The sequence below is a fragment of the Mesoflavibacter sp. CH_XMU1422-2 genome (assembly GCF_037029245.1).
Classification (GTDB): Bacteria; Bacteroidota; Bacteroidia; order Flavobacteriales; family Flavobacteriaceae; genus Mesoflavibacter; species Mesoflavibacter zeaxanthinifaciens.
Genome location: NZ_JAYMEE010000034.1, coordinates 290,082 through 344,127, shown reverse-complemented (window position 1 = coordinate 344,127; position 54,046 = coordinate 290,082). Strand labels below are relative to the sequence as shown.

The 54,046-nt window shown below is 32.4% G+C and carries 40 protein-coding genes and 1 pseudogene (1 of these 41 running past the window's edge); 23 read left to right on the top strand and 18 right to left on the bottom strand.

Going from position 1 to position 54,046, the window contains the following annotated elements; all coding sequences use genetic code 11:
- The 4 genes from WA340_RS05600 to WA340_RS05585 all read right to left on the bottom strand — a co-directional run.
- Positions 1-3,372, bottom strand: a 3,372-nt coding sequence (locus tag WA340_RS05600) for a fibronectin type III domain-containing protein (protein WP_336127765.1), incomplete at its 3' end; no start/stop codon positions are given.
- 145 nt (positions 3,373-3,517) lie between these two features.
- The gene (locus WA340_RS05595; protein WP_336127764.1) at positions 3,518-4,555 is read right to left on the bottom strand and encodes an aldo/keto reductase; all 1,038 of its coding nucleotides are present in this window, start codon (positions 4,553-4,555) and stop codon (positions 3,518-3,520) included.
- A gap of 141 nt (positions 4,556-4,696) precedes the next feature.
- Positions 4,697-5,653: an OmpA family protein gene (locus tag WA340_RS05590; protein WP_336127763.1), complete on the bottom strand. Its 957-nt coding sequence runs from the start codon at positions 5,651-5,653 to the stop codon at positions 4,697-4,699.
- 28 nt (positions 5,654-5,681) lie between these two features.
- Positions 5,682-6,443 (bottom strand): exodeoxyribonuclease III, encoded by a 762-nt coding sequence (locus WA340_RS05585; protein ID WP_336066335.1) that lies wholly within the window; start codon positions 6,441-6,443, stop codon positions 5,682-5,684.
- A gap of 118 nt (positions 6,444-6,561) precedes the next feature.
- Here WA340_RS05585 and WA340_RS05580 point away from each other — a divergent pair, with 118 nt between their 5' ends.
- The 5 genes and pseudogenes from WA340_RS05580 (at position 6,562) to WA340_RS05560 (ending at position 17,230) form a co-directional block, all read left to right on the top strand.
- Positions 6,562-10,005 carry a hypothetical protein gene (locus WA340_RS05580; RefSeq protein ID WP_336127761.1) on the top strand — a complete coding sequence of 1,148 codons (3,444 nt, stop codon included), beginning with the start codon at positions 6,562-6,564 and terminating at the stop codon, positions 10,003-10,005.
- A gap of 81 nt (positions 10,006-10,086) precedes the next feature.
- Positions 10,087-11,121, top strand: coding sequence for a flavin-containing monooxygenase (locus tag WA340_RS05575; protein ID WP_304141946.1), 1,035 nt, complete (start codon positions 10,087-10,089; stop codon positions 11,119-11,121).
- Positions 11,122-11,213: 92 nt separating this feature from the next.
- On the top strand, positions 11,214-11,603 hold the full coding sequence (locus WA340_RS05570) for a hypothetical protein (protein WP_304141947.1): 390 nt from the start codon (positions 11,214-11,216) through the stop codon (positions 11,601-11,603).
- Positions 11,604-11,669: 66 nt separating this feature from the next.
- Positions 11,670-15,988 (top strand): annotated as a pseudogene (locus WA340_RS05565) (CusA/CzcA family heavy metal efflux RND transporter).
- A gap of 93 nt (positions 15,989-16,081) precedes the next feature.
- Positions 16,082-17,230 carry an efflux RND transporter periplasmic adaptor subunit gene (locus tag WA340_RS05560; protein ID WP_336127759.1) on the top strand — a complete coding sequence of 383 codons (1,149 nt, stop codon included), beginning with the start codon at positions 16,082-16,084 and terminating at the stop codon, positions 17,228-17,230.
- A gap of 68 nt (positions 17,231-17,298) precedes the next feature.
- Here WA340_RS05560 and WA340_RS05555 read toward each other — a convergent pair whose 3' ends face one another.
- Both WA340_RS05555 and WA340_RS05550 read right to left on the bottom strand, forming a co-directional pair.
- Positions 17,299-18,843 (bottom strand): glycine--tRNA ligase, encoded by a 1,545-nt coding sequence (locus WA340_RS05555; protein ID WP_304141098.1) that lies wholly within the window; start codon positions 18,841-18,843, stop codon positions 17,299-17,301.
- Between the two features lie 79 nt (positions 18,844-18,922).
- Entirely contained in the window at positions 18,923-19,828 is a 906-nt protein-coding gene (locus tag WA340_RS05550) for a hypothetical protein (protein WP_304141096.1), read from the bottom strand.
- Positions 19,829-20,030: 202 nt separating this feature from the next.
- Here WA340_RS05550 and WA340_RS05545 point away from each other — a divergent pair, with 202 nt between their 5' ends.
- Positions 20,031-20,720: a ComF family protein gene (locus WA340_RS05545; RefSeq protein WP_304141094.1), complete on the top strand. Its 690-nt coding sequence runs from the start codon at positions 20,031-20,033 to the stop codon at positions 20,718-20,720.
- 57 nt (positions 20,721-20,777) lie between these two features.
- A complete protein-coding gene (locus tag WA340_RS05540; protein WP_336127758.1) occupies positions 20,778-22,388 on the top strand; it encodes an Ig-like domain-containing protein in 1,611 nt (536 codons plus the stop codon).
- Here WA340_RS05540 and WA340_RS05535 read toward each other — a convergent pair.
- Together WA340_RS05535 and WA340_RS05530 are read right to left on the bottom strand one after the other, a co-directional pair.
- The gene (locus tag WA340_RS05535) at positions 22,375-23,160 is read right to left on the bottom strand and encodes a nitrilase family protein (protein WP_336127757.1); all 786 of its coding nucleotides are present in this window, start codon (positions 23,158-23,160) and stop codon (positions 22,375-22,377) included. The genes WA340_RS05540 and WA340_RS05535 overlap by 14 nt on opposite strands.
- Positions 23,160-23,681 (bottom strand): hypothetical protein, encoded by a 522-nt coding sequence (locus WA340_RS05530; RefSeq protein ID WP_336127756.1) that lies wholly within the window; start codon positions 23,679-23,681, stop codon positions 23,160-23,162. Before WA340_RS05530 ends, WA340_RS05535 begins: the two co-directional genes overlap by 1 nt.
- A gap of 97 nt (positions 23,682-23,778) precedes the next feature.
- Between WA340_RS05530 and WA340_RS05525 the strand changes: the two genes are divergently transcribed.
- Positions 23,779-25,869: a S46 family peptidase gene (locus tag WA340_RS05525; RefSeq protein WP_336127755.1), complete on the top strand. Its 2,091-nt coding sequence runs from the start codon at positions 23,779-23,781 to the stop codon at positions 25,867-25,869.
- Positions 25,870-25,916: 47 nt separating this feature from the next.
- Here the strand turns inward: WA340_RS05525 and WA340_RS05520 are convergent, their stop codons facing one another.
- Both WA340_RS05520 and WA340_RS05515 read right to left on the bottom strand, forming a co-directional pair.
- Positions 25,917-26,600 carry a LytR/AlgR family response regulator transcription factor gene (locus tag WA340_RS05520; RefSeq protein ID WP_336127754.1) on the bottom strand — a complete coding sequence of 228 codons (684 nt, stop codon included), beginning with the start codon at positions 26,598-26,600 and terminating at the stop codon, positions 25,917-25,919.
- Positions 26,597-27,280: a sensor histidine kinase gene (locus WA340_RS05515; RefSeq protein WP_336127753.1), complete on the bottom strand. Its 684-nt coding sequence runs from the start codon at positions 27,278-27,280 to the stop codon at positions 26,597-26,599. Before WA340_RS05515 ends, WA340_RS05520 begins: the two co-directional genes overlap by 4 nt.
- A gap of 465 nt (positions 27,281-27,745) precedes the next feature.
- On the opposite strand from WA340_RS05515, the gene WA340_RS05510 reads away from it, so the two are divergent.
- Positions 27,746-28,630 carry a thioredoxin family protein gene (locus WA340_RS05510; protein ID WP_336127752.1) on the top strand — a complete coding sequence of 295 codons (885 nt, stop codon included), beginning with the start codon at positions 27,746-27,748 and terminating at the stop codon, positions 28,628-28,630.
- An 8-nt stretch (positions 28,631-28,638) separates the two neighbouring features.
- Here the strand turns inward: WA340_RS05510 and WA340_RS05505 are convergent, their stop codons facing one another.
- From WA340_RS05505 to WA340_RS05485, 5 genes are all read right to left on the bottom strand, one after another.
- Positions 28,639-30,408, bottom strand: a complete 1,770-nt coding sequence (locus tag WA340_RS05505) for a MutS-related protein (protein ID WP_336127750.1) — start codon at positions 30,406-30,408, stop codon at positions 28,639-28,641.
- Positions 30,409-30,497: 89 nt separating this feature from the next.
- Positions 30,498-31,244 (bottom strand): succinate dehydrogenase/fumarate reductase iron-sulfur subunit, encoded by a 747-nt coding sequence (locus tag WA340_RS05500; protein ID WP_027879125.1) that lies wholly within the window; start codon positions 31,242-31,244, stop codon positions 30,498-30,500.
- 78 nt (positions 31,245-31,322) lie between these two features.
- Positions 31,323-33,335, bottom strand: a complete 2,013-nt coding sequence (locus tag WA340_RS05495) for a fumarate reductase/succinate dehydrogenase flavoprotein subunit (RefSeq protein WP_027879126.1) — start codon at positions 33,333-33,335, stop codon at positions 31,323-31,325.
- Between the two features lie 13 nt (positions 33,336-33,348).
- Positions 33,349-34,023, bottom strand: coding sequence for a succinate dehydrogenase cytochrome b subunit (locus WA340_RS05490; RefSeq protein WP_027879127.1), 675 nt, complete (start codon positions 34,021-34,023; stop codon positions 33,349-33,351).
- Positions 34,024-34,131: 108 nt separating this feature from the next.
- Positions 34,132-36,975, bottom strand: a complete 2,844-nt coding sequence (locus WA340_RS05485) for a VPS10 domain-containing protein (protein WP_336127748.1) — start codon at positions 36,973-36,975, stop codon at positions 34,132-34,134.
- A gap of 101 nt (positions 36,976-37,076) precedes the next feature.
- Here WA340_RS05485 and WA340_RS05480 point away from each other — a divergent pair, with 101 nt between their 5' ends.
- The 3 genes from WA340_RS05480 (at position 37,077) to WA340_RS05470 (ending at position 39,822) form a co-directional block, all read left to right on the top strand.
- The gene (locus tag WA340_RS05480; RefSeq protein WP_336127746.1) at positions 37,077-38,369 is read left to right on the top strand and encodes an aminopeptidase P family protein; all 1,293 of its coding nucleotides are present in this window, start codon (positions 37,077-37,079) and stop codon (positions 38,367-38,369) included.
- A gap of 143 nt (positions 38,370-38,512) precedes the next feature.
- The gene (locus tag WA340_RS05475; protein ID WP_223077644.1) at positions 38,513-39,004 is read left to right on the top strand and encodes a glycine-rich domain-containing protein; all 492 of its coding nucleotides are present in this window, start codon (positions 38,513-38,515) and stop codon (positions 39,002-39,004) included.
- Positions 39,004-39,822 carry a hypothetical protein gene (locus tag WA340_RS05470; protein ID WP_223077645.1) on the top strand — a complete coding sequence of 273 codons (819 nt, stop codon included), beginning with the start codon at positions 39,004-39,006 and terminating at the stop codon, positions 39,820-39,822. The genes WA340_RS05475 and WA340_RS05470 overlap by 1 nt, the downstream gene beginning before the upstream one ends.
- A gap of 171 nt (positions 39,823-39,993) precedes the next feature.
- Here WA340_RS05470 and WA340_RS05465 read toward each other — a convergent pair whose 3' ends face one another.
- Complete coding sequence (locus WA340_RS05465) at positions 39,994-41,322, bottom strand: aspartate kinase (RefSeq protein ID WP_336127745.1); 1,329 nt, start codon at positions 41,320-41,322, stop codon at positions 39,994-39,996.
- Between the two features lie 102 nt (positions 41,323-41,424).
- Here WA340_RS05465 and WA340_RS05460 point away from each other — a divergent pair, with 102 nt between their 5' ends.
- Positions 41,425-42,081: a hypothetical protein gene (locus WA340_RS05460; protein WP_223077647.1), complete on the top strand. Its 657-nt coding sequence runs from the start codon at positions 41,425-41,427 to the stop codon at positions 42,079-42,081.
- Here the strand turns inward: WA340_RS05460 and WA340_RS05455 are convergent, their stop codons facing one another.
- Positions 42,082-43,632: a serine hydrolase gene (locus WA340_RS05455; RefSeq protein ID WP_336127744.1), complete on the bottom strand. Its 1,551-nt coding sequence runs from the start codon at positions 43,630-43,632 to the stop codon at positions 42,082-42,084. It abuts the gene before it with no gap.
- An 82-nt stretch (positions 43,633-43,714) separates the two neighbouring features.
- Here WA340_RS05455 and WA340_RS05450 point away from each other — a divergent pair, with 82 nt between their 5' ends.
- The gene (locus WA340_RS05450) at positions 43,715-44,494 is read left to right on the top strand and encodes an alpha/beta fold hydrolase (RefSeq protein ID WP_336127743.1); all 780 of its coding nucleotides are present in this window, start codon (positions 43,715-43,717) and stop codon (positions 44,492-44,494) included.
- A gap of 101 nt (positions 44,495-44,595) precedes the next feature.
- The gene (locus WA340_RS05445) at positions 44,596-44,874 is read left to right on the top strand and encodes a hypothetical protein (protein WP_081653165.1); all 279 of its coding nucleotides are present in this window, start codon (positions 44,596-44,598) and stop codon (positions 44,872-44,874) included.
- Here the strand turns inward: WA340_RS05445 and thiL are convergent.
- The gene (thiL, locus tag WA340_RS05440) at positions 44,871-45,926 is read right to left on the bottom strand and encodes a thiamine-phosphate kinase (protein WP_336127741.1); all 1,056 of its coding nucleotides are present in this window, start codon (positions 45,924-45,926) and stop codon (positions 44,871-44,873) included. The two genes, WA340_RS05445 and thiL, sit on opposite strands and share 4 nt — an antisense overlap.
- A gap of 158 nt (positions 45,927-46,084) precedes the next feature.
- On the opposite strand from thiL, the gene WA340_RS05435 reads away from it, so the two are divergent.
- The 8 genes from WA340_RS05435 to mzmL all read left to right on the top strand — a co-directional run.
- A complete protein-coding gene (locus WA340_RS05435) occupies positions 46,085-47,635 on the top strand; it encodes a choice-of-anchor B family protein (RefSeq protein ID WP_336127739.1) in 1,551 nt (516 codons plus the stop codon).
- A gap of 6 nt (positions 47,636-47,641) precedes the next feature.
- A complete protein-coding gene (locus WA340_RS05430) occupies positions 47,642-48,910 on the top strand; it encodes a choice-of-anchor B family protein (protein ID WP_336127737.1) in 1,269 nt (422 codons plus the stop codon).
- A complete protein-coding gene (locus WA340_RS05425) occupies positions 48,911-50,266 on the top strand; it encodes a hypothetical protein (protein WP_336127735.1) in 1,356 nt (451 codons plus the stop codon).
- Positions 50,267-51,040 carry an MbnP family protein gene (locus tag WA340_RS05420; RefSeq protein ID WP_304141056.1) on the top strand — a complete coding sequence of 258 codons (774 nt, stop codon included), beginning with the start codon at positions 50,267-50,269 and terminating at the stop codon, positions 51,038-51,040. It abuts the gene before it with no gap.
- A gap of 6 nt (positions 51,041-51,046) precedes the next feature.
- Positions 51,047-52,126, top strand: a complete 1,080-nt coding sequence (locus WA340_RS05415; RefSeq protein ID WP_304141055.1) for a cytochrome-c peroxidase — start codon at positions 51,047-51,049, stop codon at positions 52,124-52,126.
- Between the two features lie 105 nt (positions 52,127-52,231).
- Positions 52,232-52,561 (top strand): HesB/IscA family protein, encoded by a 330-nt coding sequence (locus WA340_RS05410; protein ID WP_027879140.1) that lies wholly within the window; start codon positions 52,232-52,234, stop codon positions 52,559-52,561.
- 20 nt (positions 52,562-52,581) lie between these two features.
- Positions 52,582-54,030, top strand: coding sequence for a Fe-S cluster assembly protein SufB (gene sufB / locus WA340_RS05405; RefSeq protein ID WP_223077656.1), 1,449 nt, complete (start codon positions 52,582-52,584; stop codon positions 54,028-54,030).
- Between the two features lie 13 nt (positions 54,031-54,043).
- Positions 54,044-54,046, top strand: partial view of a quorum-quenching N-acyl-homoserine lactonase MzmL gene (gene mzmL / locus WA340_RS05400; protein ID WP_336127732.1) — the 5' end (the start) only. The gene runs 870 nt beyond the window's last position; only the first 3 of its 873 coding nucleotides appear in the window; it begins with the start codon at positions 54,044-54,046; its stop codon lies off the right edge, out of view.

Genomic DNA, 54,046 nt, shown 5'->3' with positions numbered 1-54,046 from the left:
ATCATTTTGGTCATACCATACAATACTTACCTCGTTAGATGTGTAATTATCCGGTATCGCTGTTACTGTTATAGGTGTTGTAGCGTTTGGACATACCTCGTAAACTACATCTCCAAATTGAGTCTCTGGTGTTTCATAAAGTGCTATATCAAAACTTGTAATTGCATAACACTCACTTGCTGAAGAATTTTCAACTTTAACAAAAATTGTCTGAGGACTATTTGTATTAGAATATGCAGTTGGATTATTGATTGCATTTGTACTTGTTTCAGCATCAATTTGAGATGTATAATAAGATACAGACACATTGGTTTGTGTTCCTATTGTAACCGCTTCGTTAAGCGTTAAGTCAAATATATTACTTCCGCTACCATCATCACATAGTTCTTGATTTGGTGTTGTGTATGCTTCTGGTGCATCATTAACTACCAAGTTAAAGCTAGTATTTGTAGATGCACATCCAGACATTGATCCTACTGCATCAATATCTTCTACTCTTACATAAATTACAGTACCATCTACTGCAACATAAGGAGAAGAAATAGCTGCTGTACCTGATTGAGCATCAGATAATGTTTCATGGTAAGTAACAACAAAATCTGCATTACTTTGAGTACCTAGAATTGTTGCTGTTTGAGATTCTAAATCAAAACTAGCATTACCAGCACCTTCATCACAAGCTTCCATATCTGGTGCTTGATTAGCAATAGCATCGTCAAAGAAATTAATATTAGCTATTATAGATGATGTAAAATCATCACAAATTCCTCCTCCAACAACACACTGGTAACTACCTGACTGTGTAGCGACTAAAGTTGAAGAGTTGATTCCTGCTTGATATATTCCATCAATATACCATTCATAAGAATCTACAGAATAAGCAGTATCTGCTGTTAACGTAACAGATGTATAACCACATAGGTTAATATCATCACTTTCTCCATCAGGAGCTGTTGTTCCTTGTTCTACAACTATACCATCATAATCTAAAGTAACATCACAAACCACATCACAATTTGTTCCATCTGTCGGTCCAGAAGTTTGAGTAAAGTTATAAGTACCTGATTGTTGAGAGAAATTAGTTATTAAAATAACATATGTTGAATTCGCCGGAACTCCTGTTAATGTAATAGTTTCTGTTGCTGTAGCAGAGAAACTACAATCTGCAATATTAGGAGATAATAACTCAAAACAACCCGTGTCTTGTCCTATAAATGGTCCCCAAACTATAAAGTCAATATCTAAACCAGTTCCTGCATCGTTTGTTTGAGCTAATTGGAAAGTATAATCTCCTGGATCATCAAATTGAATTGTATTCCATTGTGGATCTGGTTGACTTCCTAAACAATCATAATCTAAGTATGGAGGAGCTGTTTGATCTCCTACAATACTAGGATAAAATATAGTTGGATCTGCACAAATAGGTAAAGCATCTGTACAGTATGTAGGTGCACCTAAGGTTTGTATACATAAATCAAATGTAATTGATGTTGGTGTTGAACCAGCTGAAAATACTCTTACATAATATGTATTACCTACTGTTAACGTAGGCGTTAAACTGAAGTCATCTGTTGTACAATATAACTCAGTTAAGTTATTACAGTCTGTTCCTTCATAAACTGCATGATCTACATTAAAGCCACCTACAACATTTTGTATTTGTATAATTTGTTGATCTCCAACTGCTGTGAATTGGAACCAAACATCATCATCAGCATCAGTTGTACATGATCCGTTTGGATAACCAGAATCTGTAGCTTCTAATAATGTTCCTGAATTAACGACTGTACAACTTTCATCTGAGTTAACCGAAGCAATCGTTGCATTACAAGGATTATCATTATCCGGTGGACATGCTGCTAATGATATTGCTTGACTTGTAATCACACAGTTGACATCTTGTTCATTAGAAACTGTAAATATAATATCTGTATTAAATGAATAAGGTCCAAATAAAGGCATTACTGTTCCAGTTGTACTTACATTAGTTACAGTATTGCCAAAGTTATCTGATACTTCAAGTGATGTTGCATCTCCCAAAGAAGTAATATTTACATCTACTAAAAATTGATCTCCATTTTCACAATCGTCTACAACAACAAAAGTTGCAGTTGGGTTAATACAAGTAGCACAACTTACAGTAACATCAATCGATGTATATCCACTTCCTTGACAATTTACACTGCCATCAGATTGAACTTGGAATGAAATCGTAGACCCTGTTGATTGATATGTTAAACCACTAACATCACCTCCATTACCATAAGGTGTAGCTGCATTTAAATCTGTTGTTCCGTCAGAGTCTAAAACTACTAGTTCGTCCCAGTTCTGTTCTACTTGACCAGCATTAAACGTTATGTTTAATGGTGTTGTACCATCTGCACTTGTAAATGTGAATACATTAGTATCATTATTTTCATAACAATAAGTTAGTGTTTGTGGTCCACCATTAACACAATCTAATACAAAATTGGTTTGCGCTGGTGTTGTGAAGAAGTAAGGCCCAGCCCATACACTAGTATCTGCACCACAAATTGCTTGTACATATACCTCATAATCTGTTTGAGGTGTTAGTGCTGATTCTGAAACTGTTGTTGTTCCAACTGTTGTTCCTGAGGTTGGTGTTCCTGTTCCTGCTGGTTGTAATACATAGTTCCATTGTGTTTCAGCACCGCCTGAAGACCATGTAATTTCAGCAGTTGATGCCCCTATTGCTGTAGCTGTAATAGCTAAAGGTTCTGGACATATCACATCAAAAATAGACACATCATCAAAAGCAAATCCTTCATCCTGAACAGATCCATCTGATCCAAAAGCTATTCTTAGCTGAACACTACTTTCGCCTGCTAAGCCTACTAAAGCATGACGTGCAGTTACCCAACCATTAGACCCAGAACCATTTCGTCCTGTCCATCCTTCTTGTTGCCCTCCTGGATTACCATTAATTGTATTATCTGTATACCAATTGTTAGGATCTCCAAAAGCACCAACATTTTGCCATGTTGCTCCACCATCAATAGATGACTGTAATACAGTTCCATCCCAACTAAACTCTGATTCCCACCAAATACTCATTTCAATGCTTGGTGATGACAATGTTGATAAATCAAAAATTGGACTACTTACAAAAGAGTCCTCATTACTATTGTAATTTCCGGTTAGATTTGTTACCCATGAGTTAGCTCCTGAAGCAGCACTATTAATAACTGTTGCTGCTGGTGTGCCTAAAGCCCATGTACCTGTACCGCTTGCTGTCCAGCCTCCATCGCCAGATTCAAAATCTTCTGAATAAGGATAACTGGTAATTTGTGAAAATGATTGTATGCTTGTAAATAAAGCAATCAAACAAATTAGTAGAGTAGTTTTTTTCATATTAATTAATGAGATGTTTAGTTTTAGAAACATCTAAGCTATTAAAAAAAACCTACTACTACTTGCCCTAAACAGTTAATATAGATAAAATGTTTTAATTTATCGTTTAAAAGAAGTTAGCGACTAATCCTTTAACAACTATCGATTAAGGGGCTGGGTTAGGTATTATTGAATGAATTTGATTTATTTTTTCTAAAATACCTGAAGATAATTCAACATTAATACTTGAAATATTTTCTTTAAGTTGCTCTAAATTAGTTGCTCCGATAATATTACTAGTCACGAACGGTCTTTGATTTACAAAAGCTAATGCCATTTGCGCTAAACTAAGATTATTGGCTTCTGCTAACTCTAAATATTTTTTTGTTGCAATGGTTGAGTTTTCACTACTGTATCTAGCAAATCTTGGAAACAATTTTAATCTAGAATTTTCTCCTGCAGTTCCTTTAATATATTTACCAGATAACACACCAAATGCCATAGGCGAATAAGCTAATAATCCTATATTTTCTCTTATTGAAATTTCAGCCATGTCTCCTTCAAAAACTCGGTTAATTAATGAGTACGCATTTTGAATGGTTATCGGTCTTATTAAATTATGCTTTTTAGACTCTTCTAAATAGCGCATTGTTCCCCATGCTTTTTCATTAGAAAGTCCTGCAAAACGAATTTTTCCTTCTTTTTTTACAGCCTCTAACTGCTCTAAAACGTCTTTAAAATTATCTTCCCATTTGTCGTTTGGATTATGATTATAATCTCTTACTCCAAATGTATTGGTATGTCGTTCTGGCCAATGTAACTGAAACAGATCAATATAATCTGTTTGTAATCGTTTTAGTTCTTTTTCTACAGCATCTTTAACAGATCCTTTTTGAAATCCTGACGTACGTATGTGTGCTGTATAATCGCCTGGCCCAGCTATTTTGGATGCAATAACAACTTTTTCTCTATGTCCTGTTTTTTTAAGCCATGTCCCTATTATTTCACTAGTTCTTCCTTGTGTTTTTGCTTCGGCAGGAACTGGATATAGCTCTGCTGTGTCTATAAAGTTCACGCCTTGTTCTAACGCATAATCTAATTGCGCATGACCTTCTTGTTCGGTGTTTTGATTTCCCCAAGTCATAGTACCTAGGCAAATTTTACTTACTTTTATATCTGTGTTTGGAAGCGTTGTATATTTCATTTTTTGGATAGTTTACTTTTTAACAAATATAAAAAGACCTTTAATTAAATAATTTAACTAAAGGTCTAAATGTTTGTTAAGAATTTTATACTCAAAACTTAACAATTTGCGCTAAGTATAACTCAAGACTGTGCTAACGCCCTAATTATTTAACAACTCTGTAATTTTGTCTAATTTTGGCGTTAAAATAACCTCTATACGACGGTTTTTTGCTTTTCCTTCAGCTGTTTCGTTAGTTGCAACAGGAGCATACTCGCCACGACCTGCAGCTGTTAAACTTTCTGGATTGATATTTTTATTTTCTTGAAGGATATTTACTATTGCTGTAGCACGTTTAGTTGATAAATCCCAGTTGTCTTTTACGTTTCCGTTACCAGAAAATGGGTCGTTATCTGTGTGTCCTTCTATCAATACTGAAATATCCGGATTGTCTGCCAACACAGTTCCTAACTGCTTTACTGCTTGTTTACCTTGTGTTCCTACTGCCCAACTACCAGATTGAAATAACAATTTATTTTCCATAGATACATAAACTTTTCCGTTACGTTTTTCTACGGTTAAACCTTTACCTTCAAAATCTACTAACGCGCTTGAAATGGCATCTTTTAATGCATTCATTTCGGCTTCTTTTGAAGAAATTATAGCCTCAAGATCTGCTACGCGTTGCGATCTTGCTTCAAGTTCTTTTTTTAACTGCTCTAATCTAGCGTTTTCTGAAGCTAATGCTTGCTCTTTAGCTTCTAATTGCGATAATAATTCTCTATTCTTTTTTGTGTTTGCCGCAATTGCAGAACTACTATTAGCTTCTAAAGCGTCATAAGATGCCTTTAATGTATCATAGTTTGTTTTTGTTGCTGCTAAATCTGCTTGTAATTGGTCGCGTTTTGCTACTGCTTCGTCATATTTTGCTTGTAATGAAGCTAAGTCATTTTCAGCTTGGTTTTTTGCTTTTTGTAAATCCTTATTTTGATCTTTTAACGATCTATTTTCTTTCTTTAAATCTGCATATTTACTTTCTAGTTCTTTGTACACTTTTGGCGATACACAACTTGATAATACAAAAGTTGAAAGCATTAAAGTTAAAAAGGTGTTTTTCATTGTTTAATTAATTTGGGATTGTTGTTTATTAGTTTTCTAGTTCTAGCAAAATTGGACAATGGTCACTATGTTTTGCTTCTTGTAATATAACTGCTCTTTTTATTTTTTGTTGTAATGGCTCGCTAACCATTGCGTAATCTAAACGCCAACCTTTATTGTTTGCTCTTGCATTGGCGCGATAGCTCCACCAAGAATATTCTTGTCTTTCTGGATGAAGATATCTAAAAGAATCAATAAAACCGCTATCTATAAAGCTTGTTAACCACTCGCGCTCTTCGGGTAAAAACCCTGAAACGCCTTTCATTTTTGGGTTATGAATATCTATTTCTTCATGACAAATATTGTAATCTCCGCAAACTACAAGGTTTGGTCGTTCTTGGCGTAAATCATTTAAATATTGATGAATCATGTCCATATATTCAAATTTGTGCGATAATCTAGCATCGTTTGTTCCAGAAGGCAAATACATGCTCATCACCGATAAATGTCCAAAATCTACACGCAAGTTTCTTCCTTCAAAATCCATAGATTCTATTCCGGTTCCAAATTCGACATGATCTGGTTCGGTTTTACACAACACTGCTACACCGCTATAGCCTTTTTTTTGTGCGCTAAACCAATAATTATAATGGTAACCGGCTTCTTTAAACAAGTCCAAATCTAGCTGTTCTTCCATTGCTTTTATCTCTTGCAAACACAAAATATCTGGATTTGCACTTTTTAACCAATCTATAAATCCTTTGTTTATTGCGGCTCTAATTCCGTTTACGTTGTACGAGATAATTTTCATCTTAATTATTAATTTCTGCTAAAATAAATAATGCTTTACTTTTACAAGATGAATTATAGCCTTTTTAACTAAAAAATATTAACAAAATAAAGTAACCATTTTACTGTTATAGTTGTAGATGAAAAATTGCTTTACCTTTTTTATTTTCTTGTCAGTCTTTTTTGCTTTTGGGCAAGACCAAGACGATTTATTGGTAAAGAAAACCATCGCTATCAAAGACACTATAAAAGTAGATAGCGTAAGTATAAATTCTATTTTTTTTGAATTAAAAACTAAAAGCAATCAGGTTTTAGATTCTACATATTATGCTATTGATTTTGCAACGTCAACGCTTCAACTTTTAAAACCTATTGAAGGAGATTCTGTAATAGTAAGTTACCAAAAATATCCTGAATTTTTAACTAGAACTTACCAACAATTTGACAAAAGCGTTATTGTAGAAAGTACCGCAAACGTTGATAAACTTGTACAACTTAAACAACCTAATATTACCAACACTTTTACACCTTTTGATGGCTTAACCACTTCAGGTAGTATAAGTCGCGGCGTCACTATTGGTAACAACCAAAATTCGGTTTTAAATAGCGAATTAGATTTACAAATAACCGGTAAACTAAACGACAAAGTCTCACTGCGTGCCAGTATACAAGATGCCAACATACCATTACAAGAAAGTGGTTACTCACAACGTTTAGACGAGTTTGACCAAGTGTTTTTAGAGCTTTTTAGTGACCGTTGGGCGATACGTGCTGGAGATATAGACTTACAAAACAACAACTCTTATTTTGCTAATTTTTCTAAGCGAGTGCAAGGCTTACAAATAAGAGCTAACTTGGGTGACGACAACCATCAAACCAATCTTTTTGCGTCTGGCGCTTTGGTACGCGGACAATTTACCAACTACCAATTTACTGCTCAAGAAGGTAATCAAGGTCCGTACAAACTGCAAGGTCCAAGTGGCGAGCTATTTGTACTTATCGTTTCTGGAAGTGAAACCGTTTACGTAAATGGCGTACCGCTAAAAAGAGGAGAAAATGAAGATTATATTATAGATTATAATGCAGGTGAAATTATTTTCAACCCAACATATCCTGTAACTTCAGAAATGAGAATTAGTGTCGATTTTCAATATTCTGAACGAAATTACTCCAGAATTGTCGCTTTTGGAGGCGGAAATTATAGTAGCGACAAACTAAAAATTGGCGCTTCTGTCTATTCAGAAAACGACTCTAAAAACAATCCGTTACAGCAAAATATCTCTCAAGCACAAGCTGAAATTTTAAGCAACGCAGGTGATGATCAAAACCTAATGACAGCGCCTTCTGAAGTGCCAGAAGCCTATAATGAAAATAGAATTTTATATAGAAAAGAGGTTATTAACGGAGAAGAGATTTACGTATTCTCTAACAATTCAGATGACGAGCTTTACAGCGTTACCTTTACTTTAGTCGGAGATAATCAAGGTAATTATCTATTATCATCGTCAAATGCCATTAATAATATTTATGAATACGTTGCGCCAATAAACGGCATACCACAAGGTAATTATGCACCTGTAGTACAATTAGTAGCGCCAACGCTTTTACAAATTGCAGTAGTAAATGGCGAATACACACCAAGTGAAAAAACCAACGTTAGTTTTGAATTAGCTGGTAGCAAAAACGATCTTAACCTATTTTCTAATTTAGATGATGAAAACAATAATGGTTATGCAGGAAAATTAACCGTACAACAATCAATAATCAAACAAGATAGTCTTTGGAATCTTAATGCAATTGCAGATATAGATTACATCAATCAAGATTTTAAAACTATACAACGTTTATACCGACCAGAATTTAATCGCGACTGGAATTTAAGTCAAAACAGCACCAACCTTCAAAATACAACCTTAGGAAATCAAGCTTTAATTTCGGCAGGTTTTGAGGCTTTTCATCCAGAAAAAGGAAATGCAAGTTACAACTTTCAGCATTTAAACTACTCAGGAACATTTAGCGGAAGCAAACACAATTTAAACACCAATTTAAGACTTAAAAAACTTAATATTTCATCACAAACCAGTCTATTAAATTCGGATGGAACGCTAAACGAATCTCGATTTTTCAGAAGTTACAACAAAGCCATTTACGCTTTAAAAAAACAATGGTTTGGTGCTGGCTTTTCTGCTGAAGAAAACAAAGAACGTATTAAAGAAACTCAAGCTTTTACAAATTTATCCCAACGTTTCACAGCTTATCAAGCCTTTACAGGAATTGGTGACAGCACCAATGTTTTTGCAGAAGTTGGTTATAAATTTAGAGTTAATGACAGTATTCAAAATCAAAAATTAACTCGTGTTAACACCTCAAATACTTACTATTTAGATTCGCGTTTGATAAGTAACAAAAACACCAATTTATCAATGTATGTTAATTACCGTACGCTGACTTATGAAGATGAAGACATTGCAGACGAAAACTCTCTAAACTCGCGTATATTATTCAATCAAAAGTTCTTAAAAAATGGTGTTATTTGGAATACTGCTTTCGAGACTAATTCTGGCTCTTTACCTCAACAAGATTTCACTTATGTGCAAGTAGAACCAGGTCAAGGCGCATATACTTGGATTGATTATAATAATAACGGTATACAAGAATTAGAAGAATTTGAAATTGCTCAATTTACCGATCAAGGTGAATATATACGTGTGTTATTACCTAATCAAGTTTATATAAAAACACATCAAAACAGATTGAGTCAAACCCTAACTTTAAACCCTATAAATTGGGTAAATTCAGAGCAAAAAGGGAAAAAATTATTATCTAAATTTTACAATCAAACCAGTTATCTAATTGATAGAAAAATTAGAAGAAACGGTGATAATTTTGATTTAAATCCTTTTAAAAAAGATGAAGACAATCAATTAGGACTTAACCAAAATTTTAGAAATGTACTGTTTTTTAACCGAGGCAAGCAACGCTATACAACGTCTTACACGTATTTAAACAATCAATCTAAAAGCACACTAAGTTTTGGGTTTATAGAAAACAAATTGAAAAGTCACCAATTAAATTTTACGCACAAAATAGCTAATAGTTGGCTAGTTACTTTAACCTCTACTTTAGAAAATCAATTTAACAGAAGTCAAAACTTTAGCAGTAAAAATTTCGATTTAGATACTGAAGCTTTCAACCCTAAATTATCATATTTATTAAATGATAATGTACAATTTGACGTGTTTTATCAATATACAAACAAAGAAAACACAATTAATAATTTAGAAACTTTACAGCAGCAAAAGTATGGTTTATCATTTGCGTTTTCGCCTAAAAACAATGCACAATCTGGCGCAATTTCTGCTGAATTTAACGTATTCGACAACAACTTTACAGGCAACGCCAACAGTCCTGTAGCTTATCAATTATTAGAAGGTTTACAACCAGGAAAAAACTTCACTTGGACACTTTTAGCGCAAAAAAAACTAACCAAATTTTTAGATTTAAACCTTAATTATTTTGGCAGAAAAACTGAAACCTCCAAAACCATTCATACCGGTAACGTACAGTTAAAAGCTTATTTTTAAGCATTTACATGTTTTAAAAACTTCCATTTGCTAAAACCCTTTTAAAAACGTATACTATGGCAATAACCACAATACGTTTTAATGAAAGATTTTATAATTATTGGAGCTGCACAAGCTGGATTATCTATGGCTTATCACTTAAAGAAAAATCAAAAAGATTTTTTAATAATTGATAAAGAGGATGAAATTGGTGCTTCTTGGCTTAACCGTTGGAACTCGTTAAAACTTTTTACACCAACCGAATTTAATCACCTTGCAGGAATGCCTTTTCCTGCACCTAAAGGACATTATCCTGACAAATACGAAGTCGCAGATTACTTTAAATCTTATGTAGAAAAATTTGATTTCCCACTGCAATTAAACACGCTAGCAAAACGCATAGAAAAAGAAGACAATCATTTCACTGTGAAAACTAATAAAGGAGATTTAAAGTGCAAAGAAGTTATTGTAGCTACTGGTCCTTTTCATATTCCTTATACTCCAAAATTTCATAATAATCTTTCTGAAGATATTTTTCAAATACATAGTAATTACTACAAAAATCCAGACCAACTCAAAGATGGTGCAACACTGGTTGTTGGTGGTGGCGATAGCGGATTTCAAATTTTAGATGAAATTTCAAAACAAACCAATAAAAAAACTTATTTCTCAGGAAACACAGATATCAAAACTTTACCACAAGAAATCTTAGGAAAAACGCTTTGGTGGTGGTTTACTATAACAGGCTTTTTAAGTTTTAGTAAGGACTCTTGGCTTGGAAAAAAGATTAGTAAATCTAAACAGCCAATTATTGGTACAGATGTAAAATCTATTATTAAAAGAGATAACGTTATACCAGTTGGATATACACTTGACGCCGAAGAAAACACAATAAAAACATCAAAACAAATCCTTAAAGATGTAAAGAATATTGTTTGGGCAACCGGTTATAAACCCAACTTTAATTGGATAAAAAATATTGAGTTAACCCAAAATGGCTATCCAAAACATCATCGTGGTATTAGCACAACAAACGGACTATATTTTATTGGTTTACCATGGTTACACACACGTGGATCTGCTACTTTAGGCGGCATAAAAAAAGACGCCAATTACCTAGCTAATAATATTTTATAAATAAAAATCCTTAATTAAAAACGTTCTATATTAGCAGTCATATGTAACTTTTGTAACAGTTTAATTCCTTTAATTTTGTAATTTCGTAAGGCATGAACAAAATATTGGCATTAACATATTCGTTTCTGATTCTTATTCAAAGTTTCAATATTAACTTAGACGACATTTCTAAGATTAATGCCTTGATTGATCATGCTCAATTTCATAAAGAAATGTATGGCGATTCTTTTTTTGATTTTTTAGCTGAACATTATGGTGAAGCTAAAGATGATCATGACAGCGACCATAAAGAACATAAAGATTTACCTTTTAAAGACAATCACCACATGTGTACACACATTAACTTGTCTTTTATAAGTCCTAATATTTTATTTAAAATAAGCAACGAAGACTTCATTGAAATCCCTTTTAACTTCTTCTATAAAGAATCCTTTACTTCTTTCGAAAAACCATCCGTTTTTCAACCACCAAAACACGCATAATTCATTTTAAAATTCATCCTGTTTTCAATTATGGACAGGTACTTTTCAATTTTATTATTATGAATTATGTTAGAAAAAATCATAAAATCAAGCTTAAATAATAAGCTTATTATTTTCCTTTTTACAGCATTTATTATTGGTTTCGGAATTTTCTCTTTGACCCAAATTCCTATTGGCGCTGTACCAGATATTACCAATAACCAAGTACAAGTGATTACCACATCACGAAACTTATCAACCCAAGATGTTGAACAGTTTATTACCTATCCTGTCGAGCTAGAGATGGCAAATTTACCAGGCGTAGAAGAGATAAGATCAGTTTCAAAATTTGGTCTTTCTGTGGTAACCATTGTTTTTGAAGACAATATGGCACCTATCTACCAAGACAATTAATTGCCGAAAAAATCAAGTCAGCTTCAGAAGTAATTCCAGATGGTTTTGGCTCGCCAGAAATGGGACCAATTACCACTGGTTTGGGCGAAATATACCAATACATTTTAGATGTAAAACCTGGTTACGAAGACCAATATTCCATTACCGATTTGCGCACCATCCAAGACTGGATTGTAAAACGACAACTCTCTGGTATTCCTGGTGTAGTAGAGGTTAATACTTGGGGCGGATATTTAAAGCAATACGAAGTTGCCATTAACCCAAACAAGCTAAATGCTATGAATATTTCGGTGTCCGAAATTTATGAGGCTTTAGAAAAAAACAATAGCGTTGCTGGTGGTGGATATATTGAAAAAACTAATGAAGCCTATTTTATTCGTGGCGAAGGTTTGGTTAAAAACCTCGAAGATATAGAGCAAATCGTAGTCAAAAACGAAGGCGCACCAATTTACATAAAAGACGTTGCTAAAGTAGGTTTTGGAAGCGCTACACGTTTTGGTGCTATTACTGGTAACGGTGAAGGCGAAAAAGTGCTTGGGCAAATAATGATGCTTAAAGATGGTAACTCTAAAGCTATTATAGACGCTGTAAAAGAACGTGTAAAAGACATACAAAAAAGCCTACCTGAAGGTGTTTATATCAACGGATTTTTAGAACGTAGCGAACTGATTGGTAAAACGACCTTTACCGTATCAGAAAATCTAATTTTAGGATCATTAATCGTCATTTTTGTTGTGGTTTTATTACTCGGTAATTTACGCTCAGGTTTGGTCGTTGCGTCTGTTATTCCGTTGAGTTTATTATTCGCCATTTCACTAATGAACATTTTTGGTGTAGATGCCAATTTAATGAGTCTTGGCGCGATAGATTTCGGAATTATTATTGATGGCGCAGTGATTATTGTCGAGTTTATTGCTTTTAGAATAATTACCGAAAGTGAAAAACTAAAATTACTCACAAAAGAAGCAAAACAGTCAGAAATCGATCAAATTACATTAAAAAGCGCCTCAAAAATGATGAATTCTGCCATTTTTGGACAATTAATCATCTTAATAGTCTTTATTCCAATTTTATCATTAAGCGGTGTAGAAGGTAAAATGTTTAAGCCTATGGCGTTGACATTCAGTTTTGCGTTAGTTGGTGCAATGTTACTTTGTCTCACTTATGTTCCAGTAATATCATCATTGTTTTTGAAACCAAAAAAGCCGAGCGAAAAAAACATTTCCGTTAGGTTAATGAAAGCACTTAATTCTTGGTACAAACCTTCTATTAATTGGGCTTTGCACCACAAGAAAACAGTGGTAAGTTTAGCCGGAATTTTACTAGCTATCAGCATCTTTTTATTTAGTAAAATGGGTGGTGAATTTGTGCCAACTTTAGATGAAGGTGACTTCGTGATTCAACCTGTTTTAAAGACAGGAACATCGCTTGGAAAAACCATCGAAATTACCACCAAAATCGAAAAAACACTGTTAGAAAATTTCCCTGAAGTAGATCAGGTAGTAAGTCGTATTGGTGCTGCCGAAGTCCCAACAGATCCAATGTCTATGGAAGAAAGTGATGTGATTATAAAACTGAAACCAAAGGACGAATGGGTAAGTGCCAAAAGCAAAGACGAATTAGCCGATAAATTTAAAGAAGCACTAAGTATAATACCTGGAATGGAAGTCGAATTCACACAACCTATCGAAATGCGATTTAATGAGTTAATTACTGGTGTTAGAGCTGATGTAGCTATTAAAATTTTTGGGGAAGATTTATCCATTTTAGCCAATAAAGCAGACGAAGTCAAAGAATTAATTAAAGATGTTGAAGGCGCTTCAGATATCATCATTGAAAAAGTTGAAGGTTTACCACAGATGAGCGTGTCTTTCAACCGAAGTAAAATTGCGCGTTACGGACTGAATATTTCTGATGTTAATCAAGTAATTTCAATGGGATTTGCTGGCGGAACTGTTGGTCAAGTGTTTGAAGGCGAAAAGCGCTTTGATCTGGTGATGCGTTTAGACCAAAACAATAGAAAAAACCTAGCCAGTCTTCAAAATTTATATGTCGATACACCAAATGGAACAAAAATTCCGCTTAGCGAACTAGCTGAGATAACTTATACTACTGGACCTGCAAAAATTTCAAGAGACGACACCAAACGTCGTATTGATGTTGGTATAAATGTTCGTAATAGGGATTTGCAATCAGTTGTAGACGATGTAAGAAGCATAATTGACAATCAACTCAAATTACCTGTTGGTTACAACATAACTTATGGCGGACAATTTGAAAACTTACAAAGTGCCAAAGCACGTTTAATGATTGCGGTACCAATTGCTTTAGCCTTAATTTTCTTACTGCTGTATTTTGCATTTGGTTCAGCAAAAGAAGCCTTATTAGTGTACTCTGCTATTCCTTTATCGGCTGTTGGTGGTGTATTGCTTTTATGGTTACGCGATTTACCGTTTAGTATCTCGGCAGGTGTTGGTTTTATTGCACTTTTTGGAATTGCCGTACTTAACGGTATTGTACTTATTGAGCATTTTAAAGAACTGAAAGAACACGGTATGGATGATATAGAAGAACGCATAAAACGTGGTACTTCAGAGCGTTTGCGACCTGTTTTACTAACCGCAGCAGCAGCAGCTTTAGGATTTTTACCTATGGCGGTTTCCACCAATGCTGGTACCGAAGTTCAACGTCCTTTAGCAACCGTAGTCGTTGGCGGATTAGTTACTGCAACCGTATTAACCCTAATCGTGTTACCCGTTTTATACGCGTGGTTTGAAACCAAAAAAGAAATTAAAATGAATAAAACATCAATCGTTAGCATTCTCGGTTTCTTTTTTATGATGAATGCTAACGCTCAAAATCCATTAACTATTGAAGAAACCTTAGCGTTAGCTATAGAAAATAACGCTAGTTTAAAAGCTTCAAATCTTAAGGTAGACGAAAGTAATACTTTAATAGGAAGCGCTTTTAGTTTTGATAAAACGTCAATTTATTACAATTATGACGAAAATAATTTAGCCATAAACAATCAACCATTAAAGGTGTTTGGTATTGCTCAAGATTTTAAGTTTCCGACGGTATATTTTGCCGAAAAGAAGACGAATAAAGCAAAAGCTAGTTTAGAAGAAACACATTATAATCTCAGGTTTGAACAATTACAGCAAGCAGTTTACGCCAACTATTATCAGTTGAGTTATGCTAAAAACAAGGCGAAAACTTACAAATATTTAGATAGTCTGTATCAAGATTTTGCTAATAAATCTGAACGTCGCTTTGAACTTGGCGAAACCAATTATTTAGAAATGATTACCGCTAAATCCAAACAAAAACAGCTAGAAACTTTGTACAAACAAGCACTTAAAGAAGTTGCATTTTCTAAAGAGCAATTAAAAAGTGTTGTGCAAGTTGATAGTTTAGAGATTGTTGACCAACCACTTGAACAACTACAAATTGAATCGATTTCAACACAAAACAATGTTGGTTTACAGTACTTTGAACAAGCGAAAAATTATCAAAACGCTATCTATCAACAAGAAAAACAAAACCTATTACCAGACATTAGTGTAGAGTATTTTCAAGGTACAAACGACCAATTAAACACCAATATAAAAGGGTATCATTTAGGGTTGAAAATTCCGTTGTTATTTTATGGTAATGCTTCAAAAATAAAAGCTTCAAAAATTGCTAAAGACATTATTACAGAGCAACAACAAGATTATAAAACCAAATTAAACACTAAGTATAATGCACTTTTGGCGACTTTAGCGCAATACGAAGAAGCTGTAAATTACTATAATAATGAAGGTGAAGACCTTAAAAATCAAATTATAAAAACCGCAAACCGTACGTTTAAAGAAGGTGAAATTGACTTTTTTCAATACATACAAAGTCTTGAAACCGCTAGCGAAATTGAATTATCGTACCTAGAAAATTTAAACGCTTACAATCAAACGGTAATACAAATTAACCACTTGACATTAAATATCAACTAAAATGAAAGCCCATAATGAGCATTTGACAAATAAAGACCAACAACTTTAGAAAAGTAAATAACCGAACCAATGGTTCTTGAAAATTTTAAATCTATGAAACATATATATATACTTCTTTTTTCGTTTTTATTTTTAGCCTGCGGAAACAAAGAAAACAACACTGAAACCGTTGAAAACACAGCAACAAAAAACAATATTATAACCGTAACTAAAGCTCAATTTAAAAGCGAGCAAATGGTTTTAGACACTTTAAAAATACTTGATTTTTCAACAGGAATTGCCGTTACGGGAATGATAGACGTGCCACCAAAAAACAAATCGAGTATCACAACTTTTATTGGTGGATATATTACAAACACACCACTTTTAGTTGGTGACCAAGTAAAAAAGGGACAACTTTTGGTAAGCTTAAAAAATCCTGAGTATGTTGAAATTCAGCAAAATTATTTAGAAATCGCAGAGCAACTTAATTACTTAAAAGCTGAATTTAACAGACAAAAAACGTTGTTTGATGAAAAAATTACTTCAGAAAAAAACTATCTAAAAGCACAAAGCACTTATAAAAGTAGTCTAGCCACTTACAACGGACTAAAGAAAAAATTACAAATGATGAATATTAGTCCAGCTGCTGTAGAACAAGGGAATATTACCTCAACAATTAGTCTATATGCGCCAATTAATGGAAACGTCACTAAAGTAAATGTAAGTAATGGTGCTTATGTTGCGCCAAACGATGTAATATTAGAAATTGTAGATATTGACCATATTCATTTGGAATTATCGGTATTTGAAAAAGATATTATGCACATCAAAAAAGGTCAAAAAATACTGTTTAAAATTCCTGAAGCTTCAGAAAAAACTTTTGAAGCAGACGTGCATTTAGTTGGCACTACCATTGATGAAACTACAAGACGTGTTAAAGTTCACGGACACGTAGATAAAGACTTAGCTAATTTTATTGTTGGTATGTTTGTAGAAGCTAACATTATTACAGACAGTAAAAAAGGTCTTGGCTTACCAAACGAAGCTATTGTAAGTGAAGACAAAAATAATTATGTGCTTGTTTTAGATGAAACAACTACTGGTGACTATCAATTTAAAAAGCTAAAAGTAAACATAGGACAACAAGACGAAAATGCTACAGAAATTTTAAATCCTGACATTTTACAAAACAAACAAATATTAGTTAAAGGTATTGGAATGTTACTTGAAGAAAGTGGTGAAAGCGGACATAGTCATTAAACTAAAACGCCCAAAACATAAAGTTTTGGGCGTTTTTTTATTTATAAATTTCTGTTTTTACAGGAATTTTACATCTTCATTAACCATTCTTTTACATCAACTTCTTTTTTAATGATGTCGCGTAACTCTTCAACTTTAACACGTTTTTGCTCCATAGTATCTCTATGACGTATCGTTACTGTGTTATTTTCTAGACTTTCACCATCTACTGTAATACAAAATGGCGTACCTGCTGCGTCTTGACGACGGTAACGTCTACCAACTGCATCTTTCTCGTCATAAGTAACGTTAAAGTCCCATTTTAAATCATCTACAATATCTTTTGCCATTTTAGTTAAACCTTCGTCTTTTTTAACTAATGGTAAAATTGCTGCTTTTGTTGGCGCTAAGACTGCTGGTAATTTTAAAACGGTTCTTTCGCTTCCGTCTTCTAAAGTTTCATCTTGTAAACTGTTTGAAAACACTGCTAAAAACATACGATCTAAACCAATTGAGGTTTCTAAAACATAAGGCGTATAACTTGTATTGTCTTCGTTATCAAAATATTGAAGTTTTTTACCAGAATATTCTTCGTGTTGTTTTAAATCGAAATCTGTACGTGAGTGAATTCCTTCTAATTCTTTGAATCCAAATGGAAATTTAAACTCAATATCTGTAGCTGCATCTGCGTAATGTGCTAATTTTTCGTGATCGTGGAAACGGTAGTTATCCTCACCTAAACCTAATGATTTATGCCACTTAAGACGTGTTTCTTTCCAGTAATCAAACCATTCTTTTTGTGTTCCTGGTTTGATAAAGTATTGCATTTCCATTTGTTCAAACTCGCGCATTCTAAAGATAAATTGTCTTGCAACAATTTCGTTTCTAAAGGCTTTTCCTGTTTGAGCAATTCCGAAAGGAATTTTCATACGTCCTGTTTTTTGCACATTAAGGAAATTTACAAAAATACCTTGTGCTGTCTCTGGACGTAAGTATAAATCCATTGCGCTGTCTGCACTTGCTCCTAATTTGGTCCCAAACATTAAGTTAAATTGCTTAACGTCTGTCCAGTTTTTACTTCCGCTTAATGGACATGCTATTTCTAATTCTTCAATTAAGGCTTTTACGTCTGCTAAATCTTCATTTTCTAAAGATTTACCTAGACGTTTTAGGATGGTATCAATTTTTTCTTGATAACCTAAAACACGACCGTTTGTGCTTAAAAATTCTTCTTTATTAAAAGCATCACCAAAACGTTTTTCGGCTTTTTTAACCTCTTTTTCAATTTTAGCTTCGATTTTTAAGCAATAATCTTCAACTAAAACATCTGCACGGTAACGTTTTTTTGAGTCTTTATTATCAATTAACGGATCATTAAAAGCATCTACGTGTCCAGACGCTTTCCAAGTGGTTGGATGCATAAAAATTGCAGCGTCTAATCCTACAATATTATCGTGCATTTGCACCATTGCACGCCACCAATAGTCGCGTATGTTTTTCTTTAATTCTACACCGTTTTGTGCGTAGTCGTAAACTGCGCTTAATCCATCGTAAATTTCGCTACTCTGGAATACGTAACCATACTCTTTTGCGTGAGAGATTACTTTTTTAAATTGATCGTCGTTGTTTGCCATAATACAGCAAAGATAAACGTTTATAAAAAGTTTACAATATAATTTTTGGCTGATTTAAGCCTAATAATTAAGAAAATAATTAGTCTAAAAATATTGAAGTACTAGCTAAGCGGTTGTCTTGGTTAAAAACGTTTACAAAATAAACACCTTGTTTAAAAGGTTCATCTTTATCAGCGTCTATAAAAGTTGAAACTGCTAAATCTTTATTATTAAAATTAACATCTAGTTTTTTACTGTAAATTAAGGATTGTTTACCAAACTTAGCTTCGTCTTTTTTTGAGACCACATTATTATTTGGATTAACTATTTGTATATAAATATCTTTTTTACCCTTAGTAATTAAATCATTTTTTGGTATTACAAATTCGACTAAAAGTTTGTTTGTTCTTTTTGCTTTATCTGTAGTTACCACTCTATTTCTTCCAACACGCTTAACTGCTTTTGCATCTAACATAGTAATTTGCATTTGACTAGCCTTAACAATGTGTTTATTTAAGGTTTCATTGCTTTTTTTAAGCTTTACATTTGATTCTTTTAATGTATTGGCTTTAACTTTTATACTGCTTAATTGTTGTTTAGATTGAGTAACTTCTGTTTGTAAAGTTTTATTTTGAGTCTCTAAGCTATTAACTAAGTTAAGAATACGCGCCTTTTCCTCCTTAAGTAATTGTACTTTGGACTTATAATGAGTTAATAAATTGGCTGTGACTTCTAGTGTTTTTATAGAGTCTAACGCTTGTTCTAATTTTAGCTTAGAAGCTTCTAATTGTAAACTTAATTCTTCATTTTCAATATCTAAAGTATCAAATCTAGATATCATCTCTGACAACTCATTTTGAATTAAGCTTTTTTCTTGAGCTAAGTATGCATTATACTCTTCTAACTTATTTTGATTTTGAAATGTAAAAACTCCTAAAACGGATAACGCTATTATCAATAAACCAATAATTAACTTGTAGTTATATGTTTGAGGGAAAACTATCATTGTTAATTTTTTTTGCAAAGTAAACAAGAAGAACAAAGACCATCAATAATTATCGATAAAAAGAAAAAATAATTGATTAACTATGTTAATTGATTGTCAAATTATAATTATTGAAACCTAAATCTAGAAATATGTTTAATCATAGATTTTTAATATTAAACATTTATTCACTATTTTCATTGAAGAATAAAACGAATATTCGATGCAAAATTTAATAAGAGATTTTATTAATGTTTTCTTTCCTTCAGTTTGTAACGCTTGTAAAAACTTACTTTCTGACAATGAAGAATTTATATGTACAGATTGTAGACATAAATTACCTATTACAGAGTTTCATTTTAATAATGATAAAAGTATTGATAATGTTTTATACGGTCGTGTTGCTATAGAAAATGGCACTGCTTTACTTAGGTTTGAAAAACAAGGTACGGTACAATATTTAGTACATCAACTTAAATACGGTGGCAATGAAAAAGTAGGTGAATTTTTTGGGAAATGGATAGGTACAGAACTTAAAACTATAAAAAGTTATAATGATGTAGATATAGTAATACCAGTACCTTTACACGCCAAAAAACTAAAAAAACGTGGTTATAATCAAGTTGAAAAATTTGGAAAAGAAATTGCTTACGCATTGCAAGCAGAATTTATAGATGATATTTTGATAAAAATTAGTGGCTCTTCAAAATCTCAAGCATCAAAAAAACGTCTTGAAAGATGGCAACTTAATAACGAACTTTTTTCTACTAAAAACATAGAAAAATTAAACAATAAACACATTTTATTAGTTGACGATATAATTACTACTGGAAACACAATAGAGTCTTGCTGCATACAACTTCAAAAAGCAAATAATATAAAAATAAGCATTGCTTGTATGGCAATAGCATAAAGGATTTTTCGTTAAAACATAAATATGTTGTTAATTTGTGCTTCTATTTGATTTTTTATGCAAAAACGTTGGATAAATTTTAGTTTTTATTTAATACTAGCACTTACTGCTATTAACTGTGCCAACCGTGGATCTATTGGTGGCGGACCAAAAGATGTAACTCCTCCTGAAATAGTAAAAACTGTACCTGAAAATTACTCGACTAACTTTAACGCAAACGAAATAAGAATATACTTTAATGAATATGTAAAAGTTAAAAATTTACAGAAGCAGTTAATTATTTCGCCACCAATGAATACGCAACCAGAAGTAACGCCTTTAAGTTCTGCTAGCGAGTATATTAAAATTAAAATTTTTGACACCTTAAAACCTAATACCACTTACGCCTTTAATTTTGGCAATAGTATTGTAGATAATAACGAAGAAAACCCTTACGAGTATTATCGTTACGTCTTTTCTACTGGAGACTATATTGATTCTTTAAATGTTAAAGGAAGTGTGGTAGATGGATTAGACCGAATAACAGAATCTTTCATATCTGTTCATCTTTACGAAGTAGATTCTACTTACACAGACTCAATCATATATAAAGAAAAACCTAAATACGTCACCAACACATTAGATAGCACAACAAACTTTACTATCGAAAACTTAAAAGCTGGAACATACCGCTTAATAGCTTTAAAAGACAATAACAACAATAATTTATACGAGCAAAAAAGTGATAAAATTGGTTTTTTTGAAGATTACATTACCGTGCCAGATACTTCTGCTAATTATCAACTTAAGGTCTTTAAAGAAGATTTAGATTATAAAGCATTTAAACCAAGATTAGTTGCAGGCGAAAAAATAGCATTTGGTTATCAAGGTGATTATACTAAGACCAAAATAGATGTATTATCCAAAGTACCTGAAGATTTTAAATTTAGAATTGTAAAAGAGCAAGACACAGATACTTTAAATTATTTTTACTACCCAAAATTAGAAGACACAGACTCTTTAATTTTTAAAGTACAAAACGATAAAATAATAGACACATTTACTGTTAAGCTTAAGGATAATTTAAAAGACTCTTTAAACCTAAGAGCAGAACCTATCAATACTATTGCTATAAACGAAAGTTTTAAATTAAAAGCTAATATCCCTATTACTAAAGTAAATAAGGATAACATTAGCATTATGAATAAAGACTCTGTTTTTATTGATTTTGATACTAAACTTGACACATTACTAAATCATTTGGAAATCAAATTTGCAAAAGAAGATAAAAGCCAATATAAAATAACAATTTTACCAGAAACAGTAACAGACTTTTTTGAAAACACTAACGACTCTTTAAATTACAATTTACAAACTCCAGATCCTGATGCGCTAGGAGAAGCAAGAGTTTTAGTAAAAAATGCAACTTATCCTATTTTAGTACAACTTGTTAATGATAAAAGTGAAGTGAAATACGAAAAGTATAGTACAAAACCAGAACCATTAGATTTTTTCTATGTAAAACCTGGAAAATACTATTTAAGAGTTGTTTTTGACAGCAATAAAAACGGAAAATATGACACAGGTGATTTTTTAAGAAAAATTCAGCCAGAACGTGTAAGCTACCGTAAAAAAGAAGTTGAAATTAGGGTTGGTTGGAGTAATATTGAAGAGTTTATTCTAAACTAAAACTATCTTTATCATCTAAAAAACGAAGTTTGCTTCTTACATCATCAATATGTTTTTTGTTTAAAACAATAATTTCCACACCTTCAATATTTGGCTGTATGTTTGAAAGTTTTTTACCTAAAGCATCATAAACTGCCGAGTGACCTGAATATTCATAGTTATTAGCATCTAAACCAACACGGTTAACACCAATACAATAACTCATGTTTTCTATTGCTCTAGCTTGTAACAAAGTATTCCAAGCATGTACTCTTATTTTTGGCCAATTAGCAACGTAGATTAATACATCATAATCCTCTTCTGCTATTCTTGACCAAACAGGAAATCTTAAATCGTAACAAATTAGAGGTTGTATTTTAAAACCTTTATAATTTACAATGACTTTAGAATTTCCTCTTTTGTAAACCTTATCTTCGCCTGCTAAAGTAAACGTGTGTTTTTTATCGTAAGTGTCTATCAAACCATTTGTATGCACAAAAAATAATCTATTGTAGTAATCGCTATTCTCTTTAATTGCAACACTTCCAACAATAGCAGCTTGTTTTTGAAAAGCCATTTTTTTCATCCAAATAATGGTCTCTCCTTCTTCAGTTTCTGCAATATGTTCTGGCGTCATTGTAAAACCAGAAGTAAACATTTCTGGTAATACAATTAGATCTACATCTTGTGTAATTTCTTCAATTTTTTTGGTGAAATTTTCTCTGTTTTGATTAGGATTTTCCCATACCAAATCTGCTTGGATTATCGCAACATGTAGACTGTTTTCTTCCATTACAACTTTTTTAATTTCTTTTCTGCTTTAGCTACTTTATCATTGAGTTTTTCAATTTTTTTAAGCCATTTAGCTTCATCTTCTGTACTTAATTTTCCTTTTTTACTAAGTTTCTCGTACTTAGATTGCGCTTTTTTAGCTTCTTTTTCGGCTTTTGCTAATTGCTTTTCGGCTTTAGCTTTTTTGGCAATTTCATTTTCTTTCTTCTTTAATGCTTTTTGAGTCTTTTTTTGTTGCTTTTCAAGCTTTTTTAGTTGCTTTGCCTGTTTTTCGGCTTGTTTTTTAGCTTTTTCAGATGCCTTTTTCTCTAATTCGATTTGTTTTAATGCGTTTTGCTTTTCTTCAGCTAAATTGTATATTTTTTGCTGTTGCTCTTCATTTAAAGCATTAGTAACATCTGTACCATTAGATAAAATTGTTTTATCATCTACTTGGTATTTTTTATCGTCTAAAGTTACTTCTTGCGCAAAAGTAAAACCTATACCTAATAGGATAATAATTAAAGTAATTATTGATTTCATTTGTAAAATATTTAATACCTAAATATAAGTAATTGATGTTTGCTGGCTTACGCCTTTAACTAATTTTTTATATTTGAGTTTTAATAAACTAAATACAATGAGACTTATAAAATTTTTACTACTTTTTATCACTTTTAGTGTATCTGCACAACAAGGTGGTATGTGGATTCCTTCGCTTTTGGATGGAATGAATGAAACCGAAATGGCTAACCTTGGAAGCATGCTTACTGCTGATGATATATACAGCGTTAACAAATCTAGTTTAAAGGATGCTATCGGTCATTTTAATGGTGGTTGTACTACCGAAGTGATCTCTCCAAAAGGCTTAATTTTAACTAATCATCATTGTGGTTACAGTCAGATACAATCGCACTCTTCTTTAGAAAACGATTATATTAAAAATGGGTTTTGGGCAATGAATTTAGATGAAGAATTGCCAAACGAAGGTCTTTTTGTCGAATTTATTGTACGTATTGAAGATGTTACTAACGATGTTTTAGCTGGTGTAACTGATGAAATGTCTGAAAAAGAAAAGCAATCTATAATTGACAAAAACAGCAATAAAGTTCAGGCTTATTACGATAAAGAACCTTGGCAAGACTCTAAAGTTAAGGCGTTTTATAAGGGTAATCAATATTTTTTATTTATTACAGAACGTTTTGAAGATATTAGATTAGTTGGTGCGCCACCAGCGAGCATAGGTAAATTTGGTAGTGATACAGATAATTGGGTTTTCCCAAGACATACCGGCGATTTTTCTTTATTTCGTATATATGCAGATAAAAATAACAGACCAGCAAAATATAGTGCAGACAACGTACCATACACACCAAAACATTATTTACCAATATCTTTAGATGGTATAGAAGAAGACGATTTTACCATGGTATTTGGTTTTCCTGGTCGTACAAACGAATATCTTCCTGCAGTAGCTATACAACACATCACGCAAGAATATAACCCAAGCAATATTGCAATACGCGAAGCTGCCTTAAAAGTGATTGATGCTAATATGAAAGCTAACGATGAGGTACGTATTAAATACGCCTCTAAACAAGCAAGAATTGCTAACGCTTGGAAAAAATGGATTGGAGAAAATCTAGGTATCAAAAAAAGTAATGCAATAGCAGAACGACGTGCTTTTGAAGCTGAATTTACAAAAGCTTTAAAAGACAAAAATTTAGAAAGTAAATACGGAAACATTCTTCCTGAATTTGATCAACTTTATAAAGATTTTGCAGCAATAAATATTAAAAGAAGAAATTTTATTGAAGTATTTATTGTTACCAACGAGTTGATGACCATGACGCTTAGAGCTTATCAAATGGAGCAAGCTATTAAACAAAATCCTGATAATTTTGAAAAAGCTAAAGCGCGTTTTGCTTCAACTTTAAAAAGTATTCATAAAAATTATGATGTAAATGTAGATAAAGGTGTTTTTAAAAACGTTATGCCTTTTTACACACAAAAAGTAGACGCTTCTATTTATGATAAAACAGCTCTTACTGATTTAGATGAAGCATTAAAACTTCTTGATGGTAAACCAAAAGACGTCCTTAAAAAGTTAAATAAAGACGCTGCTTATAAATATGCAAAACCATTTATTGATGAATTTTACAGCACAATAAACCCAGAATTTGAAACTAAAAATGCACCGATCACTGCTTTAGAAAAACAATACATGAAAGCTTTGATGGAAGCGTTACCTGATGCTAGATATTTTCCTGACGCTAACAGTACAATGCGTGTAACTTACGGGAAAGTAAAAGGCTATTCGCCTAAAGATGCTGTTTACTATATGCCAGTAAGCTACTTAGATGGTGTAATTGAAAAATATGTCCCTGGAGATTACGAGTTTGATGTACCACAAAAGCTTTTAGATTTATATGAAGCTAAAGATTTTGGTCAATACGCAGACGCTAACGGTAAAGTTCCTGTTTGTTTTTTAGGGACTAATCACACCACTGGAGGAAATTCTGGTAGTCCTGCAATTGACGCAAATGGAAATTTGATCGGACTAAATTTTGACCGCGTTTGGGAAGGTACAATGAGTGATATGAATTATGATCCAGAAATTTGCCGCAACATTATGGTAGATGCTAGATACGTCCTATTTATCATAGATAAGTTTGCTGGTGCCAAACACTTAATTGACGAAATGAAATTGGTGCATCCAAAAACAAAATAATTACAACTTAAAAAAACCTTCCTTTATACTTTATTTAGGAAGGTTTTTTATTTTACGTGTAACCTTTTAAGCAACTCTTGTTTATAAGTACGTCCAATAGGCAATCTATTAGACTCTAAATACAGTTCGTTTCCTGTAATTTTATTTACAAATTTAGAATTGATTATATACGATTTATGGATTTGAATAAAGCAATCTTGAGGTAATTTTTCTGTCCAATTTTTTAGTGCATCCAAAAAAGATAACCGTTGTGTTTTGGTGACTAACGTTATGTAGTTTCTATCAGATTCTAAATATAAAATATCTTTCAGAATTATTTTATGAAGCGTTTTGTCTACATTTAAAAAAATTGAATTTTGTTCAGTTTTATGGTCTATTTCTAATCGTTGTTCTGCTTTATTTACAGCTTTTAAAAAACGATCAAAACCAAAAGGTTTAACCAAATAATCTACAATTGTATCAAGCTCAAAACTATTAACTGCATAATCTGGATAAGCAGTTGTCATTATTATTAATGGCGGATTTTTTATTGTTTTAATAAAATCTAAACCTGAAATGTCCGGTAAATTTATATCTAAAAAAATAATATTAACCGTATTAGTTTTTAAAAAATGATGTGCTTCTATAGCTGCATTAAAAACACCTTTTAATTTAAGATTAGGCAACTTACTTAAATAATTTTTTAGCAGGTTTTGCGCAGGAATTTCGTCTTCTATGATAATGCAATTCATGATAAATCTATTTTTAAAACGACTTTAAATTGATCTAAACTTTCTATAGTAAGCGTATACTTATCAGGATACAATAACTGTAATCTTTTTTTAAGATTTACTAATCCTATTTTTAAGGAAGATGCATCGGTTTTATTTGGACTAAAATCATTAATACACGTACATGTTAATTGCTTGTTTTCTTCTTTAATTTCAATTGAAATTTGACTATGTAAACTACTATGTTTAAACGTGTTTTCTATAATTGTAATTAGTAATAAAGGCGCAATATTTGTTTCTGCATTTTGCACATTGGTTTCATACTTGATTTGCTTTACACCTTCAGTTCTTATCTGTTGAAACTTGATATAATTATCTAAAAACTGAAGTTCTTTTTTTAAACTAATAAAAGGCGCGTTACTATCGTATAAGACATGTTTTAAATTATCAGATAGCATTAAGATAAGTTCTGGTGTTTCAGTAGGTTTTTCAATAGAAAAAGAATAAATCGTATTTAAATTATTAAACAACACATGTGGATTGATTTGCGATTTTAAAAACTTTAGTTCCATTTCGGTATGTTGTCTTATCATATCTTCTTTATGCTGTTGTTCTTCTAAAAACCGATATAACATCCAAATAAACGAGAAGAAAATTAATGGTACCAAGGTTTGCCAAAGGTAATCGCTTAAACATTTCATTATAGAACAACCACATTTTGCAAATACATTACAATATAATTGAGTTGCAAAAAAAGATATTGTTATAAAAATAAGTCCGTAAAGGATATACCATTTTCGTTTCACAAAAAATGGCAACAGCACAAAGTAATTAACGTAAACGATTATAAATAAGATTGATAAATACTGTAAAAACGGATTTTCTGCCCAATAATATCTAGAAAATATAAATAGAGACACAAAAATAAATAGTGCCCAAAATAGGATATGAACAAGTATTTGCGAGGTATGTTTTTTAAAATCAATCATATTAATGCTGAAAGTAATTTAAAAACCTAACACCATCAAAAAACAACGTACAAAAACACAAAAAACCAATACAAACGACTAAACCTGTTGTTTGTATTGATTTAAATGCTGTTGGTTAAATAATTTAAAAACACAATTACTAAGTAGCTAGATTTGAAATAATTAAAACCATTTAATATGAAAAAAATAATCACATTTATCGCTTTATTTATTTATACTTCTAGTTTTTCTCAAACCCTAAATCAAGAGGTTAAAGATGATAATGGTTCTACAAAACTTTTAGGGCTAATTGATAAAAACGGACTTACAAAAACGCCATACAATGATTGGTTTACTAAAAATTATGACAATTATATAGTAAACGAAGCACTTGTAAACAGCTACAAAGATTCTTTAAACTCTTATACCATAAAAGCGTTTTTAGGTACTTGGTGTGGCGATAGTAAACGTGAAGTACCAAGATTTTATAAAGTTTTAGAAACTGCAAATTTTAACATGAACAATCTTAAAGTATTTGCATTAGACAATACAAAAGAAAATTATAAGAAAGGTCCAAATGGCGAAGAAGACGGTTATAACATACACAGAGTACCAACATTTATCTTTTATAAAAACGGAAAAGAAGTCAATAGAATTGTCGAATACCCAAAAGAAACTTTAGAACGAGATATAGAAAACATTGTAACCAATAAACGTTATTTTCCTAATTACTTTGTGGCAAACACCATGTTTTATAACATTTTAAATAATCCATTAGAAAATTTAAAACAAACGGAAAATCAGTTTTTACCTTATTTTGCTGAATATGTAAATGGTAGTAAAGAGCTTAACAGCTTAGGTTATGTACTTTTAAGAGCAAAGAAAACAGAAGAAGCATTATTTGTTTTTGAATTTAACACCAAATTATTCCCTTTAAATTATAATGTGTATGACAGTTTAGCCGAAACTTATTACAACACAAACAACTACAATGAGGCAATTAAAAATTATTATAAAGTATTAAGCATGAATCCTGACAATGAAAATGCTAAAAACATGATTGAAAAAATGGAGAATAACTAAAGTAAACACTACACAATATTCATCTTCTTTAATAAGAAGCTAGCATTCATATTTTGACATATTCCTTGTTTAAAAGTATAATCAAAAAACAGCTCGTCATTAACAATTTGAGCATCAAAATAATAGTTTTTAACTGCTTGTAACTCTTTTTCTATTTCGCACAAACTTAAATCGTGTGTAGCAATTATTCCTGTTGCTTTACTTGCCACCAATTTCTCTACAAACTTTTTACTACCAATTGCTTTATCTGTACTGTTTGTTCCTTTTAATATTTCATCTAAAATGATAAAATAATCGTCGGTTTTAATAGCTTCAACTATATATTTAAGTCTGGTAAGCTCACTAAAAAAGTATGAGCTATCATCGGTTAAAGAATCTGTTGTACGCATACTTGTTATCAATTTAACTGGACTATATTCACTAGATTTTGCACAAACAGGCAAACCAATATTAGCCATTACTATGTGCAGAGAAACAGTGCGTAAAAAAGTACTTTTACCTGCCATATTTGCTCCTGTAATTATAAAAAATTGTTGATTTTTAATTTCAAAATCATTATCAACACGCTTTTCTGACTTTAATAAAGGATGACCTAATTGATCAACTTTAGTCGTTTGCTTGGTATCTAATATTTCAGGGAAAATATAATCTGGATTATTAAAAGTATAATTACCAAAACTGTTATAAGCATCAAAAAAGCAAACCACTTCAAACCACTGTTCTACGGTATCATGATAATTTTCTATCCAATTTTCTATAGAAAAACTGTGTTTAATATCTGTCAAAAAATAACCATTACCAAAAATGGCAGAAATGAAGTTATTACGATTATCTAATGCGTCCATTGCTTTAGATAATTCTGTTAAGATCTCAGAAGCTTTTTTAGACTCTTGTTTTATCTTTTGTTGTTTCTTTTTGAGTAAAGATGCGTTAAATTTTTCGTTTTCAATTAACTTAAGTAGCAACGCGTATTGTCTAAACGTATCTCTTATTTTATCTGTGCTTGAAGCTAAACTGCTTATCTTTTTTAAATATTTACCAGTAATAAAAAAGCCTACAAAAACCCAGTATCCAAAATATTGTGGTTGTAAAATTTTAAAAATGACTAGTGCTAATAACACTAAAGATGAAATTCCGAAAACCAGTGGAATATGCTTCATCCATTTTGGCAAAAAACTTTTATAATTATTTAAAAAATAAACAACTTGATTAACATCGGTCTCTACATGTATTAAACTTGCTGTTGCTTGATACTCTTGACGCCAACTAGGTTTTTCGGCTAACTCTTTTATGGCTTGTTGTCTATCTTTTATATTTGTTATTTGATTAGCTTTTAATGCATTTGCTAATTTTTCCTGTCCTTCTTTTGTTGCTGTTCTATCTAAAAACTGAAAAAATGATCCTCTACCAAACAAATCAATATCTAAAGCATAATTATGATTAACATTTTGATATTGTTCTCCTTTGTCTTTGTAGAAAAAATCTCCTGATTTTATCCTAATTTCTTCCTCATTAATTGAAACTAACTGTTTATATAATAACAGTTGTTTTTTTATATTGGTATATTTAGATAATAACAATAAAAACAAGCTTAATCCAAGTATAGATATAATTGAAAATATTATCCATTCTCCAAAAAAACTATACAATCCAATTGTAGTAAGAATAAAAATTGAGAAGCGTAATAGACTTATAACAAATAATTGCTTACTTAGTTTTGATACCTGATTAGAATAGTTTGTAATATTTTTTTGGTAAAAAGCAGAAGGTTGTTGCATATTCAAAATTAAAAAGTAAAGAAACAAAAAAATCTCAAGAAGCTAGCCTCTTGAGATTTTACAAAATATATCTTGTTTTAGGTTATAAATTAACCTTTAAGACTTGCTTTTAAGTATTCGCTATTCATACGAGCTATATTTTCTAAAGAAATTCCTTTAGGACACTCTACCTCACATGCTCCTGTATTTGTACAGTTACCAAACCCTTCTTCGTCCATTTGCTTCACCATGTTCATAACACGGTCTGTAGCTTCTACTTGTCCTTGTGGCAATAAAGCAAATTGAGATACTTTAGCACCAACAAAAAGCATTGCGCTAGAGTTTTTACAGCTAGCTACACATGCACCGCAACCAATACATGTTGCTGCAGAAAATGCATCGTCTGCATCATGTTTATTTACTGGTATTGCATTAGCATCTATAGTATTACCAGATGTATTTACAGAGATAAATCCACCTGCGTGCTGTATACGATCAAAAGCACTTCTATCTACAACTAAATCTTTAATTACAGGGAACGCTTTTGCTCTAAATGGCTCTATAAAGATTGTGTCACCATCTTTAAACATACGCATATGTAATTGACATGTTGTTACGCCTCTATCTGGTCCATGTGCCTCTCCATTAATATATAAAGAACACATACCGCAAATACCTTCACGACAGTCATGATCAAACGCTACAGGCTCTTCACCTTTGTTAATCAACTGTTCGTTTAATACGTCTAACATTTCTAAAAAAGACATATCTGGAGAAATATCGCTGACCTGATAATCAACCATTTTTCCTTTATCGTTGGCGTTTTTTTGACGCCATATTTTTAATGTTAAATTCATCTATTCAGATTTTAGTATTGAGTATTGAGTATTGAGCGTTTAAATCTGTGTCTAACATCTCTTACCTCAATACTTAATCTATTTATAACTTCTTTGTTTTAACTCAATATCGTTAAATTCTAATTCTTCTTTATGTAGTTGAGCTTCACTTGGTTGCCCTTTGTATTCCCAAGCAGCAACATAAGCAAAGTTTTCGTCATCACGTTTTGCTTCACCTTTTTGTTCTCCACTTTCTTCAACAAAATCTTCTCTAAAGTGTCCACCACAAGATTCTTCACGATGTAATGCATCTTTAGCAAATAACTCTCCTAATTCTAAGAAATCTGCTACACGACCAGCTTTAGCTAACTCTTCATTAAATTCATTAGCTGTACCTGGTACTTTAACTTCTTTCCAAAATTCTTCACGTAAGGCTTTAATTTCTGAAATAGCTTCAGTTAATCCTTTTACGTTACGTGCCATTCCTACTTTATTCCACATGATTTTTCCTAATTTCTTGTGGAAATAATCTACAGAGTGCTTTCCTTCATTATTTACAAAAAACTCTATACGCTCTCGTACGTTTTTTTCTGCTTCTTCAAATTCTTTAGATTCTGTAGATATAGGTCCTGTTCTAATATCGTCTGCTAAATAATCACCAATTGTATAAGGCAATACAAAGTAACCATCTGCTAATCCTTGCATTAATGCAGACGCACCTAAACGGTTAGCTCCGTGATCAGAGAAATTAGCTTCACCAATTGCATATAATCCTGGTACTGTTGTTTGTAAATTATAGTCTACCCAAAGTCCACCCATTGTATAGTGTACTGCAGGATAAATCATCATTGGTGTTTCGTATGGATTTTGATCTACAATTTTTTCGTACATCTGGAATAAGTTACCATATTTAGTTTTGATAACTTCTTGCCCTAATTTTTTTACTAAAGCAGCATCGTTTTCGTCTAATCCTTTAACGTGTGCTTGCTCTTTACCGTAACGTGTTATTGCAGAAGCAAAATCTAAGTACACTGCTTCTCCTGTTGCGTTTACACCATAACCTGCATCACAACGTTCTTTAGCTGCACGAGAGGCAACATCACGAGGTACAAGGTTACCAAATGCTGGGTAACGACGTTCTAGGTAATAATCTCTATTTTCTTCAGCAATTTCTGTTGGTTTTAATCGTCCTTCTCTAATTGCTTTTACATCTTCTATATTTTTTGGCACCCAGATACGTCCATCATTACGTAATGATTCTGACATTAACGTTAGTTTAGACTGATGATCACCTGAAACAGGAATACAAGTTGGATGTATTTGAGTATAGCATGGGTTTGCAAAGTATGCACCACGTTTATGTGCTTTCCAAGCTGCTGTTACATTACTTCCCATTGCATTTGTTGATAAGAAAAACACGTTTCCGTATCCTCCTGATCCTAAAACTACTGCGTGAGCCGAATGACGTTCTATTTCACCTGTAACTAGGTTACGTGTTATGATACCTCTTGCTTTACCATCTACAACTACAACATCAAGCATTTCGTGACGGTTATACATCTTTATCTTACCACGTCCTATTTGACGGTTCATTGCAGAGTAAGCTCCTAATAATAATTGCTGACCTGTTTGTCCTGCAGCGTAAAATGTACGAGATACTAATACACCACCAAAAGAACGGTTGTCTAATAATCCTCCATATTCACGAGCAAAAGGTACTCCTTGAGCTACACATTGGTCAATGATATTTGCAGAAACTTCTGCTAAACGATATACGTTTGCTTCTCTAGAACGGTAATCTCCTCCTTTTACAGTATCGTAAAATAAACGGTAGTTAGAGTCTCCATCTCCTTGATAATTTTTGGCAGCGTTAATACCACCTTGTGCTGCAATGGAGTGCGCACGTCTTGGTGAATCTTGAAAGCAAAATGCTTTTACGTTATAACCTAACTCTGCTAAAGTAGCAGCAGCAGATCCACCAGCTAATCCAGTACCAACAACAATAACATCAATAAGACGCTTGTTAGCTGGGTTAACTAAATTAATATTATTTTTATGATTAGTCCATTTGTCTGCAATTGGACCCTTAGGTACTTTTGAATCTAAACTCATAGTCAACTATTTTTTAGTGATTAAAATGGTGAAACAATGCGATAAAAATAAATCCTAGCGGAATTAATATAGCATAGGCTTTACCAAAACCTTTTAATCCTTTTGTATATTTATTGTTAGCTCCAACCGACTGGAATGCCGAGTTAAAACCGTGAAGTAAATGCAGTGCTAAGAATACAAAACCTAGACAGTATAATGCAACTCTCCAGATTGGTTCAAATTTATGCACTAACTCTTCGTAATATCTAAACTCACCATTAGGTAATGTTCCAGACATATCACCAACAATATACTTAGTATTGATTTCTGGAAACCAAAAATCGATAAAGTGAATAATTAAGAATACTAAAATGAAGCCTCCGCTCCAGATCATATTTCTACTCATCCAAGTAGAATTTGCACTACCATTGTTTTTAGCATAGCTAATTTGACGTGCTTTCTTATTTTTAATTTCTAAAACAAATCCCATGATGAAGTGAAAAACTACCCCAAAAATTAAAACAGGCTGCAATACAAACTGTATTAACCAAAACGTACCCATGAAGTGTGATACTTCATTAAACGTATCTGGACTAAAAACAGATAAGATATTGATTGCGAAGTGTTGAAGAATAAAAATCATAAGAAAGAATGCCGAAAGTGCCATAGCAACCTTTCTTCCTATTGAAGAATTTAAAATTCCGCTCATTGTGTATATGGTTATTTTTTCTTTTTACAAAGATAAGCCTCAGAGCAATTTATAACAAATTAAAAGCTTTATTTACGCTATTTAGAATGAGTTTAATTAATCTGAGTTTTACTTTACTTCAAACGTTTTAGATGTATTATTGATTTTTACAAAATACTTACCTTTAGGCAAATAAAATTTTCCATTTTTAGCTTTATTAATAACAAGGGAAGTGTTCTCCTTTAAAAGCTTTTTCTTTGCTTTTTCTGTAATCTCTAAACCATAATCTACATAATTAAATCCTTTATTTAATTTAATACTATCACTATATAGAACTGCTCCTTTTTCTGTTACTATATCAAAATCTGCTTGACCTGAAATATTACTATAAAACTCGACAACTACTTTTGGTTCAAACGGTTTAGCCCATTTATTCCAACTACTTCCCCAACGTCCAGAATATCTAATATTATTTATATCAAAAATTGAAATGTTTTGAGATGCACTTTCAACATCATCATATTTTTGAAGATTAGCCACATTGGTTTTATAAATACTTCTTCCGTGTGTTGCCAACAACAAATCATTAGTGTCTTCATGAATCACTAAATCATGTACAGCAACTGCTGGTAAACCTTTAGAAAACGCTTGCCAAGTTTCACCTTTATTAAAAGATACATATGCACCGTTATCGGTTCCTAAATACAATATATTTTGATTTACTGGATCTTCTTTAATCACGTTTACTGGAGACATTGGTACGTTTGAAGAAATATTTTTCCACGTTTGACCATAATCATCAGATCTATAAATATAGACTGAGAAATCATCCCAACGGTAACCGTTTAATGTAGCGTAAACACGTTCTTTTTTATGCGAAGATGCTATAACACGACTTACCCATAGATCTTTAGGAAAAGATGTAGAAATATTTTGCCAAGATGCTCCTCCATTTTTAGTTATATGAAGTAAACCATCATCACTACCTGCATAAATTAACCCAAATTGAAATGGTGATTCACTAATACTGGTTAATGTACCATAGGCTACGTTTCCTTTTTTACCGCCTTTAGTTAAATCGTCGCTAATAGCTTCCCAAGTATTTCCTTGATCTAAAGAACGCATTAATTTATTACCTCCTAGATACAAAATATCCTGATTATGACTTGATAGTTGTATTGGAGTTTGCCAGTTAAAACGGTAAGGACTTTCGCCTAATTGATGCTTTGGTTGTATGTAAGTTTGCTCTTCGGTATCTAGATTTAGACGGTAATAATTCCCAAACTGATAACCTGTATAAACAATATTTGGATTACGGTTATCAATTTCAATTTGCATACCATCTCCTCCCATAATCATTTCCCAAGGATATTGTCCATATTGTTGCCAACTTCTGTCTTCTGGTGCGTTGTTTGCACCTTTCCATACACCATTATCCTGCAAACCTCCGTATACATTATATGGTGTTTGATTATCTACATTAATAGCATAAAATTGCCCAACGGATGGTGAGTTATTTTTTATCCAAGTTTCACCATCATCATATGTAATATTTACTCCACCATCGTTACCATTAATTAAATGATTTGGATTTTTTGAATTAATCCAAAGCGCATGATGATCTGCATGTACATTTTCTGCAGAAATCGAAGTAAATGTTTTACCACCATCCTTAGATTTTAAAATAGGCACACCATAAATATATAGATGTTCTTTATTAGCAGGCGATACATAAATATGTCCAAAATAGTATCCGTAACTATAATATAAATCGTCTATATAATCATCGTGAGTTTTGCTCCAAGTTATTCCGCCATCATTACTTTTATATACTTCTGCGCCAATAACTGGCGTATCAAACAACATAGAGTTTGCATCTTCTAGATATGCTGCAATATCTGCAGGTTTTACATTACCGCTGCGCACCATTTGTTTTACGTTTTCTGCTCTGTATTTTTCTTGAAATCCGTTAGTCTTTAAAAAATTATTCAGTTTTTTATCTTCTAATTTTAAAAACGCATCTTTAGTCATCGATTTAAAATCGTCTTTCTGCAAGCCATTATTTTCATCTTTTTCACCTTCAGAAGGTCTTCTAAATTGACTATCATGTATAGCATAAACAATATTACTGTCGTAAACTGCTAATCCTATTCGACCAACACCATTCCCAGTAGGAAAACCACTTTTTTCTGTAGATACTTTTTGCCAAGTTTCACCTGCATCGGTACTTTTATAGATTGCTGAGTTATTTCCGCTTCCATCAAAATTCCAAGCTTTTCTATCTTTAGTCCAAGACGTAGCAAACATGATATTATAATCGTTTGGAGCATGTTGCATGTCAATAATTCCGCTAACATCATCTATATATAATGTTTTGATCCATGTTTTACCTCCATCTTTAGTTTTGTAAACACCTCTATCTACGCTTTTAGAATACAAACTACCCGTTACACCAACAACCACTTCTTCTGGATTATTAGGATTAATTAATATACGTCCAACGTGTTGCGAGTTTGGTAAACCAACATGTTGCCAAGATTTTCCGTTATCAGTAGATTTAAGTATTCCTATACCAGCGTAAGACGATCGTGAGGCATTGTTTTCTCCTGTTCCTACCCAAATAGTTCTAGTGTTCCAATCTACAGCAATATCACCAACATTTTGGGTTTGCGCATTGTCTAAAATAGGCGTAAAAGACGTACCATTATTTGTAGTGTGCCAAACGCCACCAGATGCGTAACCAACATAAAATTCGGTTGGATTTTCTGGATTTACAGCCAAATCTACCACGCGACCACTCATAACTGTAGGTCCAATATTTTCAAAAGGTACATTTTTAACTAAAGAAGCGTTTACAAGTTTTTTTTTATTAATTAAAGCTTGTTGTACTTCTCTTGAAGTCGTTAAGTTTTGTTGTGCTTCAACACTAAAAGTAAAAAGTGCTGTTAAGATTAACAGAAGTTTAAGTTTCATAGTTAGTATAATTTTCTTTAAAGATAATTAATCTTCTTATTTTTGAAGTAAATAAATAGATAATAACTTTTCGCTTTCGCGGAAAGTAAAACAATATCATAATGAAATACCATAAAATAGAGAAAGAACTTTTTATAAAAAACCGTAAAAATTTTGCTGCAAAAATGCTTCCTAGCAGTTTAGCAGTTTTTAATTCTAACGATATTTATCCGATTGGTGCAGATAGCACGTTACCATTTCAGCAAAATCGAGATCTTTTTTATTTAAGCGGCGTAGATCAAGAAGAAAGTGTACTTGTTATTTTTCCTGATTGCCCAAACCCAAAACATCGCGAAATCTTATTTTTAAAAGAAACTAACGAACATATTGCTGTTTGGGAAGGCGAAAAATTAACCAAAGAAAAAGCGTTTGAAACTAGCGGTATCAAAACCGTATACTGGTTACAAGATTTAGATAAAATTTTATTCGAAATCATGACGCAATGCGATACTGTTTACATTAATACTAACGAGCATTACCGTGCTAATGTTGAAACCGAAACACGCGAAGACCGTTTTACAAAAAAACTTAAAGACCGTTTTCCTGCACATCGTGTAGCAAAAAGCAACCCGATTTTACAACGTTTACGCTCTGTAAAAGATCAAATTGAAATTGACTTAATACAAAACGCTTGTAACATTACCGAAAAAGGTTTTAGACGTATTTTAGAGTTTGTAAAACCAGGTGTTATGGAATTTAACATTGAAGCCGAGTTTATGCATGAATTTTTAAACAATCGCTCTCGTGGTTTTGCTTATACACCAATTGTTGCATCTGGAAACAATGCAAACGTATTACACTACATAGAAAATAATCAAGAGTGTAAAGATGGTGATTTAATCCTTTTAGATGTTGGTGCAGAATATGCTAATTACAGTAGTGACATGTCTCGTACTATACCTGTGTCTGGTAAATTTACAGCACGTCAAAAAGAAGTATACAACGCTGTAAACCGTGTAAAAAATGAAGCTACAAAACTACTTACACCAGGAACCATTTGGGCAGATTACCATGTAGAAGTTGGTAAATTAATGACTAGCGAGTTAATAGGTTTAGGCTTATTAGACAAAGCAGATGTACAAAACGAAAACCCAGATTGGCCAGCTTACAAAAAATACTTTATGCACGGTACGTCTCACCACATGGGATTAGATACACATGATTACGGTATTTTAACCGAGCCTATGCAAGCTAATAATGTTTTTACTGTAGAGCCAGGTATTTATATACCAGATGAAGGTTTTGGTATTAGACTAGAAGACGATGTCGTTATCCAAGAAACCGGAGAACCTTTTAACTTAATGAGAAATATCCCAATTGAAGCAGATGAAATTGAGGAGATTATGAATAAATAATAGTCTTTAGTAAAGATTTTAAAAAAGCGAACCGTTTGGTTCGCTTTTTTGATGGCTTGAATTTTTATTCTATATTCGTTTAATAATCGATAATGCGAATTTAAAACTTGCTTTATCTTAAAGTTGGCTACAATTACCCAAAAATGACTGAACAACAAAATGAAATATGGAAGAAAATTCAAAATTTTGAAATTGACGACATAGATTCTTCTTTCAGTTTTACAGATAGATTAGCAAGAGAAAATAATTGGTCAATAGAATATTCGCTGAGAACAGTATTGGAATACAAAAAATTTATTTTTCTGATTACTATTTCAGATTTCCCTCAAACACCTTCAGACCAAATTGACCAAGTTTGGCATCTTCATTTACTTTACACAGAATCATATTGGATAGAACTTTGTAAAAACACAATAAATAAAGATATTCATCACGGACCAACAAAAGGCTCAGAGGAAAAACCTTTGTTTAAAGAACAGTATTCAAAAACACTTGAATTTTACGAGTCAATATTTAATGAAAAACCACCAAGTGACATTTGGATTGATATTGATACTAGATTTAACGAAATTCACTTTACAAGAGTTAATAGAAAGAGAAATTGGGTAATACCTAAACTACGATTTAAAAAGTAATGAAAATACTATCTCAAATAACTCCAGCAGAAACAATGCTAATTAAAGATTGTACTTCTGTACAATTGAAAGATTTAATGAAGTTTACTTTTATGGATTTACTTCTAAAAAAAGTAATTGAAATTAAAGAAATAAATAAAAAATCTCATCCTAGAGACAATTACATTAGAACTTACACTTATGTTATTCCAGGTAAAAACTTTAATAAATACCAGCCAAAAAATCACGAATTAATTTATTTGAGTCCATTTATAAAAAGTCCTTCAATTCAAATACTTTTTAAGAATTTTATAAAAATGGCTTACGACACCTCAAACGGTAGCTGGAATTTTAAAAAAACAACAAAAAGTAATCGAGAAATCAACCCATATTTTAAGCAATCATTTTTGTTAAATTTATTCAGATTAAATAAACTAACTGACAGCGGGAACAAACTAAGGAGAGAAATATCAAGCTATTTAAATGAGATTGATAAAAGCATAGACCATTTGCTTCATAATGATAAAAAGGAAGGATTAGAATTATTATTGAGAATTGGAGGAAATATTTTCCTTTTAAAGAACTTAGATTTTCAACTTTTAAAAACAATCGACAAAGAATTACTAAATCAACAGAAAGTTTTATATAGTGATACTTATGACTCTGATAGTGATTGGTGGTTATATGTTGACTTTTTTGAAGATGATTATATGTTTGATTCATATTTTGATAGTTTTGATGACACTTTAGATTCATTTGATCATGAATTTGACGCATCAGGTTGCTCTTCTTGTGATAGTGGTTGTAGTAGTTGCGGTGGATGTGGTGGATGCAATTAAAAACTGCTGTAGTAACACAAAATTAATCGCTCTTAGCACTAGGATATTTACAAAAATCTTTGCGAATTTTATTTACTAAGTTTAGCACTCAAACCACGTAATAAAATCCAAACACCTTAAACAAAACCCATAAAAAAGCGAACCAAATGGTTCGCTTTTTTTCAAATCAACTTAAACTAAAACTTGGTTATTTTCAAAGACATAGCGTTGTAGTTTTTTAAGAGTTTCTACTTTATCGCTAGTATTAATTAATAGTGAGATATTATTGTTGCTTCCGCCGTAAGAAATCATTCTTACATTAACATCTTGTAAAATTTGAAACAGATTAGGTGTATCTGGATGATAAACAATTGCGTTTCCTACCAAACATACAATACTCATAAAATCGTCTACCTCAACATGCGCAAAAGCATTAAGCTCGCTAACAATATCTTGTAAATAAGTAGTGTTGTCTATGGTTAATGATACTGCAATTTCAGATGTGGTAATCATGTCTATAGAAGTTTCGTAACGCTCAAAAATTTCAAAAACTTTCTTTAAGAATCCGTGCGCTAATAACATTCTAGCAGATTTAATTTTGATTGCCGTAATGCCATCTTTTGCAGCTATTGCTTTAATACCTTCGCCATGTACTTGGTTAGTAATTAACGTACCGTGTGCATTTGGCGACATAGTGTTTTTTAATCGCACAGGTATATCAAAAGCACTAACTGGCATTACCGTTTGCGGATGTAAGATTTTGGCTCCAAAATATGCCAACTCAGCAGATTCGTCAAAAGACAAATTAGAGATTGCTGTTGTGTTTTCTACAAAACGCGGATCGTTGTTATGAAATCCATCAATATCAGTCCAAATTTGTACTTCTTCGGCTTTTAATATTGCACCAATTATAGTTGCGGTGTAATCGCTTCCGCCACGTTGTAAATTTGCAATATTCCCATCTGCATCACGACAAATAAAACCTTGTGTGATGTAGATTTGAGATTCGGAATTCTCAAAAAGGATGCGGTTTAAATTTTGTTGAATATAAAAATTATCAGGCTCGTTAGTTTTATCAATTCGCATAAAATCTAATGCCGAAATCAAACAAGCATCGATACCTTCTTGATGTAAATATCTAGTAAAGATATAGGTTGATAATCTTTCGCCTTGCGCTACAAATGTATTGTATGTTAAGCGATTATATTCATTATTGGTATTTTGCGTTAAAACTTCAAAAATATTGGACACATATGCATTAACTTCTGCATTAAATGTTGGATTAGTTATTAACTGATCTATAGTATTTTTATATGTTTTATGTAATTGATCAAGTAACACTATTGCTTCTTCGGCATTATTTTGCCTTAATTGCTCAGAAATATTAACCAACGCATTTGTAGTACCAGACATTGCAGATAATACAACCACTTTTTTCTTACCATCATTAATAATGTTTTTAACATTAATCATGCTTTCTACACTACCTACAGATGTACCACCAAATTTTAATACTAACATTTTTTTATTATTTAGAATGCTAAACTACTATTAACCTTAGCAATATCCTTAAAAATGAAAAAATTATACTACTTTTACACAAATTGTTAAATAATTAACATCATGAAAACCATTTCATCTTGCGTTGAAGATATCTTAATTGCACAACCATTTTTAGAAGAAGCTTTAACACGCAGTATTATAAATTATTCTGCTTTAGCAGAAGAGCTACGCGAACCTATTAGCAATATGCTAAGAAAACCCGTAAAGTCTGGCGCTATTATGATGGCATTAAGACGTTACAATACACCAAATAATTTACGTCATTCTTTAAAACTAAAAACGACGCTTCAAAAACTTGGTGATATTACGGTACGTTCTAACCTTAGTGATTTTACGTTTCAAAACTCGGAAACCTTAATACAATGTCACACCAAAATTTTAGAACAAGTCGAAACGAACAAAGACATTTTTTATGCGTTTACCAGAGGAATTTACGAGAGTAACATTATTATTTCTAGCTCTGAAAACAAGCAAGTTTTAAAACGTTTTAAAGGCGAAATTCAAATAGGATTGCAAGAAGGCTTGTCTGCAATAAGCGTAAGACTACCTAAAGACAACTCTAAAGTATCTGGTTTGTATTATCAAATTTTTAAGCGCTTAGCTTGGGAAAACATCCCGATTTACGAAGTGGTTTCTACTACCAATGAGTTTACTGTATTGGTTGAAGATCACGTGGTAGATAAAGCGTTTTCTGTGATTAAAAATTTGAAGAATTAACTACTCCGTTCTCTTTAAAAACAAATCTTCAAAATCGTAACTAAAATCTGTAATTGGTGCAATTGGTTTTAGGGTAGCGCTTTGTGCTTTACCCTTTTCATCAAAAGTAAATTGCATAAAACAATCGGCATCATAACTACGATTATCCCATTTTACAACAAAAGTAGTCGCGTTATATGGTAATAATTGACCTTTAATAGTTTTAGAGTTTTCCGATGAAATTAACAAATCTTCACCTTCTTCTTTAATCACCGTATCACCAAACCAAGCATCGGTAAACGTACCTGTAATTTGTTCTGATTTAGGTACAATTGGGCTTGATTTCATCATTTCAACTTTATTAAACACTTCGGTTTTGATACTATCGTTGTACTTATACCAATCTTTGTTGCTTTGTCCTAATTTGTCTAACCAGTCTCTATCTTCGTAACCTAAATACGTATCTTTAATGGTGTTGGTTATAGTGGTAAATGCAGAACCATTCATTTGATTAGTTAAGACAACTATTCCTAAATTTAGTTCTGGTATGATAGTAAATTGGGTCACTGTTCCTAATAACCCGCCAGTGTGATACACTTGTTTATATCCGCCTTTTACATCGGTTACAAACCAACCTAAACCATACCCTCTAAAATTAGAATTGTAACTGTCATTGGCTCTAGCTTTTAATGGTGTTTGTAGTTGCCAAAGCTCGTGTAATTGATCTTCACTTAATAAACGTTCTCCGTTTTCGGTTACGGCATCATTCATTAAAAATTTTGCCCAAGTTAGCATATCGGTAACGTTACTTACAATTCCACCAGCAGCATTAGCAGTATCATCCCAATCATGCGGAATTTCTTCTAATTTACCATCAGCCATCGTATGTGCTTCGATTATATTAGACTTATCGGTCACACGACTGTAAGCAGCTTTACTGTTAGTCATCCCAACAGGTTTTAAGATTTTAGTTTCTATAAAATCTTCCCAAGATAATCCGCTTACACGTTTTAAAACTTCACCAGCAACGATAAACATATTGTTATTGTATTCAAACGTACTTCTAAACGAGGTACTTGGCTCGATATACTTTAAATTATCAATTACTTTTTGCACATCAAAATGGTCGTTTTCTGGAAAAAACATTAAATCTCCTGCACCTAAACCAAGTCCACTTCTGTGCGTAACTAAATCTCTAACCGTAAAATTTTGGGTTACCCAAGCATCGTATAGTCTAAATTCAGGAATGTGTTTTGTAACTTTATCGTCCCAACTTAATTTACCTTGGTCTACCATCATTGCTAATGCAAAACAGGTAAACCCTTTACTGTTTGACGCAATACCGACTAAAGTGTTTTCATTCATTTCTTTTTGGTTAGACAATGCTCTAACACCATGTCCTTTTGCGTAGACCACTTTTCCATCTTTTAAAATACCAGCAGAAATGCCAGGAACATCAAAGGTTTTTAAAGTTTTTTCTACTAATTTATCTAATTGCTTTTCTTCGATTTGAGCTTGTAAAAACAAACATGTAAAAAAGGCAAAAATGAAAGTGATTTTATTTAATTTCATTTTAAAAATTTTAAGTTGAAAGTCTTCAAATATAATAAATCCTTGAGCTACTTTTTACGCTCTTAACTTATATTTGCAAACTATGACAACAACCTACAAAAACATTACGGTTTCTTATAACGATATTGGTCAAGGCGATACAATAGTATTAATCCATGGTTTTTTAGAAAACAGCACCATGTGGAATGCTTTAGTTGACACATTAAAATATACTAACAGAATAATAACTGTAGATTTATTAGGTCATGGTCAAACCGATTGCTTAGGTTATATTCATACTATGGAAGATAATGCAGACATGATACATGCATTAATAACCCAATTAAATATTAAAAACTTTACAGTAATAGGTCACTCTTTAGGCGGTTACGTTGCTTTGGCTTTCGCCGAAAAACATCCCGAATACATTAATGGGTTATGCTTAATGAACTCGACACCATTTGCTGATAGCCAGTTACGTTATGATACTAGAACACGAGCTATAAAAGCAGCAAAGAAAAACTACGAAAGCTTGGTTAGTATGTCTATTAGTAATTTATTTTATGAAAAAAATAGAGAATTATTTAGTGAAGACATTGAAGCCTTAAAAACAGAAGCTTTAAAAACACCTTTACAAGGTTATATTGCCACTCAAGAAGGTATGAAGCTAAGAAAAGATAGAACCGAAGTTTTAAAACAGCTTAACTGTAAAAAACTAATTATTGCCGGTAAAAACGACCCAATTTTAAGCTTAGAAGACCTTGAATCTTTAAAACCTATTAATCTTCTAAATATTAGCATTTTAGAAGGCGGACATATGTCTTATATTGAAAATGGAGGTGATTTCTTACAAGAAATAGTGCATTTCATCGAAAAAATATAACTTTTTGTCGGTGTTTTAGATTTTATTATTTACATTCGAAATGTTAACTACTACATTTTTAATCTTTTAGCCCCAAAGCTATCTAAAACAAACATACACCGATGAGAAAAGTAGACAACCAAACAACTAATCGCAGTAGTCTATACTGTGCTATTTTTGGACACAACTTTCAGGTGAGTAAAAACATCACCTATCATGTTAAAGAGTACAAATGTTGCAATTGCAAAAAAGAAATGACCACCAATAGCAACGGTGACTTAACAGAATTAACTCCTAAATTTAAAGAAATTAATTCCGTTTTAGAACGAATACATAACAACAAACTAATTAGGTTGTCTAGACAAAGGATTGATTACCCTCAATTTAAAATGACGTCTTAATCTTCTGTAGATTTAAAACTTTTCCATCCTTGAGCTTGCAACTCAATCTTTTGATCTGCTCTTGTAACTAAGTGTGCTCCTGCATTTTTTTCAGTAATATAACCAATGACAGTTAAATTTGGATTTGCTTTTATTTTCGGGAAATCTTCTTGGCCTATCGTCATTAAAAGCTCATAATCCTCACCTCCGTTTAAAGCTATTGTTGTACTATCGATATTAAATTCTTCACAAGTAGCAATAACTTGAGGATCTAAAGGTATTTTGGTTTCGTATAGATCGCAACCTACGTCACTATTTTTACATATATGAAGTATTTCTGAAGATAAACCATCACTAATATCAATCATAGATGTAGGTTTTACATCTAAATCCTTTAATAACTTAACAATATCCTTTCTTGCTTCTGGTTTAAGTTGTCTTTCTACCAAATAAGTATACTGATCTAAATCTGGTTGATTTTGAGGGTTTACTTTAAACACTTCTTTTTCGCGTTCTAAAACTTGAAGTCCTAAATAAGCAGCACCTAAATCTCCAGTAACCACAAGCAAATCGTTTGGTTTAGCTCCACTACGATATACCTCATTATCTTTATCTACATGACCTATAGCTGTAACAGAAATTACTAGTCCAGATGTAGAACTTGTAGTGTCTCCTCCTACTAAATCTACGCCATAAATATTGCAAGCTGTTTGTATACCTGCGTAAAGCTCTTCTATAGCCTCTAACGGAAACCTATTAGAAACTGCAATAGACACAGTAACTTGAGAAGCTTGTGCATTCATTGCATAAATATCAGATAAATTAACCATAACTGCTTTGTAACCTAGGTGCTTTAAAGGCATGTAGGACAGATCAAAATGCACACCTTCAACTAAAAAATCTGTTGATACTACAACTTTATCTCCTTTAAAATCTAAAACAGCAGCGTCATCGCCAATTCCTTTAATAGTTGATGATTGTTTGATTTCAAAATTTTTAGCTAAATGGTCTATCAAGCCAAATTCTCCTATTTGACCTAAATCTGTACGTTGTTGATTTTTATCTTCTATCATAGTGCAAAAATACTAAGGCTATTTTAAAAGGTAGGTAAAAAGTAAGATTAATTGTTATAATTAATAGTTAGCATAAATCTAAATTAACTACAAATTTTACTTAATTATTAGTATTTCTGTTAAATTTGCTAAAATCTCAATATCAGAACTTAACCTAAATGAATTATTTAAAAAAATTACCATTTATAGCTTTTAGTCTTTTTATCTGTTTCGCTCATGCACAATCTCCATGTGAAAATGGATTTGCTTCCCATACAATAAATGGCGTAACAACATCTTACCCTTGCAACGGTTACGACTTGCTATCTAGAGTACCAATTTCTGTCTTAGCAACCACATTAGGTACAGAAGAAGGTAGTGATATTTGGGGATGGACAGATCCGTTAGACGGAAAAGAATATGCTATTATTAGCACAACAAATAGCACTGCTTTTGTTGATGTTTCAGACCCAATAAATCCAATTTTTTTAGGCAGAGTTGAAACCGCTAACGGAAACACATCCTATTGGCGAGATGTAAAAGTATATAATAATCATGCTTATATTGTTGCTGATGGTGTAGGTAATCATGGCATGCAAGTTTTTGATTTAACCAATTTAAGAAATGGTCCAAATCCTGATTTAACATTTACAAGTGCGATAAATGATGGTGGAGTTGTAGTATTTAGTGGCGATAACGGAATTAACATTGGCAGCTGTCATAATATAGTTATCAATGAAGATGACGCAACCGCTTATCTGGTAGGCTGTAACGCAGTTAGTGGCGGACCTATATTTGTAGACATTTCTAACCCTAGCACGCCAACTATTAGTGGTAGTTATGCTGCAAGCGGATATACACATGACGCACAAGTTATAACTTATAATGGACCAGACACAAACGCTAGTAATGTTACTGGAGTTTCTAGTTATATAGGTAGACAAATTTTAGCAGCTAGTAATGGAGGATCTAATGATAAAGTTGTGTTTTTAGATGTTACAGACAAAAGCAATCCGCAGTTTATTTCAGAAATTACATATCCAAGTCCAGGCTATGCCCATCAAGGTTGGTTTACAGAAGATCATAAATATTTCATTTTTGGAGACGAAACAGACGAAATGAATTTTGGAAACAATACACGAACTTTAGTGTTTGATGTTAATGATTTAGATAACCCATCATTATTATCAACATATTATGGCCCTTCAGATGCAATAGACCATAATGGTTACATTAAAGGTAACAAGTTTTACTTAGCAAATTATCGTGCTGGCATGCGTGTAGTAGATATTTCAACAGTAAACACAACTTCTAACTCCATGACAGAAATTGGTTATTTTGATACTTACCCATCTAGTAACAGCACAGCTTTTAATGGCGCGTGGAGTATCTACCCTTATTTCGCAAGCGGTAATATCATTATTAGTGATATAGAAAGCGGCTTATTTGTGGTTAGAGAAAGTGAGAATTCATTAAATACTAAAGAATTTGAAATTACTAATAATTTTTCAATGTCTCCTAACCCAACGAAGGGTAAAAGTAAATTAACAAGTAACAGCACAAAAAAAATAATGACTGTTCAAATATTTAATGTACTTGGTAAAAAGGTATTTGATAAAAACAATATCAATGCCAGAAACTTCGTTTTACCAACAGACAATTATAATAATGGGATTTATATTGTCAGAATAAACGATAGAATATCTAAAAAATTGATAATCAATAAATAACAAAAAATGAACAACTTTAAGCTTAAAATAAAACACTTTTACAAAACAATAAGTTTAATAGTTATTCTTTTATTAAGCCTTAGTTGTTCAGAAAATGAAGAGATTACCTCAACACAGCCTAACAACAGTACACAAAGCTCTCAATCACCCTGTATTGATGGATTAGCAGGAAATTATCCCTGTAATGGCTTTGATTTAATGGGAGAAATAGATGTTCTAACTTTAAGCGGATCTACTGCAGCAAGAGGTAATGATATTTGGGGATGGACAGACCCATCAACCCAAAAAGAATATGCAATAGCCGCTTTAACTAACAGCACAGCATTTATAGATGTTACTGATGCAACAAACCCTATATTTTTAGGTAGACTTGAAACAAACACAACTTCAAGTATATGGAGAGATGTTAAAACTTATAATAACTACGCTTTTATTGTTGCAGATAATGCAGGCACGCATGGGATGCAGGTCTTTGATCTTACTAGGCTAAGAAACCTTACTTCTACACCAGTAACATTTACTGCAGATACAACCTTTAATGGTGTAGATAGCTGTCACAACATAGTCATTAATGAAGAGGAAGGTGTAGCGTATCTTGTTGGATGTACCAATAATAATGGAGGTCCTATATTTGTAGACATTACTGACCCTTTAAACCCGACATACTTAGGCGAATATAACTCAGCAGGCTACTCTCATGATGCGCAAGTTGTTACATATAACGGACCAGACAGCGACTACACTGGACATCAAATATACATAGGTAGTAATGGCAATACAGATCAAGTTATAATTTTAGATGTTACAGATAAGTCTAACATCACTCAAATAAGCAGTATATCTTATCCTCAAACAGCTTATGCACATCAAGGCTGGTTTACAGAGGATCAAGCCTATTTTATTTTAGGTGATGAGGTAGACGAAATTACCTATGGCTTTAACACAAAGACTTTAGTTTTTGACTTTAACGATTTAGATAACCCTTCATTATCTTCAACATATTTTGGACCAACACCAGCAATTGATCATAACGGTTATGTAAAAGGAAACGAATATTATTTAGCCAACTATCGTGCAGGTCTAAGAGTATTAGACATTAGTAATGTGTCTGCAGCATCCAACGCTCTTGTAGAAACTGGTTTTTTTGATACTTATCCTGCAGATGACAATCCTGATTTTAATGGCGCATGGAGTGTATATCCTTATTTTGAGAGTGAAAATATAATAATAGGAGATATTGATGCTGGACTTTTAATTGTTAGAAAAAGTAATTAAATGAAAAATATTTATCTAATCATAATTGCTTTAGCCTTAGTTTTAACTTCTTGTAAAACTGAAGATGACACACCTCAACCTCAACAAGAACAAGAAACTCCAGAAGTGACAACAACAGGAAGCATAGAAAACATATCAACTTTTGGCGGTTCAAAAAATGATAGCGCAGAAGCAGTAATAAAAACATCTGATGGCGGATACGCTGTTGTTGGATATACACAATCTGTAAATGGCGATATCACAAACAAGTCTGACGAAAGTTATGATGCATGGTTATTAAAATTTGACGCTAGCAACAATTTACTATGGAACAAAACTTACGGAGGTAGTAATGATGAAAAAGCTAATGATATTATCCAAACTAACGATGGTGGATTTATTGTAATAGGATACACTTTTAGCAACGATGGAGACGTAAGTAATAATGCTGGTCAACAAGATTTTTGGGTATTTAAAACAGATCCTCAAGGTAATATTGAATGGGAAAAAACTTATGGCTATTCTGGTTTAGATTACGGATTATCAATAATACAAACAAATGACAACGGTTATTTTTTAACAGGTGTTTTAGACGTTACTGCTTCTGGAGGAGAAGGTAACACCAGAAGCAATCAAACCTTACATGCTGGCGGCGACTATTGGGCTTTAAAAATAGATGAAACAGGCAACCTTCAATGGAGTAAATATTTTGGCGGTTCTTTCTCAGATACGCCTTACGACACAATACAAACAGAAGATAGTGGCTTTATAATTATAGGATCCTCAGACAGCACCGATTTTGACGTTTCAAACAACATCGGTTCTTACGATTTTTGGGTTATCAAAATAAATAGTCAAGGTATTTTAGAATGGAAAAAAAATTATGGTGGCTCTCAAATAGACGAAGCACGTAAGATAATAAAAACTAATAATGGTAATTATCTAATTGTTGGTGACACAAGAAGTGAAGATGCAGATATCTCAAACAGTTTAGGTGCTGCAGACGTATGGTCTATTATAATTGATGATTCTGGTCAACTTCTACAAGAAACCAATTATGGAGGAGAAAGTTTTGATGTTGGTCGAGCTGTTATTTCTGATTTAGAAAACGGATATATTTACAGCGGAAGCTCTAGAAGTGGCACAGGACAACTCACCCAAAATAATGGACAAAATGATATTTGGGTATTTAAAACTAATTCTAATGGTGATTTAAATTGGCAAACATCATCTGGAGGAAGCAACATAGATTACGGACATGGAATTACTCAATTAGACAATGGTAAAATTGTAGTTGTTGGCGTCTCTAGCAGTAACGATATTGACATACCAGAAAACAAAGGTTTTGAAGACTTAATTATAACAACATTAAATTAAATGAAAAAAATAACAACATTAATAGCTTTATTTTTAACTCTAGCTGCATGTAGTGAAGATGTAGACGACAATGCTGTAGCAGAAACAAATGCTAGTGTTAGTTTTAAATTTACACACAATTGGAATGACCAATTATTAGATAGTTCTAACTTTGAAAACTTAGACCTAACAAACGAAAACGGAGAAGTAATAAACATTGACAGAATAAGATACCTTATCTCTCGTATTGAATTAATTAATACAGATAACAACCTTAGCTATGTATTTGATGGTTATAAATTTACAGATTTATCAAACGAAGATACATATGATTTCTCTCCAGAAACCAATGCTGTTCCACTAGGTAATTATCAACTTAAATTTATTTGGGGATTTAACGAACAAGATAATATAAACGGTGCTTATCCAGATTTAAATATTGCTTCTTGGAATTGGCCAGACATGCTTGGTGGCGGTTATCACTTTTTACAATTTGATGGCATATATAATGTTAACACAACTAACCCTTCACCTTTTAACTATCATAATGGAACTGCAAGAGTAAGCGAAGGTGTTTTTGAGCAAAATTTTGCAACAATAATATTTTCAGAGTCATTCACTATTTCAAACAATGCAACAATTGAAGTTAAAATGAATATTGCCCAATTTTTTACCAATCCAAACACTTGGGATTTAAACGTATTAGACACACCACTAATGCCTAATTATACTGCACAAAAAATGATGCAAGAAAATGTATTATCTGTATTTAGCTTAGGTGAAATTATACAATAAATATTAATGAAATATTGGATTACATATTGCCTATTAACAATTATTATTTGTTCGTGTTCAAAATCTGAAGACGTAGCTAATAATGAGAATGATTATGTACCTATACCATATCAATTAGAAGTACCGCAACATTTTGACCAATTATTAATAGATCCAATTATTCCTTTTGACAACCCAATGACAGAAGAAGGTGTTTCTTTAGGAAAACGCTTATTTTACGATCGTATTCTATCTGTAGATAACACAAAAGCTTGTGCAAGTTGCCATATGCCACAAAATGGATTTTCAGACTCTAATAAATTTAGCATAGGTGTTTCAGGTAATTTTGGTAATCGCAATAGTATGCCTTTAATTAATTTAGCATGGAATTTTGATGACAAATACTTTTGGGACGGACGCGCATTAGGACTAGAACATCAAGCATTAGAACCTGTTACCAATCCAATTGAGCTAGAAAATCCTTCATGGAGTGATGTAGAAGACAGACTAAACAACCATCCAGAATATCCAAATTTATTCAACCAAGCGTTTGGTACTTCAACTATTACAAAAGACTTAGTAACAAAAGCAATTGCACAATTTGAGCGTACTTTAATTTCTGGTAATTCAAAATTTGATAAATTTCTAAATGGAGAAGCCACATTAACTGCTCAAGAACAAGAAGGTTTAAATGTGTTTATGGATGAAGAACGTGGTGATTGTTTCCATTGTCATGGTAATCCTAACAATCCGCTTTGGACAGACAATCAATTTCACAACAATGGTCTAGATGCTACTTTTACAGACTTAGGCTTGGGCGCAGTTACAGGCAATCCTAATGATAATGGTAAGTTTAGGTCACCAACACTACGTAATTTAGCTTACACTGCACCATATATGCACGACGGTAGATTTCTAACATTAGACGATGTTATAGAACACTACAGTAGCGGTCTTCAAAATTCTTCAACTATTGATCCTTTAATGAAAAAAGTAGAGCAAGGTGGCGTTCAACTTTCAGAAGAAGACAAGAACAACTTAAAAGCTTTCTTGTTATCACTTTCTGACCCTTCATTTATAAACAATCCCGCATTTCTTCCTCAATAAGAAAAATCAATCTGCCTATTTATTAATATAATGTTACTAAATATGGTAAACAGAGACTTAAATTGTATCTTTGCATTCTATTTAGATAAACTCTAATAAACAGGTATGATAAAAGTTTCTGATACAGCAAAAAAGAAAGTCATCGAATTAATGAATGATGATGGCTTTAATCCTAGCACTGACTACATAAGAGTTGGTGTAAAAAGTGGTGGTTGCTCTGGTTTATCTTACGATTTAAAGTTTGACAAAACCAAAGCAGAAGAAGATAAAGTTTTTGAAGACAATGAGGTTAAAATTATTGTTGACAAAAAAAGTTTTTTATACCTAATAGGTACCACTTTAGAATATTCAGGAGGATTAAACGGAACTGGATTTGTGTTTAATAACCCTAATGCCAACCGTACTTGCGGTTGCGGAGAAAGTTTTTCACTTTAAAAAAGAAGACAAAAATTACTATGTCAAAATATACTGAAGACGATTTAAGAGAAGAATTAAAAACTAAAGAATACGAATACGGTTTTTACACAGATATTGAATCTGACACCTTTCCTGTTGGTTTAAACGAAGACATTGTTCGTGCCATTTCGGTTAAAAAAGAAGAACCTGAATGGATGACCGAGTGGCGTCTTGATGCCTTCAAAACTTGGAAAGAAATGGTAGAACCAGAATGGGCAAACGTACATTACGAAAAACCAGATTTTCAAGCTATTTCTTATTACTCGGCTCCAAACAACAAACCTAAATACGATAGTTTAGACGAAGTAGATCCAGAATTATTAGACACTTTTAATAAACTTGGAATTTCTTTAGACGAACAAAAAAAATTAGCAGGTGTAGCTATGGATGTTGTTGTAGACTCTGTTTCTGTTGCAACTACATTTAAAAAGACATTAGCAGAAAAAGGTATTATTTTCTGTTCTATCTCTGAAGCTATCCGCGAATATCCTGATTTAGTAAAAAAATATATTGGTACCGTTGTGCCTAAAAAAGATAATTTTTATGCGGCATTAAATAGCGCTGTATTTAGTGATGGTAGTTTTTGCTACATCCCTAAAGGTGTAAGATGCCCAATGGAATTATCTACCTACTTCCGTATTAATCAAGCAGGAACAGGACAGTTTGAGCGTACATTAGTTGTAGCAGATCAAGGTAGTTACGTAAGTTATCTTGAAGGTTGTACAGCACCAAGTCGTGACGAAAACCAATTACACGCCGCAGTTGTAGAGCTTATTGCTTTAGATGATGCCGAAATAAAATACAGTACCGTACAAAATTGGTTTCCTGGAAATGCCGAAGGAAAAGGTGGTGTTTATAACTTTGTAACCAAACGTGGTTTGTGTGAGAAAAACGCAAAAATTTCTTGGACACAGGTAGAAACCGGTAGTGCTGTAACTTGGAAGTACCCAAGCTGTGTATTAAAAGGTGACAACAGTGTTGGCGAGTTTTACTCAATTGCAGTAACTAATAATTTCCAGCAAGCAGATACAGGGACTAAGATGATCCATCTTGGTAAAAACACAAAATCTACAATTATTTCTAAAGGGATTTCTGCAGGTAAATCTCAAAACTCTTACCGCGGATTAGTACAAATAGCAGGTCGCGCAGAAAATGCACGTAACTTCTCACAGTGTGATAGTTTGCTAATGGGTAACGAGTGTGGCGCTCATACATTTCCTTACATTGAAGCAAAAAACAAATCGGCACAAATAGAACACGAAGCTACAACCAGTAAGATTGGAGAAGATCAAATCTTTTACTGTAACCAACGTGGTATTGATACCGAAAAAGCAATTGCTTTAATAGTAAACGGTTTTAGTAAAGAAGTATTAAATAAATTACCTATGGAGTTTGCTGTAGAAGCGCAAAAACTTTTAGAAATTTCATTAGAAGGTTCTGTAGGATAATCAATTTTTAACTATG

Coding starts and splice junctions, on each gene's coding strand:
- WA340_RS05595 (WP_336127764.1), bottom strand. CDS start 4,555: ATGAAATATACAACGCTTCCAAACACAGATATAAAAGTAAGTAAAATT.
- WA340_RS05590 (WP_336127763.1), bottom strand. CDS start 5,653: ATGAAAAACACCTTTTTAACTTTAATGCTTTCAACTTTTGTATTATCA.
- WA340_RS05585 (WP_336066335.1), bottom strand. CDS start 6,443: ATGAAAATTATCTCGTACAACGTAAACGGAATTAGAGCCGCAATAAAC.
- WA340_RS05580 (WP_336127761.1), top strand. CDS start 6,562: ATGAAAAATTGCTTTACCTTTTTTATTTTCTTGTCAGTCTTTTTTGCT.
- WA340_RS05575 (WP_304141946.1), top strand. CDS start 10,087: ATGAAAGATTTTATAATTATTGGAGCTGCACAAGCTGGATTATCTATG.
- WA340_RS05570 (WP_304141947.1), top strand. CDS start 11,214: ATGAACAAAATATTGGCATTAACATATTCGTTTCTGATTCTTATTCAA.
- WA340_RS05560 (WP_336127759.1), top strand. CDS start 16,082: ATGAAACATATATATATACTTCTTTTTTCGTTTTTATTTTTAGCCTGC.
- WA340_RS05555 (WP_304141098.1), bottom strand. CDS start 18,843: ATGGCAAACAACGACGATCAATTTAAAAAAGTAATCTCTCACGCAAAA.
- WA340_RS05550 (WP_304141096.1), bottom strand. CDS start 19,828: ATGATAGTTTTCCCTCAAACATATAACTACAAGTTAATTATTGGTTTA.
- WA340_RS05545 (WP_304141094.1), top strand. CDS start 20,031: ATGCAAAATTTAATAAGAGATTTTATTAATGTTTTCTTTCCTTCAGTT.
- WA340_RS05540 (WP_336127758.1), top strand. CDS start 20,778: ATGCAAAAACGTTGGATAAATTTTAGTTTTTATTTAATACTAGCACTT.
- WA340_RS05535 (WP_336127757.1), bottom strand. CDS start 23,160: ATGGAAGAAAACAGTCTACATGTTGCGATAATCCAAGCAGATTTGGTA.
- WA340_RS05530 (WP_336127756.1), bottom strand. CDS start 23,681: ATGAAATCAATAATTACTTTAATTATTATCCTATTAGGTATAGGTTTT.
- WA340_RS05525 (WP_336127755.1), top strand. CDS start 23,779: ATGAGACTTATAAAATTTTTACTACTTTTTATCACTTTTAGTGTATCT.
- WA340_RS05520 (WP_336127754.1), bottom strand. CDS start 26,600: ATGAATTGCATTATCATAGAAGACGAAATTCCTGCGCAAAACCTGCTA.
- WA340_RS05515 (WP_336127753.1), bottom strand. CDS start 27,280: ATGAAATGTTTAAGCGATTACCTTTGGCAAACCTTGGTACCATTAATT.
- WA340_RS05510 (WP_336127752.1), top strand. CDS start 27,746: ATGAAAAAAATAATCACATTTATCGCTTTATTTATTTATACTTCTAGT.
- WA340_RS05505 (WP_336127750.1), bottom strand. CDS start 30,408: ATGCAACAACCTTCTGCTTTTTACCAAAAAAATATTACAAACTATTCT.
- WA340_RS05500 (WP_027879125.1), bottom strand. CDS start 31,244: ATGAATTTAACATTAAAAATATGGCGTCAAAAAAACGCCAACGATAAA.
- WA340_RS05495 (WP_027879126.1), bottom strand. CDS start 33,335: ATGAGTTTAGATTCAAAAGTACCTAAGGGTCCAATTGCAGACAAATGG.
- WA340_RS05490 (WP_027879127.1), bottom strand. CDS start 34,023: ATGAGCGGAATTTTAAATTCTTCAATAGGAAGAAAGGTTGCTATGGCA.
- WA340_RS05485 (WP_336127748.1), bottom strand. CDS start 36,975: ATGAAACTTAAACTTCTGTTAATCTTAACAGCACTTTTTACTTTTAGT.
- WA340_RS05480 (WP_336127746.1), top strand. CDS start 37,077: ATGAAATACCATAAAATAGAGAAAGAACTTTTTATAAAAAACCGTAAA.
- WA340_RS05475 (WP_223077644.1), top strand. CDS start 38,513: ATGACTGAACAACAAAATGAAATATGGAAGAAAATTCAAAATTTTGAA.
- WA340_RS05470 (WP_223077645.1), top strand. CDS start 39,004: ATGAAAATACTATCTCAAATAACTCCAGCAGAAACAATGCTAATTAAA.
- WA340_RS05465 (WP_336127745.1), bottom strand. CDS start 41,322: ATGTTAGTATTAAAATTTGGTGGTACATCTGTAGGTAGTGTAGAAAGC.
- WA340_RS05460 (WP_223077647.1), top strand. CDS start 41,425: ATGAAAACCATTTCATCTTGCGTTGAAGATATCTTAATTGCACAACCA.
- WA340_RS05455 (WP_336127744.1), bottom strand. CDS start 43,632: ATGAAATTAAATAAAATCACTTTCATTTTTGCCTTTTTTACATGTTTG.
- WA340_RS05450 (WP_336127743.1), top strand. CDS start 43,715: ATGACAACAACCTACAAAAACATTACGGTTTCTTATAACGATATTGGT.
- WA340_RS05445 (WP_081653165.1), top strand. CDS start 44,596: ATGAGAAAAGTAGACAACCAAACAACTAATCGCAGTAGTCTATACTGT.
- thiL (WP_336127741.1), bottom strand. CDS start 45,926: ATGATAGAAGATAAAAATCAACAACGTACAGATTTAGGTCAAATAGGA.
- WA340_RS05435 (WP_336127739.1), top strand. CDS start 46,085: ATGAATTATTTAAAAAAATTACCATTTATAGCTTTTAGTCTTTTTATC.
- WA340_RS05430 (WP_336127737.1), top strand. CDS start 47,642: ATGAACAACTTTAAGCTTAAAATAAAACACTTTTACAAAACAATAAGT.
- WA340_RS05425 (WP_336127735.1), top strand. CDS start 48,911: ATGAAAAATATTTATCTAATCATAATTGCTTTAGCCTTAGTTTTAACT.
- WA340_RS05420 (WP_304141056.1), top strand. CDS start 50,267: ATGAAAAAAATAACAACATTAATAGCTTTATTTTTAACTCTAGCTGCA.
- WA340_RS05415 (WP_304141055.1), top strand. CDS start 51,047: ATGAAATATTGGATTACATATTGCCTATTAACAATTATTATTTGTTCG.
- WA340_RS05410 (WP_027879140.1), top strand. CDS start 52,232: ATGATAAAAGTTTCTGATACAGCAAAAAAGAAAGTCATCGAATTAATG.
- sufB (WP_223077656.1), top strand. CDS start 52,582: ATGTCAAAATATACTGAAGACGATTTAAGAGAAGAATTAAAAACTAAA.